51 protein-coding genes (2 of these 51 only partly in view) are annotated in these 56,128 nt (G+C 71.9%); 26 read left to right on the top strand and 25 right to left on the bottom strand.

Annotated elements, in window-relative coordinates; translation table 11 throughout:
- Positions 1-365, top strand: partial view of a beta-ketoacyl-ACP synthase II gene (gene fabF / locus AOQ37_RS31010; protein WP_062649216.1) — the 3' portion only. 916 nt of this gene lie to the left of the window's left edge; 365 of the gene's 1,281 nt are visible here — the last part of the coding sequence; its start codon lies beyond the left edge, outside the window; the stop codon is at positions 363-365.
- Between the two features lie 148 nt (positions 366-513).
- On the opposite strand, the gene AOQ37_RS31015 is transcribed toward fabF, so the two are convergent.
- The gene (locus tag AOQ37_RS31015) at positions 514-1,008 is read right to left on the bottom strand and encodes a DUF3145 domain-containing protein (RefSeq protein ID WP_054238125.1); all 495 of its coding nucleotides are present in this window, start codon (positions 1,006-1,008) and stop codon (positions 514-516) included.
- A gap of 262 nt (positions 1,009-1,270) precedes the next feature.
- Here AOQ37_RS31015 and AOQ37_RS31020 point away from each other — a divergent pair, with 262 nt between their 5' ends.
- Together AOQ37_RS31020 and AOQ37_RS31025 are read left to right on the top strand one after the other, a co-directional pair.
- Positions 1,271-2,173 (top strand): SGNH/GDSL hydrolase family protein, encoded by a 903-nt coding sequence (locus AOQ37_RS31020; protein ID WP_062649218.1) that lies wholly within the window; start codon positions 1,271-1,273, stop codon positions 2,171-2,173.
- Between the two features lie 15 nt (positions 2,174-2,188).
- A complete protein-coding gene (locus AOQ37_RS31025; protein WP_062649220.1) occupies positions 2,189-3,166 on the top strand; it encodes an aldose epimerase family protein in 978 nt (325 codons plus the stop codon).
- A gap of 102 nt (positions 3,167-3,268) precedes the next feature.
- Here the strand turns inward: AOQ37_RS31025 and AOQ37_RS31030 are convergent, their stop codons facing one another.
- Positions 3,269-5,695: a beta-glucosidase family protein gene (locus tag AOQ37_RS31030; RefSeq protein ID WP_062649222.1), complete on the bottom strand. Its 2,427-nt coding sequence runs from the start codon at positions 5,693-5,695 to the stop codon at positions 3,269-3,271.
- A gap of 118 nt (positions 5,696-5,813) precedes the next feature.
- On the bottom strand, positions 5,814-6,224 hold the full coding sequence (locus tag AOQ37_RS31035; RefSeq protein ID WP_062649224.1) for a RidA family protein: 411 nt from the start codon (positions 6,222-6,224) through the stop codon (positions 5,814-5,816).
- Between the two features lie 57 nt (positions 6,225-6,281).
- Here AOQ37_RS31035 and AOQ37_RS31040 point away from each other — a divergent pair, with 57 nt between their 5' ends.
- Together AOQ37_RS31040 and AOQ37_RS31045 are read left to right on the top strand one after the other, a co-directional pair.
- The gene (locus AOQ37_RS31040) at positions 6,282-7,223 is read left to right on the top strand and encodes a LysR family transcriptional regulator (RefSeq protein WP_062649226.1); all 942 of its coding nucleotides are present in this window, start codon (positions 6,282-6,284) and stop codon (positions 7,221-7,223) included.
- A gap of 76 nt (positions 7,224-7,299) precedes the next feature.
- Positions 7,300-8,586 (top strand): pyroglutamyl-peptidase I, encoded by a 1,287-nt coding sequence (locus AOQ37_RS31045; RefSeq protein WP_234437058.1) that lies wholly within the window; start codon positions 7,300-7,302, stop codon positions 8,584-8,586.
- 18 nt (positions 8,587-8,604) lie between these two features.
- On the opposite strand, the gene AOQ37_RS31050 is transcribed toward AOQ37_RS31045, so the two are convergent.
- Positions 8,605-9,219: a LysE family translocator gene (locus tag AOQ37_RS31050; protein ID WP_062649228.1), complete on the bottom strand. Its 615-nt coding sequence runs from the start codon at positions 9,217-9,219 to the stop codon at positions 8,605-8,607.
- Positions 9,216-10,013 carry an EI24 domain-containing protein gene (locus AOQ37_RS31055; RefSeq protein WP_062649230.1) on the bottom strand — a complete coding sequence of 266 codons (798 nt, stop codon included), beginning with the start codon at positions 10,011-10,013 and terminating at the stop codon, positions 9,216-9,218. Before AOQ37_RS31055 ends, AOQ37_RS31050 begins: the two co-directional genes overlap by 4 nt.
- 261 nt (positions 10,014-10,274) lie before the next feature.
- On the opposite strand from AOQ37_RS31055, the gene AOQ37_RS31060 reads away from it, so the two are divergent.
- Positions 10,275-11,450: a serine hydrolase domain-containing protein gene (locus AOQ37_RS31060; RefSeq protein ID WP_062649232.1), complete on the top strand. Its 1,176-nt coding sequence runs from the start codon at positions 10,275-10,277 to the stop codon at positions 11,448-11,450.
- A 116-nt stretch (positions 11,451-11,566) separates the two neighbouring features.
- Here AOQ37_RS31060 and AOQ37_RS31065 read toward each other — a convergent pair whose 3' ends face one another.
- Positions 11,567-12,586: an NADP-dependent oxidoreductase gene (locus tag AOQ37_RS31065; RefSeq protein WP_062649234.1), complete on the bottom strand. Its 1,020-nt coding sequence runs from the start codon at positions 12,584-12,586 to the stop codon at positions 11,567-11,569.
- A gap of 108 nt (positions 12,587-12,694) precedes the next feature.
- Here AOQ37_RS31065 and AOQ37_RS31070 point away from each other — a divergent pair, with 108 nt between their 5' ends.
- The gene (locus AOQ37_RS31070; protein ID WP_062649236.1) at positions 12,695-13,147 is read left to right on the top strand and encodes a MarR family winged helix-turn-helix transcriptional regulator; all 453 of its coding nucleotides are present in this window, start codon (positions 12,695-12,697) and stop codon (positions 13,145-13,147) included.
- 223 nt (positions 13,148-13,370) lie between these two features.
- Here the strand turns inward: AOQ37_RS31070 and AOQ37_RS31075 are convergent, their stop codons facing one another.
- Together AOQ37_RS31075 and AOQ37_RS31080 are read right to left on the bottom strand one after the other, a co-directional pair.
- Positions 13,371-14,171, bottom strand: coding sequence for a GntR family transcriptional regulator (locus tag AOQ37_RS31075; protein WP_062649238.1), 801 nt, complete (start codon positions 14,169-14,171; stop codon positions 13,371-13,373).
- Positions 14,168-14,710, bottom strand: a complete 543-nt coding sequence (locus AOQ37_RS31080; RefSeq protein WP_062649240.1) for a GntR family transcriptional regulator — start codon at positions 14,708-14,710, stop codon at positions 14,168-14,170. The genes AOQ37_RS31075 and AOQ37_RS31080 overlap by 4 nt, the downstream gene beginning before the upstream one ends.
- Before the next feature lie 181 nt (positions 14,711-14,891).
- On the opposite strand from AOQ37_RS31080, the gene AOQ37_RS31085 reads away from it, so the two are divergent.
- Positions 14,892-15,293: an ATP-binding protein gene (locus tag AOQ37_RS31085; RefSeq protein ID WP_062649242.1), complete on the top strand. Its 402-nt coding sequence runs from the start codon at positions 14,892-14,894 to the stop codon at positions 15,291-15,293.
- Positions 15,294-15,351: 58 nt separating this feature from the next.
- Here the strand turns inward: AOQ37_RS31085 and yjfF are convergent, their stop codons facing one another.
- The 6 genes from yjfF to AOQ37_RS42290 form a co-directional block, all read right to left on the bottom strand.
- On the bottom strand, positions 15,352-16,374 hold the full coding sequence (yjfF, locus tag AOQ37_RS31090; RefSeq protein ID WP_062649244.1) for a galactofuranose ABC transporter, permease protein YjfF: 1,023 nt from the start codon (positions 16,372-16,374) through the stop codon (positions 15,352-15,354).
- Positions 16,374-17,495: an ABC transporter permease gene (locus AOQ37_RS31095; protein ID WP_062649246.1), complete on the bottom strand. Its 1,122-nt coding sequence runs from the start codon at positions 17,493-17,495 to the stop codon at positions 16,374-16,376. Before AOQ37_RS31095 ends, yjfF begins: the two co-directional genes overlap by 1 nt.
- Complete coding sequence (locus tag AOQ37_RS31100) at positions 17,492-19,036, bottom strand: sugar ABC transporter ATP-binding protein (protein ID WP_062649248.1); 1,545 nt, start codon at positions 19,034-19,036, stop codon at positions 17,492-17,494. The genes AOQ37_RS31095 and AOQ37_RS31100 overlap by 4 nt, the downstream gene beginning before the upstream one ends.
- Positions 19,037-19,131: 95 nt before the next feature.
- Positions 19,132-20,139 (bottom strand): ABC transporter substrate-binding protein, encoded by a 1,008-nt coding sequence (locus tag AOQ37_RS31105; RefSeq protein WP_062649251.1) that lies wholly within the window; start codon positions 20,137-20,139, stop codon positions 19,132-19,134.
- A gap of 134 nt (positions 20,140-20,273) precedes the next feature.
- Positions 20,274-21,320, bottom strand: a complete 1,047-nt coding sequence (locus AOQ37_RS31110; protein WP_062649252.1) for a LacI family DNA-binding transcriptional regulator — start codon at positions 21,318-21,320, stop codon at positions 20,274-20,276.
- A gap of 503 nt (positions 21,321-21,823) precedes the next feature.
- Positions 21,824-22,753: an SCO2400 family protein gene (locus tag AOQ37_RS42290; RefSeq protein WP_199825106.1), complete on the bottom strand. Its 930-nt coding sequence runs from the start codon at positions 22,751-22,753 to the stop codon at positions 21,824-21,826.
- Between the two features lie 256 nt (positions 22,754-23,009).
- Between AOQ37_RS42290 and AOQ37_RS31125 the strand changes: the two genes are divergently transcribed.
- From AOQ37_RS31125 to AOQ37_RS31155, 7 genes are all read left to right on the top strand, one after another.
- Complete coding sequence (locus AOQ37_RS31125) at positions 23,010-24,170, top strand: mandelate racemase/muconate lactonizing enzyme family protein (RefSeq protein ID WP_062649258.1); 1,161 nt, start codon at positions 23,010-23,012, stop codon at positions 24,168-24,170.
- Positions 24,167-25,171 carry a zinc-dependent alcohol dehydrogenase gene (locus AOQ37_RS31130; protein ID WP_062649260.1) on the top strand — a complete coding sequence of 335 codons (1,005 nt, stop codon included), beginning with the start codon at positions 24,167-24,169 and terminating at the stop codon, positions 25,169-25,171. The genes AOQ37_RS31125 and AOQ37_RS31130 overlap by 4 nt, the downstream gene beginning before the upstream one ends.
- Positions 25,172-25,291: 120 nt before the next feature.
- Positions 25,292-26,263 (top strand): hypothetical protein, encoded by a 972-nt coding sequence (locus AOQ37_RS31135; RefSeq protein ID WP_062649262.1) that lies wholly within the window; start codon positions 25,292-25,294, stop codon positions 26,261-26,263.
- A gap of 148 nt (positions 26,264-26,411) precedes the next feature.
- A complete protein-coding gene (gene chvE, locus AOQ37_RS31140; RefSeq protein WP_062649527.1) occupies positions 26,412-27,521 on the top strand; it encodes a multiple monosaccharide ABC transporter substrate-binding protein in 1,110 nt (369 codons plus the stop codon).
- Between the two features lie 32 nt (positions 27,522-27,553).
- Positions 27,554-29,104, top strand: coding sequence for a multiple monosaccharide ABC transporter ATP-binding protein (gene mmsA, locus AOQ37_RS31145; RefSeq protein WP_062649263.1), 1,551 nt, complete (start codon positions 27,554-27,556; stop codon positions 29,102-29,104).
- Positions 29,101-30,345 carry a multiple monosaccharide ABC transporter permease gene (mmsB, locus tag AOQ37_RS31150; protein WP_062649265.1) on the top strand — a complete coding sequence of 415 codons (1,245 nt, stop codon included), beginning with the start codon at positions 29,101-29,103 and terminating at the stop codon, positions 30,343-30,345. The genes mmsA and mmsB overlap by 4 nt, the downstream gene beginning before the upstream one ends.
- 288 nt (positions 30,346-30,633) lie before the next feature.
- The gene (locus tag AOQ37_RS31155; protein WP_062649267.1) at positions 30,634-32,328 is read left to right on the top strand and encodes a pyridoxal phosphate-dependent aminotransferase; all 1,695 of its coding nucleotides are present in this window, start codon (positions 30,634-30,636) and stop codon (positions 32,326-32,328) included.
- A gap of 14 nt (positions 32,329-32,342) precedes the next feature.
- On the opposite strand, the gene AOQ37_RS31160 is transcribed toward AOQ37_RS31155, so the two are convergent.
- Both AOQ37_RS31160 and AOQ37_RS31165 read right to left on the bottom strand, forming a co-directional pair.
- Complete coding sequence (locus AOQ37_RS31160; RefSeq protein ID WP_062649269.1) at positions 32,343-33,776, bottom strand: family 43 glycosylhydrolase; 1,434 nt, start codon at positions 33,774-33,776, stop codon at positions 32,343-32,345.
- Positions 33,758-34,780 carry an arabinan endo-1,5-alpha-L-arabinosidase gene (locus AOQ37_RS31165; RefSeq protein WP_062649271.1) on the bottom strand — a complete coding sequence of 341 codons (1,023 nt, stop codon included), beginning with the start codon at positions 34,778-34,780 and terminating at the stop codon, positions 33,758-33,760. The genes AOQ37_RS31160 and AOQ37_RS31165 overlap by 19 nt, the downstream gene beginning before the upstream one ends.
- A 296-nt stretch (positions 34,781-35,076) precedes the next feature.
- On the opposite strand from AOQ37_RS31165, the gene AOQ37_RS31170 reads away from it, so the two are divergent.
- Positions 35,077-35,844, top strand: coding sequence for an intradiol ring-cleavage dioxygenase (locus AOQ37_RS31170; RefSeq protein WP_062649529.1), 768 nt, complete (start codon positions 35,077-35,079; stop codon positions 35,842-35,844).
- A gap of 62 nt (positions 35,845-35,906) precedes the next feature.
- Entirely contained in the window at positions 35,907-36,038 is a 132-nt protein-coding gene (locus AOQ37_RS41905) for a hypothetical protein (protein ID WP_267888025.1), read from the top strand.
- A 22-nt stretch (positions 36,039-36,060) separates the two neighbouring features.
- Here AOQ37_RS41905 and AOQ37_RS31175 read toward each other — a convergent pair whose 3' ends face one another.
- The 6 genes from AOQ37_RS31175 to AOQ37_RS31200 form a co-directional block, all read right to left on the bottom strand.
- Positions 36,061-36,711, bottom strand: a complete 651-nt coding sequence (locus AOQ37_RS31175; protein WP_062649274.1) for a DUF4360 domain-containing protein — start codon at positions 36,709-36,711, stop codon at positions 36,061-36,063.
- 320 nt (positions 36,712-37,031) lie between these two features.
- Positions 37,032-37,490, bottom strand: a complete 459-nt coding sequence (locus tag AOQ37_RS31180) for an RrF2 family transcriptional regulator (protein WP_062649276.1) — start codon at positions 37,488-37,490, stop codon at positions 37,032-37,034.
- Between the two features lie 173 nt (positions 37,491-37,663).
- Positions 37,664-39,175: an arabinosylfuranosidase ArfA gene (arfA, locus tag AOQ37_RS31185; protein ID WP_062649278.1), complete on the bottom strand. Its 1,512-nt coding sequence runs from the start codon at positions 39,173-39,175 to the stop codon at positions 37,664-37,666.
- A gap of 57 nt (positions 39,176-39,232) precedes the next feature.
- The gene (locus AOQ37_RS31190) at positions 39,233-40,135 is read right to left on the bottom strand and encodes a carbohydrate ABC transporter permease (protein WP_234437059.1); all 903 of its coding nucleotides are present in this window, start codon (positions 40,133-40,135) and stop codon (positions 39,233-39,235) included.
- Positions 40,132-41,073, bottom strand: a complete 942-nt coding sequence (locus tag AOQ37_RS31195; RefSeq protein WP_062649279.1) for a carbohydrate ABC transporter permease — start codon at positions 41,071-41,073, stop codon at positions 40,132-40,134. The genes AOQ37_RS31190 and AOQ37_RS31195 overlap by 4 nt, the downstream gene beginning before the upstream one ends.
- Positions 41,070-42,428 carry an extracellular solute-binding protein gene (locus tag AOQ37_RS31200; protein WP_062649282.1) on the bottom strand — a complete coding sequence of 453 codons (1,359 nt, stop codon included), beginning with the start codon at positions 42,426-42,428 and terminating at the stop codon, positions 41,070-41,072. Before AOQ37_RS31200 ends, AOQ37_RS31195 begins: the two co-directional genes overlap by 4 nt.
- A gap of 226 nt (positions 42,429-42,654) precedes the next feature.
- Here AOQ37_RS31200 and AOQ37_RS31205 point away from each other — a divergent pair, with 226 nt between their 5' ends.
- The 3 genes from AOQ37_RS31205 to AOQ37_RS31215 are packed head-to-tail and all read left to right on the top strand — an operon-like array spanning position 42,655 to position 45,999.
- Complete coding sequence (locus AOQ37_RS31205) at positions 42,655-43,275, top strand: toxin-antitoxin system, toxin component family protein (RefSeq protein WP_199825107.1); 621 nt, start codon at positions 42,655-42,657, stop codon at positions 43,273-43,275.
- On the top strand, positions 43,272-44,549 hold the full coding sequence (locus tag AOQ37_RS31210; RefSeq protein WP_062649284.1) for an MAB_1171c family putative transporter: 1,278 nt from the start codon (positions 43,272-43,274) through the stop codon (positions 44,547-44,549). The genes AOQ37_RS31205 and AOQ37_RS31210 overlap by 4 nt, the downstream gene beginning before the upstream one ends.
- A 52-nt stretch (positions 44,550-44,601) precedes the next feature.
- Positions 44,602-45,999, top strand: coding sequence for a hypothetical protein (locus tag AOQ37_RS31215; RefSeq protein ID WP_062649286.1), 1,398 nt, complete (start codon positions 44,602-44,604; stop codon positions 45,997-45,999).
- A 233-nt stretch (positions 46,000-46,232) separates the two neighbouring features.
- Here the strand turns inward: AOQ37_RS31215 and AOQ37_RS31220 are convergent, their stop codons facing one another.
- Positions 46,233-47,084, bottom strand: coding sequence for an SMP-30/gluconolactonase/LRE family protein (locus tag AOQ37_RS31220; RefSeq protein ID WP_062649288.1), 852 nt, complete (start codon positions 47,082-47,084; stop codon positions 46,233-46,235).
- A complete protein-coding gene (locus tag AOQ37_RS31225; protein ID WP_062649290.1) occupies positions 47,081-47,854 on the bottom strand; it encodes an IclR family transcriptional regulator in 774 nt (257 codons plus the stop codon). Before AOQ37_RS31225 ends, AOQ37_RS31220 begins: the two co-directional genes overlap by 4 nt.
- A gap of 154 nt (positions 47,855-48,008) precedes the next feature.
- Here AOQ37_RS31225 and AOQ37_RS31230 point away from each other — a divergent pair, with 154 nt between their 5' ends.
- Complete coding sequence (locus tag AOQ37_RS31230) at positions 48,009-48,608, top strand: hypothetical protein (protein WP_107085344.1); 600 nt, start codon at positions 48,009-48,011, stop codon at positions 48,606-48,608.
- Between the two features lie 37 nt (positions 48,609-48,645).
- Here AOQ37_RS31230 and AOQ37_RS31235 read toward each other — a convergent pair whose 3' ends face one another.
- A complete protein-coding gene (locus AOQ37_RS31235; protein ID WP_062649293.1) occupies positions 48,646-49,530 on the bottom strand; it encodes an ATP-grasp domain-containing protein in 885 nt (294 codons plus the stop codon).
- A 279-nt stretch (positions 49,531-49,809) separates the two neighbouring features.
- Here AOQ37_RS31235 and AOQ37_RS31240 point away from each other — a divergent pair, with 279 nt between their 5' ends.
- From AOQ37_RS31240 to AOQ37_RS31260, 5 genes are all read left to right on the top strand, one after another.
- Positions 49,810-51,312, top strand: coding sequence for an acyl-CoA synthetase (locus tag AOQ37_RS31240; protein WP_062649296.1), 1,503 nt, complete (start codon positions 49,810-49,812; stop codon positions 51,310-51,312).
- Positions 51,309-52,916 carry a carboxyl transferase domain-containing protein gene (locus AOQ37_RS31245; protein WP_063781195.1) on the top strand — a complete coding sequence of 536 codons (1,608 nt, stop codon included), beginning with the start codon at positions 51,309-51,311 and terminating at the stop codon, positions 52,914-52,916. The genes AOQ37_RS31240 and AOQ37_RS31245 overlap by 4 nt, the downstream gene beginning before the upstream one ends.
- Positions 52,917-52,999: 83 nt before the next feature.
- On the top strand, positions 53,000-53,326 hold the full coding sequence (locus AOQ37_RS31250) for a CU044_2847 family protein (RefSeq protein WP_062649298.1): 327 nt from the start codon (positions 53,000-53,002) through the stop codon (positions 53,324-53,326).
- Complete coding sequence (locus tag AOQ37_RS31255) at positions 53,323-55,053, top strand: VMAP-C domain-containing protein (RefSeq protein WP_062649300.1); 1,731 nt, start codon at positions 53,323-53,325, stop codon at positions 55,051-55,053. Before AOQ37_RS31250 ends, AOQ37_RS31255 begins: the two co-directional genes overlap by 4 nt.
- A gap of 92 nt (positions 55,054-55,145) precedes the next feature.
- On the top strand, positions 55,146-56,128 hold the 5' portion of the coding sequence (locus tag AOQ37_RS31260) for an AAA family ATPase (RefSeq protein ID WP_062649302.1). The gene runs 73 nt beyond the window's last position; the window shows 983 of its 1,056 coding nt (coding positions 1-983); it begins with the start codon at positions 55,146-55,148; its stop codon lies beyond the right edge, outside the window.

Here is a 56,128-nt window from a genome sequence, read left to right on the forward strand (position 1 = left end):
AGATCGTGCACGTCAACGCGCACGCCACCTCCACGCCGGCCGGTGACGTGGCCGAACTGAAGGCGCTGCGCAAGGTGTTCGGTGACGACACCGACCACATGGCGGTCTCCGCGACCAAGTCGATGACCGGTCATCTGCTGGGCGGCGCGGGCGGCGTGGAGTCCGTCGCGACGATCCTGGCGCTGTACCACCGGGTCGCTCCGCCGACGATCAACGTCGAGAACCTCGACCCCGAGGCCGAGGCCAACGCGGACATCGTGCGGGGCGAGGCGCGCAAGCTGCCCGTGGAGGGCCGTATCGCCGCCCTGAACGATTCGTTCGGGTTCGGTGGGCACAACGTGGTGCTGGCGTTCCGTACGGTCTGAGAAGCGCCGCTGCCGGTCTGAACGCCGATGGCCCGGCCCCCTCCGTGGGGGCCGGGCCATCGCCGTCAGGTGATCCGCTGTGTCCGCTGTCGGTCGGCCACGAGCCGGCGGGGGCCGGCCGGGCGGTCGCCCGCGCCCCCGGGCCGGCTCACACGACCTGGTGCAGCCAGCGCACCGGGGCGCCCTCGCCCGCGTATCTGAACGGTTCCAGTTCGTCGTCCCAGGGCTTGCCGAGGAGCTTGGAGAGTTCGGCCTCCAGGTCCGTCTCACCGCGCTGGCTGCGCAGCAGGGCGGCGCGCAACCGGTCCTCGGGGATGAGGATGTCGCCGTGGATGCCGGTGACGGCGTGGAAGATGCCCAGGTCGGGCGTGCAGCTGTAGCGCTCGCCCTCGGCGGTGGCGCAGGGCTCGGCGGTGACCTCGAAGCGCAGCAGGTGCCAGCCACGCAGCGCGGAGGCCAGTTTGGACGCCGTGCCGGCCTCGCCCTTCCAGGAGAACTCCGAGCGCCAGGTGCCGGGCGCGGCGGGCTGCCGGATCCAGTCGAGGTTGACGCGCGTGCCGAGCACCCCGGCGACGGCCCACTCGACGTGCGGGCACAGCGCGCGCGGCGCGGAGTGCACGTACAGAACTCCACGTGTCGTCACCGGGACCTCCGGGCAGAGCGGGACAGTCTTGCAGGCCGGCATGGCTGCGGTGGCAGGCAGCCGCGTTGATGGCGAGGCTACCGTGCGGCGGCGAAAGGAGTGTGACGTACCGTCGGTCCCAGTGCCGTGAAACCTCCGCCATTCACTCGGCAGGACGCCTGTACGGGCGTGAGGCGTTCCATCTTGTGGGTGTGATTCGCCGGGAACTCCCGTGCGTTGTCCTAGGGGGGCGTTGTTCGAGAAGCGAGGGGAACACCAGCGGATGCGGAAACGGAAGCGGCACGCGCGGGCCGTGCTCGCGGGCACGACGGCGGCCGTCCTGGGCCTGGCCGGCTGTGACGCGCTGGGGGGCGGCGACGGTGGGAGTTCCCCGGGCGCCCGGCCCCGGCAGGTGAAGCCGTCGCCGTCGCCGACCCCGTTGTGGGACTCCAGCCCGTCCTCGGTGGCGGCGGTGGGCGACTCCATCACGCGCGGCTTCGACGCGTGTACGGTGCTCGCGGACTGCCCCGAGGTTTCCTGGGCGACCGGCGCCAGCGCGGAGGTGAACAGCCTCGCCGTCCGGCTGCTGGGCGCCGCGAAGGCGGCCACGCACAGCTGGAACTACGCGGCGACCGGGGCCCGGATGGCGGACGTGCCGGCCCAGATGACCCAGGCGGCGGCCGAGAAACCCCAGTTGGTGACGGTGATGGCGGGGGCGAACGACGCGTGCCGGGAGTCGACGGCGGCGATGACGTCGGTGGCCGACTTCCGCGCGGAGTTCCAGGACGCGCTGAGCACGCTGCGCCGGGCGCTGCCGAAGACACAGGTGTACGTGGCGAGCGTGCCGAACCTGAAGCGGCTGTGGTCGCAGGGGCGGACGAACGTCCTGGGCAAGCAGGTGTGGAAGCTGGGCCTGTGCCCGTCGATGCTGGGTGACGCGGACGCGCTGGACCCGGCGGCGACGACGCGGCGGGACACCGTGCAGAAGCGGGTGGAGGACTACAACTCGGTGCTGGCGGAGGTGTGCGCGAAGGACCTGCGCTGCCGGTTCGACGGCGGGGCGGTGTACGACTTCAGGTTCGGCACCGACCAGTTGAGCCACTGGGACTGGTTCCATCCGAGCAAGGACGGCCAGGCGCGGCTCGCTGAGCTGGCCTATCGGGGGGTCACCGCGCAGGACTCGTGATTTAGGGTTTCGCTCATGAGCGAACACTTCGGAACACTTTCCGACGGCACTGAGGTGCACCGCTGGACTCTGGAGCGGGCGGGCACGCGGGTACGCGTCCTTTCGTACGGCGGGATCGTGCAGTCCGTGGAGGTCCCCGACCGGGACGGGCGCGCGGCGAACGTGGTGCTGGGGTTCGCGGACCTGGAGGGCTATCTCGCGCACCCGGAGCCCTTCCTCGGCGCGTTGATCGGCCGGTACGCCAACCGGATCGCGCACGCCCGCTTCCCGCTGGACGGCGTGACGTACGCGCTGGAGCCGAACAACGCGCCGAACTCCCTGCACGGCGGCCCGCGCGGCTTCGACAAGCGGGTGTGGGACGTCGTACCGGTCGAGCACGGGCTGCGGCTCAGCAGGGTCGCGCCGCACGGCGAGGAGGGCTTCCCGGGGCGTCTGGAGGTCACGGCGACCTACACGCTCGACGCGTCGGGGGCGCTGCGGTTCGCGTACGAGGCGGTCACGGACGCGCCGACGGTGGTGAACCTGACCAACCACAGCTACTTCAACCTGGGCGGTCCGGGGAGCGGCGGCGCGGGCGGCCACGAACTGCGGCTGGCGGCCTCCCGGTACACGCCGGTGGACGCGGACCTGATCCCGACGGGCGAGCTCGCCGAGGTCGCGGACGGCCGCTTCGATTTCCGTGCGGCCCGTAAGGTCGGCGCCGGCTACGACCACAACTTCGTGCTCGACAAGGGCGTCACGGACACCCCGGTCGAGGTGGCCGAGCTGCACGATCCGGCGTCCGGGCGGGTGCTGACGGTGGCGACCACCGAGCCGGGGCTCCAGCTGTACACCGCCGACCACCTGGGCGAGCCCTTCGAGCCGGGCGACGGCGTCGCGCTGGAGACCCAGCACTTCCCCGACTCGCCGAACCGGCCGGATTTCCCGAGCACCGAGCTGCGGCCGGGGGCCCGGTACCGGTCGGAGACGGTGTACGGCTTCGCGGTCCGGTAGGCGCCGTACGGGGCCGGCGGCGCGTGTGCCGGAGGAGGATGTTGCCCCGGTCCAGGGGTCAGGTCCCGGACCGGGGCTGTCGGTGGGGCGACGGGCGCCGGTTCACACGTTAATCGTCGCGGTGATCCTGCGGTCGGCGATCGAGCGGCCCACCTGGATTTCGTACGAACCTTTCACAAAGGACCACCGGTGGTCCGCCTCGTCCCACACCTCGAAGGCACGGTCCGGGATGTCGACGGTGACCTCGGCGCTCTCCCCCGGGCCCGCCTCGGCCCCGGCGAAGCCGGCCAGCCATCGGGCCGGACGCTCGGGGGCCGGGCCCGTCGCGGTGGGCGCCAGGTAGACCTGCACGACCTCGCGACCCGGCCGGGCGCCGCTGTTGCGGATCCGCACGGTGACCGTGGAGCCGGTGACGTCGACCGACTCGTACGTCCAGTCGGTGTAGCCGAGGCCGTGACCGAAGGGGTGGACGGGGGTGCGGCGGGCCCTCTCCCAGGCGCGGTAGCCGATGAAGACGCCCTCGGTGTAGTCGAGCGCGCCGTCGGTGGGGGTGACCTGGGTGACGGGGGCGTCGCCGAGGGAGCCCCAGGTGGTGGGGAGCCGGCCGCCGGGTTCGTGGGCGCCGGTCAGGACGTCCGCCAGGGCCGCTCCGCCCTCCTGGCCGGGGAACCAGGTGAGCAGGACCGCCGCGACGTCCTCGTGCCACGGCATGTCCACCGGGGAGCCCGCGTTGACCACCACGACGGTGTTCGGGTTGGCGGCGGCGACGGCACGGACCAGGTCGTCCTGCCGGCCGGGCAGACGGAGGTCCGTGCGGTCGAAGCCCTCGGACTCGACGCGTTCGGTGGTGGCGACCACGACGACGGCCGTGTCGGCGGCCCGCGCCGCCTCGACCGCCTCGGCGATCAGCTCGTCGGGGTCGCGCGTCGGCTCCTGGTGCGCCAGACAGAAGGCGACCGCCTTGAAGGGGACGCCCTCGGGGAGCGCGAAGACGTGGGTGAGGGAGACCTCGACCGGTACGCCGGCGGTCAGCCGGGCCTCGGCGCGGGGCACCGGGGAGCCGAGGAGCGCCTCGAAGAGGTCGCCGGCGGGCGGCTGGACGTCGTCGTAGTACGTCGTCCCGGCGACGGTGAGGACGAAGGCGCCGGTGCCCTTGATGCCGAAGGTGTGCGGACCGCTCTCGCGCGGGGTGAAGGTGCCGGTCAGCTCGATGGTGTGGAGGCGCTCGAGGGTGACGCCGTCGGGGAGGTCCGTGCCCGTCCACCGGATCTGGCCGTTGGGCTCGGAGCGGGTGCCGAGGACGGCTCCGGTCACGTCGCGGCAGACCGCCCGCAGCGCGAAGCCCCTGTCGGCGACGGCGAGTTCGGTGGCGGGGTCGGCGCCGACGGCATAGCGCAGGGCTCCCTCGGGGAGGGCGGCGGTGAGGCCGTCCAGCGGGGAGACCGTGCGGGCCGGGAAGACCGTGGCGGAGCCGCCGCCGAGGATGCGGGCGTCGCGGGCGGCGGCGCCGACGAGGGCGACGGTGCCGGGCCTGAGCGGCAGCGCTCCGGCCCGGTTGCGGACCAGGACGAAGGAGCGGCGGGCGACTTCGCGGGCCAGCGCCTCGCCGTCGACGGGGGCGGGCGGCCGGGTCACGGCGGGTTCGGTGTCGGCGAGGGCGCCGACGCGGGCGGCCAGCCGCAGGACGCGGCGCACGGCCTCGTCGACCTCGGACTCGTCGACCCGGCCGTCGCGCACCGCCCGGGCGAGGGCCTCGCCGTAGACGGTCCGCGGTCCGGGCATGGCGACGTCGAGTCCGCCCCGCAGCGCGCCCACGGTGTCGCGGGCCGCCGTCCAGTCGGAGACGTTGAAGCCGTCGAAGCCCCAGGCGCCGCGCAGGACCTCGTTGACCAGGTGGTGGTGTTCGGTCATCGTCGTGCCGTTGACCGAGTTGTAGGCGGTCATGACGCCCCAGGGCCGGGCCTTCTCGACGATGGCCTCGAAGGGGGCCAGGTACAGCTCGTGCAGGGCGCGTTCGCCGACCCGGTTGTCCACGGTGAAGCGGTCGGTCTCGGCGTCGTTGGCGACGAAGTGCTTGACGGTGGTGGCGACACCGCCGGACTGCACGCCGTTGACGTAGCCCGCGCCGATGACCCCCGTCAGGCAGGGGTCCTCGCTGTACGCCTCGAAGTGGCGGCCGCCGAGCGGGGAGCGGTGCAGGTTGACCGTGGGGGCGAGCAGGACGTGGACGCCCTTGCGGCGGGCCTCCTGGGCCAGCAGGACGCCCACCCGGTGGGCGAGCCCGGGGTCCCAGGTGGCCGCGAGGGCGGTCGGGGAGGGCAGCGCGACGGACGGGTCGTCGGCGGTCCAGCGCACCCCCCGGACGCCCACGGGCCCGTCGGACATGACGAGGGACCGCAGTCCGATCTCCGGCAGCGCGGGGAGCGACCACAGGTCCTGGCCGGCCAGCAGCCGGGTCTTGGCGTCCAGGCCGAGCTTGCCGAGAGCCGTCTCGACCGCCGTCTCGACCGCCGTCTCCAGTTCCGCCATCGCGGTGCCTCCTCGGTGCGGTTCACGGACGCTTCCATCCTGCCCACGGCGGCCCGCTCGCCCACCAGGAACAGCACGCCCGTGACCGCCGTCGAGGAACGAACCCGACCCGGTCGGCCTAGGCCGGGTCCGCGGGCACGGAAGCGGGCGCGGGCACCGCCGCCACCACCTCCACCTCGATCTGCGCCTCGGGGCGGAACAGCCGGGGCACCTCGAAGGTCATGCTGGTCGGCGGGGTGCCGGTGAGGAACTCCCGGCGTACTGCGCCGTATTCGGCGAGCCGGGTGATGTCGGTGAGGTAGGTGCGGATGTTGACGACGTCCGCCAGGCCCGCCCCGTGCGCCCGCAGCAGGGCGTCGATCGTCTCGAAGACACCCCGGCTCTGCTCGGCGAGCGTGGCGCCCTCGGCGATCTGCCCGGAGAGGAACAACAGGGCGCTGCCGTCCGCCTGCCGGACGCGGGCGACCTGGGAGTAGTACGGGCTCAGCGGCTGCGGAGCGCCGGCCGGGTTGTCGAGGGTGATCTCCATGTCCCGACGCTAGAACGGGACTTGCGATGCGACCAGCGAATGTCCAGCATGGCTGCCATGCCGGATCCGCATCGCTCGGCCCTGCCCGAAGTCTCCACCGTCTGGCTGCGGGCGTTTCTGGAGGTCGTCCGCCACGGCTCGTTCACCGTCGCCGCGCGGACCCTGGGGTGGACCCAGTCCGCCGTGTCCCGGCAGATCTCCTCGCTGGAGGCGGCCCTGGGCGGCGGCCCGCTCTTCGACCGGCTGCCCCGCGGGGTGCGGCCGACGGCGGCCGGACGGGCGCTGGTGCCGTACGCGGAGTCCGTCGCCGAGGCCCTGCACGGTGCGCGGCGCGAGCTGGCGGCGCTGCGGGAGGGCACGGACGGGCTGCTGCGGTTCGGGGCGTTCGCGACGGCGGACGCGGCGCTCGTGCCGCGCGCGCTGGCCGTGTTCCGGGAGCGCTGCCCGGGGGTGCGCGTCACGCGGGAGGAGGGGCTCACCCCTGCGCTGCTGGAGCGGCTCGCCGCCGGACACCTCGACCTGGCGGTGGTGTCCACGACGGGCCGCGCGGCGCTGGAACCGTACGCGCTGCGCCACCTGCTGGACGAGTCCCTGTACGTCGCCGTCCGGGCCGGGCATCCCCTCGCGGGCCGCGGTGGACCGGTGCGGCTGGGCGAACTCGCCGACGCCGACTGGGTGTCCGGCTCCGCCCGGCCCGAGGGCACCCTCCTCGACGCGGCGCTGCGGGAGGGCTTCCGGCCGCGGGTGGCGCATGTCGTCGCCGAGTGGACCGCCAAGCAGGGCTATGTCGCCGCGGGGCTCGGCGTCGCCCTGGTCCCGGCGCTCGCCGCCTCCTCCGTACGGCCGGACGTCGCGCTGCTGCCGGTGCTCGACGAGGACGCCCCGGCGCGGGCGGTGTACGCGGCGACGGAACGGGGGCGCTCGCTCACCCCGGCGGCCGAGGTGTTCGTCGCCGCGCTGCGGGAGGCGGCGACGGCGATCCCCGGCACCATGGCGTAGACCACTCCCGCCACGGGATACTTCCGCCGTCCCGCCCCACGCTCTCCCCCACAGCGACGGAAGGACCTCAACCCCCGTGCATCCGATCCGTTCCGCCTCTTCAACGCGTTCCCTCCGCGCCCGCGTCCGCGTCGGCGTTCTCGGTCTGGCCCTGTCGGCCGGGCTCGCCCTCCCCACCACCACTGCCACCGCCACCGCCGCCGCCACCGATGCGGCGCCCACCCTCACGGTCGAGGAACAGCGCCTGGCGCAGGCCGTTCCCCAGGAGATCCTGGCCCGCTCCGGGTTCGACGCGGTGGCTCCGCGCTTCGCCCGGCTGCTGGCGGCCTCGCACTCCTACGCCCAGGCCCGTCGGGTCGTCGCCCGCGAGGGCACGGCCCTGTGGCGGCGGGCGGTGGACCGGGTCCAGGGCCGCGGGCCCGCCGGCGGGGACCTCAGCCGGGACGACGACCGCCCGCTGTACTGGGCGCGGCTCGGCCTGACGAGCGAAGTGCGCACCTGGCAACCCGGTTTCGCGCTCACCGACGACCGGCGGAGCGCCCTGCTGGACGTGTTGGAGCGCACCTCGCGCGGGCAGGGCGACCTGCGCCTTCCGCGCCGCGCCGAGGGGCTCAAGCGCGTGCTGGTCACGGGCTTCGACCCGTTCACCCTGGACCGGGACATCCGGATATCCAACCCCTCGGGTGCCACCGCGCTCGCCCTCGACGGCACGGTGATCCGGACCGCCGACGGCCCGGCGCGGGTGGAGACCGCCGTGTTCCCGGTGCGCTGGCGGGACTTCGCGGACCTGACGGTGGAACGCGCCCTGCGGCCGTATCTGCCGGACGTCGATCTGTTCACCACCGTCAGCCAGGGCAGGGTCGGCCGCTTCGACGTGGAGCGCACCAACGGGGCCTGGCGCGGCGGCTTCCCCGACAACGAGAACATCGGCCGGACGGAGACCGTCCCGGTCGCCGACCCCGCCTCGCAGCCGCAGTGGACGGCCACGACCCTGCCGTACGCCGCGATCGTGGCGGCGGACACGGGCCGGTTCCCCGTCTACGACAACACGAGCGTCACCGAGATCCCGGCGGGTGGCGGCGAGCCCGTCGTACGGCCGGACGGGCCGACGCCGGGGTCGACCGCACGGGCCGGCGGCGGCGGGAACTACCTCTCCAACGAGATCGCCTACCGGGCCACCCTGCTGCGTGACCGGCTGGGGCTGCACGACAGTCTGCCGGGCGGCCACGTGCACACCCCGGTCCTCCAGTTCGCCGCGGGCAACACCCAGGACGTCACCGATGCGGAGTTCGTCCGCAACCGGCTGGACATCGTCGCCCAGGTGCGGGCGATCCTGGCCGTGGCCGTTTCGGCCGGGCGGTAGGCGGGCGCGGCGCGGCCGTCAGTGCGAGGGCGCCAGCGCCAGGCTGACGCCCAGGCCCGCCAGCACCGAGCCGATGACCTTGTTGAGGACCTTCTGGCCGCGCAGCATCAGCGTGCGCATGCGGTCGTGGGAGAAGAAGACGGCGACCACGCCGAACCACAGCAGATGCGCCACGGACATGAACAGGCCGTAGCCGGCCTGCTGCCCGACCGGTGTGCCGGGGCTGACGACCTGGGAGAACGTGGAGACGACGAAGAGGGTCGTCTTCGGGTTGAGGACGTTGGTCAGGAACCCGGCGCGCAGGGCGGCGAGCGGGGTCAGTTCGGTCTTGCCGGTGAGGTCGACCTCGACCTCGCCCCGGGTGCGGAAGGTGCGGACGCCGATGTAGACCAGGTACGCCGCGCCGATCAGCTTGATGACCGTGAAGAGGAACGTGGACGACGCGATGAGCAGGCCCACGCCGAGCATCGTGTACGTGACGTGGACGAGGACGCCCGCGGCGACCCCGGCCGCCGCGAGCAGTCCGGTACGGCGGCCGTAGAGGTAGCTGTTGCGGACGATCATCGCGAAGTCGGCGCCGGGGGCGATCACGGCCAGCACGGTGATGAGGGCGACGGCGAGCAGCTCGGTCATGACGTGGCGTTCTCCTCTTTCGGGGTGCCGGCCCCGTCGCCCTCGGCGATCTCCTCGCCGAGCAGCTCCCGGGCCAGCAGGGTGGCGCCCGCGACCGCGCCCGGCATCAGGAACACCGCGACGACCGGCACCAGGAAGGCCAGCCCCAGCGGGGTGCCGAAGCCCCAGATCAGGGTCTTGCGGGAGCGGAGCAGGGCGAGCCGGGCCCGCAGGTCGACGCCCCGGCGCTGGAGGGCGACGGAGGCGAGTTCCTGGGTGAGGAAGAACCCGGTGACGAAGAAGCCGATCACCGGGACCACCGTCTGTCCGACGACGGGGACGAATCCGAGGGCGAACAGCAGCACGGCCCACAGCAGCGCGCGACAGAGGATACGGAGGCTGTCGCGGGCGGAGATCCACAGTTCGCGCCAGAGCGGCAGCGCGGACTCGGGGGCCGTGCCGTCGGGCGAGACGTCCCGGTCGACCCGCTCGGAGAGGCTCTCGTAGAACGGCTGCCCGATGAGCAGGGTGACGGCGGTGAAGGTCAGGACGGCGAGCAGCAGGCCGAGGGCGAACAGCACGACGACCAGGAAGCCGCGGAACAGTCCGCGCCAGGGGCTCGTCCAGCCGTCGGCGAACGGGGTCGACCACCCGACGAAGTCCTCGCCCCACACCGCGAGCGCCACCAGGGCCGCCGCGTAGAGGACCAGTGTGATCAGGCCGGGAACGAGCCCGAACCCGTACTGCTTGCCGTGCCGGGCCACCCACCGCTGGCCCTTCAGGAGGTACGTGAACCCCACCCCTAGATCGCGCATGGCCGAACTCTATCGGTCGTGCACATTTCACGGCCGGGAGCCGTGGGCCGCCCCGCACGCCATGCGGGGCGCGCCCGCAGGGGGCCGCCGTAGGCCATCCGGGGCATCGGTGACACCAACACCGTGTCGTCGCAGTTGAGTCGAACGGGTACACCTCGCCGTACCGATCTCCGGAAGCAATGCGCAGAGGGAGTTCCCGCAGGTCGCACAAGCGGTGATCACCATGGCTCACGTGAGCAGTGGGCCGGTTGAGGAGAGCGGATGACTCGATTGACTGGGACGACGAGGGAGATCCACGGCACGGTCGCCGACGGATTCGAAGCGGTGCGGGAGGCGTTCGCCGCGTTCGTCGCGGAGGAACGGCCCGATTACGAGGGCCAGTTGTGCGCCCATGTGCACGGTCGGCGGGTGGTCGACCTGTGGGTGCCCGGCGACGGCGCCGGTCCCGACTCGCTCTACGGCGTCCATTCGTCGACCAAGGGCGCCGCCCACCTGGTGGTCGCCCTCCTCGTCCAGGAGGGCACGCTGGAGCTGGACCGTAAAGTCACCTACTACTGGCCCGAGTTCGCGGCCGAGGGCAAGGGCGCGCTGACCCTGCGCGAGCTGCTCGCGCACCGGGCCGGGGTGATCGGCACGGACGGCGGGTTCTCGCCGCAGGAGCTGGCCGACGACCGCCAGCTCGCCGAACGCCTCGCGGACCAGCGGCCGTTCTGGCGCCCGGGCACCGCGTTCGGCTACCACGGGCTGGTCATCGGGGCGCTCACCGGCGAGGTGGTACGGCGGGCCACCGGCCGTACGCTCCAGGAGGTGTACGAGGAGCGGGTGCGCGTCCCGTACGGGCTGGACTTCTTCCTTGGGCTGCCCGCGGCGCACGAGCCGCGGTTCCGCACCACGCGGCCGATGGCACCGACCGCGGAGCAGCGGGCGCTGCTGGACTCCGTGCCGGGCGGACCGCACACACTCGCCGCCGTCGCCTTCAACCGGCACGCCGCCCGGCCGACCGATCTGGAACTGCTACCGAACGATCCGCTGATCCGGGCCAAGGGACCGGCATCGGTGGGCGGGGTGGCCTCGGCGCGCGGTCTGGCCGGGCTGTACGCGGCGGCGATCAGCGAGGTCGGCGGGAAGGCGCCGCTGCTGAAGGAGGACACGGCGGCGGAGTTCGGGCAGCTGCACTCGGTGGGCTACGACGTGGTGGCGCGCTCGCACAGGTCGTACGGGCTGGGCTTCCAGGCGACCGCCGACACCTGGCACCCGTTCCTCGGCGCCGGCGCGTTCGGGCACAGCGGGGCGGGAGGCTGCCAGGCCTTCGCGGATCCGCGCAGCGGGCTGGCCTACGGCTACACCCGGCGCCGGTGCGCCTTCCCCGGCGGAGCCGCGCCGGAGAACGACCGGCTGGCGGCGGCGGTGCACGGGGCGGCCCTGGCGGCCGGCTAGCTCCGGCGCGGGAGCCGACGCGCGCGAAGGCCGCACCCCACGTCCGGGGATGCGGCCTTCGCCGTACCCGACTACCGGTGGACGACCGGTGTCGGGGCGGTGTCACGGACCGGGGATCAGAGCTTGACGATCATCTTTCCGGTGTTGTCGCCGCGCAGCACCCCGAGGAACGCCTCCAGGTTGTTCTCGATGCCCTCGACGACCGTCTCGCGGTACTTGAGCTCGCCGGAGCGGACCCAGCCGCCGACCTCGCGCACGAACTCCGGCTGGAGGTCGTAGTGGTCGCCGACCAGGAAGCCCTCGATACGGCCGCGGGTCGCGATGAGGCGGGCGAGGTTCTTCGGGCCGGGGGCCGGCTCGGTGTTGTTGTAGACGGAGATCATGCCGCAGACCACGATGCGGCCCTTCTCGTTGAGGGAGCCGATGGCCGCCTCGAGGTGGTCGCCGCCGACGTTGTCGAAGTAGACGTCGACGCCGTCGGGGGCGGCCTCGCGCAGCTGCGCGGCGACGGGGCCCTTCTTGTAGTTGAAGGCGGCGTCGAAGCCGTACTCCTCGACGAGCAGCTTGACCTTGTCGTCGGAGCCGGCCGAGCCGATGACCCGGGAGGCGCCCTTCAGCCTGGCGATCTGGCCGACCTGGCTGCCGACGGCACCGGCCGCGCCGGACACGAAGACGGAGTCGCCCTCCTTGAACGAGCCGGTGCGCAGCAGGCCCGCGTAGGCGGTGAGACCGGTCATCCCGAGGACGCCGAGGTAGGTGGAGAGCGGCGCGGCCGCGGGGTCGACCTTGACGGCCTGCCGGGCGTCGAACGTGGCGTACTCGCGCCAGCCGCCGAAGTGCAGGACGTGATCGCCGACGGAGACGCCCTCGGCGGCGGAGGCGACGACCTCACCGACCGCCCCGCCCTGCATGGCCTTGCCCAGTTCGAAGGGGGCGACGTACGACTTGGCCGCGCTCATCCGGCCGCGCATGTAGGGGTCGACGGAGACGTACGCGTTGCGGACCAGGACCTCGCCCGGGCCGGGCTGCCGGATCTCCGCCTCGGCCAGCTCGAAGTCCTCGGGCTTCGGCCAGCCGACGGGACGGCTGAGCAGACGCCACTCGCGGCTGGTGGTGGGGAGGGCCGACTCGGTCATGGGGGCTGCCTTTCCTGTGCGAGATACTCACCGACAAATGCTTCACTACCTGAAACAACCATGCTCCTGAATATTTCAGGATGTCAAGTAACGGGGTACCCTGGAACCATGCCCACCCCACATCCGGCCCCGCTCCCCGATGCCCTGACCATGGAGGTCGTCGGCCTGATCGGCGAGGTCGTGGCCCGGTACTACGAGGACTACGAGGAAGCCGCCGCAGGTCACGCCCTCACCGGCGCGCAGGCCCGGCTGCTGAGCCTGCTCTCGCTGGAGCCGCTGCCGATGCGGAAACTGGCGCAGAAGCTGAAGTGCGAGCCGTCCAACGTGACCGGCATCGTCGACCGGCTGGAGTCCCGCGGCCTGGTCGAACGGCGCCCCGATCCGGCCGACCGCCGGGTGAAGCTGGCGGCGGCCACGGCCGAGGGACGGCGGATCGCCAAGGGACTGCGCGAGTCGCTGCGCTTCGCGCGCGAGCCACTGGCGGGACTGGCGGAAGAGGAGCGGGTGGCACTGCGGGGGCTCCTGCGCCGCATGCTGTCCACAGAAGCCGACGGGACCTGAACCCACCGCCCCAGGGCCTGTTCGGCGGCTCAGTCCTCCCTGGCGGAGTCTCCGCCCGCGGGGCGGGCCGTGCGGGCCGGTTCCGCCGCCGCGAGGGCCCGGCGCGGGATGCCCCGGGTCGCCGGTGGTCCTGCGGGCCGCGAAGCGGGCGCTGCGGCGGGGGCAGCCCACCAGGCACAGGCACAGCCGTCGAGTACGGGCGCCGGAATTCCCGTCAGGGCGGTCACGCCCCCTCTTCTTCCGCCCCCTCGCCCGTGAATTCGTACTGCAATTCGTAGAGATGACCGGCTTTCACCATCACGGTGACCTCGACGGGACGGCCGTCGTCGCTGTGGACCACGCGCAGGGTGCGCAGGACCGGCATCCCGCCGGTGAGGCGGAGGGCCTGGTACTGGGCCTGGGTGGGGACCCGGGCGGAGACCCGGTCCGTACTGCGGCGCGGCGGATGCCCGAGTTCGGTCAGCAGGGCCGGGGTGCCGCCCCGGATCCTGCGACGCTCGGCCAGCGGCGTGCCCCGTGCGATGTCCAGCGGGTAGTAGGACTCGACGAGTTCGGCGGGCTCGTCGTCGACGAGGAGTATCTGGCCGCGGAGCAGCGCGACGCCGTCCGCCGGGAGGTCGAGGGCGGCGCGCACATCGGCGGGCGGGCGGCTCTCGGCCACGTCGAGAAGCTGTATCCGGGCGTGCGTACCGTGCCGGGCCGCCTCGGCGAGCCAGCGGTAGGGCGCCCCGGGGCTGCCCGGCCGCATCAGCGCGGCGGGCCGGACTGTGCGCTGGCGGTGCTCGCGGACGGTGACGGAGGCGCCCGCCCTGCCGACCACCAGGCGTTCCTCCTTGAGGAGCTGAAGGGCCTTCTGGACCGTGGCGCTCGACGCCTCGAAGCGTTCCTTGAGCTGCGCGGTGGTGGGCAGGCTGGCGCCGGGGGCGAGCTCTCCGCTCATGATGTCGTCGCGCAGATCGGCCGCGATGCGCTCGTGCAGGGAGCGGCGGTCGACGGCTTCCGGGTCTGCCTTGGGCACGGTCATCCGATCCTGATCTGGTAGCGCAGCCTCTGCCGTAGGGCAGGCATCACCATACGGTCGACCTGGATCGGCCGGTCGGCGTGGTCCAGCGTGAGCCGCAGGAGCCGCAGGACCGGTTCTCCGGGAGCGGTCCGCAGGATCCGGCGCTCCTCCTCGTGCGGCATGCCGGCCGTCACGTCCTCCCGTACCAGGACACCGACGTGACCGAGCTCGGCGAGCAGGGTGAGGGCCCCGCCGGGAATCTTGGCCGTCCCGGCGAGACGGGTGCCCGCCGCTATGGCCGCCGGGTAGTACGAGTCGGTCAGCTCGCTGGGCTCCTCGTCGAGGAGGATCAGCCGCCGGCGTACGACGACCGGCTCGCCCTCGTGAACGCCGAGCAGCGCCGCCACGTCGGCGGGGGCGGGCACCTCACCGGCGTGCAGGATGCGCTGGGTGCCGCGCCGGCCCTCGGCCGCGGCCTCGGCGGCCCAGGCGTCGCCCTGCCCGGTGCCCCGTGGCGTCAGATACGGCAACGATGTGCTGACCCATCCGCTCGCACCCACGACTCCTCCTGTACGGCCGACCGTTCTTTCGACCCTGCCGCCCTACACGGTAGGCGACTTGGCTCATCCGCCAACCGCCACCCTCAGCCACCCTCAGCCACCCTTCACCACCTTGTTACCTTTCGCGAATAACAGTAAGGTTTCGCCGCAGGACGCCCCAGAACCACCGGAGGTGCCCCCCGTGCCCCTGTCACGGCAACGTCGTTTCCCCCGCTCGCGCGCTTCCGTGCGGGCCGCCCGGATCTTCGTCCACCAGGTGCTGAGCGACTGGGACCGCGTGGACCGGCTGGACGACATAGAACTGTGCGTCTCGGAACTCGCCACGAACGCCCTGCTGCACGGGGTACCGCCCGGCAGGCAGTACTGCGTGACCCTCACCCTCGACGGCCCCCTGGTCCGGCTCTCGGTACGCGACACCGGCGACCACCCGCTGCCCGCGGACCCGCCGACCTCGGACGCCTGCTCGGGCCGGGGCCTGTACCTGGCCCGGGAACTCTCGGACGACCTGGGCATCACCGAGCACCCCGTCGGCAAGACGGTGTGGGTGACCTTCAAGACGGAGAGCCGGCCCGCGACGCCGTGACGACGGCTCCCGGCCCCGCGGGGCCGGGAGCACCGCGGGCCGGGAGCGCCGCAGCGGCTCAGGTCTTCTTACGGGTCGTCATGAACCGCTGGACCAGGATGAACGCGCACAGCAGCACACCGGTGGCGATCTTCGTCCACCAGGAGCTGAGCGTGCCCTCGAACTGGATGATGCTCTTGATCAGACCCAGCACCAGCACACCGAACAGGGTGCCCAGCACGTATCCGGAGCCACCCGTCAGCAGCGTGCCGCCGATGACCACCGCGGCGATCGCGTCGAGTTCCATGCCGGTCGCGTGCAACGGGTCGCCGGACTGGATGTACAGGGTGAAGAGCAGTCCGGCCAGGGCCGAGCAGAACCCGCTCACCGTGTACACGGCGATCTTCGTGCCGCCCTGCGGAAGACCCATCAGCATGGCCGACTGCTCGTTGCCGCCGATGGCGTACACCCGGCGCCCGAAGCGGGTGTAGTGCAGGACGTAGAACGCCACGGCGAGGACGACCAGCGACACGATCGCGCCGATCGACAGGAATCCCATGCCCAGCGACACCTGCGCCTGGGCCATGCTGCTCACCGAGGCGTCGCCGATGGAGATCGACTCCTTGCTGATGACCAGGCACAGGCCGCGGAAGAGGAAGAGGCCGGCGAGGGTCACGATGAAGGGCTGGATCTCGAAGTTGTGGATCACATAGCCCATCAGGAAGCCGCCGAAGGCGCCCACGGCCAGCGCCATCGGGATCACCACCACGATCGGCAGTCCCTGGCGCTCCACCAGCCAGGCCGTGAACATCGTGGTGAAGCCGATCATCGAACCGACGGACAGGTCGATGCCGCCGGACAGGATGACGAAGGTGACCCCGACGGCGGCGACCAGGAGATAGCCGTTGTCGATGAACAGGTTCAGGAAGACCTGCGGCTCGCCGAACCCGTAGTTCTGGTAGCGGCTCAGGCCGACGCCGTACATCACCAGGAAGAGCAGGGCGGTCACCGCGACGGGCAGCCGCCGGTCACCGAGCAGCCGCCCGGCCGTGGACGGGGTACGGCTGCCGGAGGCCGTGGGGCTCTGGGTGGTCGCGCTCATCACGACACCTCCATCTTGGGGGCGGCCTCGGACGCCGCGGCGGGGTCCGCCGGGGCCGCGGCCTGCTTGCCGCTTCCCCGCGCACCCGATCCGGCGCCGAACCGGGCACCGAACACCTTGGCGCGGAACTTCGGGGACTGGAGCAGACAGACGACGATGACGACGGCGGCCTTGAAGACCAGGTTGGTCTGGGTGGGCACGCCGATGGTGTAGATCGTGGTGGTCAGGGTCTGGATGACGAGGGCGCCGACCACCGTGCCGCCGACGGAGAACCGGCCGCCCAGGAGCGATGTGCCGCCGATCACCACGGCGAGGATCGCGTCGAGTTCGATCCACAGGCCGGCGTTGTTGCCGTCCGCGGCCGAGGTGTTGGAGCTGATCATCAGGCCGGCGATGCCCGCGCAGAGCGCGCAGAACGCGTACACCATGATCTTGATGCGCCGGGACCTGATGCCCACCAGCCGGCTCGCCTCGGCGTTGCCGCCGACCGCCTCGACCAGCAGGCCGAGGGCCGTACGGCGGGTCAGTGCCACGGTGACGGCCACGACCGCGGCCACCACGAAGATGGAGAACGGCAGGGTCAGCCAGTAGCCGCCGCCGATCAGCTTGTACGGCTCGCTGTTGACGGTGATGATCTGGCCGTCGGTGATCAGCTGGGCCACACCGCGTCCGGCGACCATGATGATCAGGGTCGCGATGATCGGCTGGATGCCCATCCTGGCGACCAGGAAGCCGTTCCACAGACCGCAGACGACCGCGGCCAGCAGGCCCAGGCCCATGGCGAGCAGCACCCCGGACAGGGCGCCCTGGTCGGACCGGTCGCTGATGTACGAGCAGGCCAGCGCCCCGGTGATGGCGACCACCGCGCCGACCGACAGGTCGATGCCGCCGGTGGCGATGACCAGGGTCATGCCGACCGCCACCAGGATGAGGGGCGATCCGAACAGCACGATCGAGACGAGGCTGCCGTAGAGGTGGCCGTCCGCCATCCTGACCGAGAAGAAGTCGGGGGTGAAGGGCACGTTGACGAGCAGCAGCAGGACCAGGACCGCCACCGGCCAGAACAGGTGGTGGTGGGTCAGCGCCCGCCACCGGGAAGAGGTGGTCGAAGGGGTGGTCACTGGTGTTCTCCGCTCGCGATGGTCTCCAGGATCCGGCTCGTGGTGATCTCGGGCCCGTTGGCGATCCGCGCCACCAGCCGGCGGTCGCGCAGCACTCCGATGGTGTGGCTGAGCCGGAGTACCTCCTCCAGCTCGGCCGCGATGTACAGCACCGACATACCGTCCTCGGAGAGCGAGACGACGAGCTTCTGGATCTCCGCCTTGGCCCCGATGTCGATGCCGCGCGTCGGCTCGTCCAGGATCAGCAGCTTCGGACTCGTGATCAGCCAGCGGGCCAGCAGCACCTTCTGCTGGTTGCCGCCGCTGAGCCGGCCCACCCTGGCCTCGGGGTCGGCGGGGCGGATGTCCAGCGCCTTGATGTACTTGGCGACGAGTTCGTCGCGCTGGGCGGCCGGGATCGGCCGGGTCCAGCCGCGGGAGGCCTGAAGGGCCAGGATGATGTTCTCCCGGACCGTCAGTTCGGGCACCAGGCCCTCGCTCTTGCGGTTCTCGGAGCAGAAGGCGACACCGGCGTCGATCGCGTCGTTCGGGGCGCTCATCGAGACCTGCTCGCCGCCGATGGTCACCTTCCCGGAGTCCGGCTGGTCGGCCCCGAAGAGCAGCCGGGCGAGTTCGGTGCGGCCCGATCCGAGCAGGCCGGCGAGCCCGATCACCTCGCCCTTCTTGATCTCCAGGTCGAACGGGGCGATGCCGCCGGTCCGGCCGAGGCCGTCCGCCTGGAGCAGGGTCTCGCCCGCGCCGGAGTGCAGCTGGTGTTCGTGGAGTTCGTCCAGCTGGCCCATGGCCTTGCCGAGCATGAGCTGGACGAGACCGACCTGGTCGAGGTCGCGCACCAGGTGCTCGCCGACGAGGGTGCCGTTGCGCAGTACGGTCATCCGGTCGCAGACCTCGTAGATCTGGTCGAGGAAGTGCGAGACGAACAGGATCGCGACGCCCTCGTCCCGCAGCCGCCGCATCAGCGCGAACAGCCGGAGAACCTCGTCCCGGTCGAGGCTGGAGGTCGGCTCGTCGAGGATCAGCACCTTGGTGCCCGGTCCCTCGCCGCCGCCCGCGCCCTCGCCGGTGCCCAACGACCTTACGATCGCGACCAGTTGCTGCACGGCCAGCGGGTACGAGGACAACGGGGCGCTGACGTCGATGTCGAGGCCGAGCCGGTCCACCAGCTCCGCCGCTCGTCGGCGCAGCCGCTTCCACTGGATGCGGCCCCCGCGGGTCGGTTCACGGCCGATGAAGATGTTCTCCGCCACCGACAGGTTGGGGCAGAGGTTGACCTCCTGGTACACGGTGCTGATACCGGCCTGCTGGGCCTCCAGCGGGCTGCCGATCCGCACCGCCGTGCCGTCCAGCGTGATCGTGCCGCCGTCCAGCGAGTAGACCCCCGTGAGCACCTTGATGAGGGTGGACTTGCCCGCGCCGTTCTCGCCCATCAGGGCGTGGATCTCACCGGGGAAGAGCCGGAAGTCGACGTCCGACAGAGCCCGTACCCCCGGAAACTCCTTGACTATGCCCGTCATTTCCAGGACGGGCCGTGGCTCTGCCATGGCAGCGCTCCTCATGAGATTCGTTCAGGCCCGCAGGGAGCCCCGGGGCCGACGGCTCGGCCGGCCGGCGGCTCCCTGCCGGTGGGTGCGGTCGGTCAGTACTTGCGGCTCGGGAGGGCGGCCGCGGCCTGGTCCTGCATGAAGTCGCCCTCCTCGGTCTTGATCCAGCGCTCGACCGTCTCGCCGTCCTTGACCTTCTTGACGACGTCCATCAGCTGCGGGCCGAGCAGCGGGTTGCACTCGACGATGGCGTTGATCTTGCCCTCGGACATGGCCACGAAGCCGTCCTTCACGCCGTCGATCGAGACGATCAGGATGTCCTTGCCGGGCTTCTTGCCGGCCGCCTCGATGGACTGGATGGCACCGATGGCCATGTCGTCGTTGTGCGCGAACAGGACGTTGATCTCCGGGTTGGACTGGAGGAAGGCGGCCATGACCTGCTTGCCCCCGGCGCGGGTGAAATCACCGGTCTGGCTGACGACGACCTTCCAGTCGCTCGCGTGGTCGGCGTCCATGACCTCCTTGAAGCCCTTGGCGCGCTCGATCGCGGGGGCGGCGCCGGTGGTGCCCTCCAACTGCGCGATCTTCACGGGGCCCTTGAGGCCGGCCTTCGCGATGACCTTCTCGAGGATCTTGGCGGCGCGGCGGCCCTCGTCGGTGAAGTCGGAGCCGACCAGGGTCACGTACAGGGACTCGTCGGAGGTCTCGACGGAGCGGTCGGTGAGGACCACCGGGATCTTCTTGGCCTTGGCCTCCTTCAGCACCGCGTCCCAGCCGGTGACGACCACCGGCGAGAAGGCGATGACGTCGACGCCCTGGGTGATGTAGCTGCGGATCGCGGAGATCTGGTTCTCCTGCTTCTGCTGGGCGTCGGAGAACTTGAGGGTGTAGCCCGCCTCCTTGGCCGCCGCCTTCACCGAGTCCGTGTTGGCGCTGCGCCAGCCGCTCTCCGAGCCGACCTGGGAGAAGCCGAGCGTGATCGCCTTGCCGCCGTCCCCGGAGGAGGAGCCGGACGCTCCGTCGTCCTCCTTGGCGCAGGCCGCCAGGCCACCCGCCGCCGCCACGCCGACCGCCGCGGTGAGGAAGTTCCTTCTGCTGAGCATGTTCTTCTCCTTTGAAGAGCCGGCCCGGGGGCGGACCTGCTGGTACTCGACGGACCGGCCGCACTGCGTCCAGCCTGTCGATCACTGTTCGGTATTTCGGTCACACTGCTGGTCAGAGGGTTCCGACGGGTTCGTCAGAGGGCTGCGCCCTCCGCTTGCGCGGCGCTCGGGAACGTACTGGCGCGGACGACGAGTTGGGGTTCGATCGCGATCCGGGGCGGGACGGCGGCGGGCCGGCCCTCGATCTGCTCCAGGAGCAGGGCGATGCCTCGCCGGCCCACCGTCGCGAATTCCTGCCGGACGGTGGTGAGCGGCGGAGCGAAGAACTCCGATTCCGGGATGTCGTCGAAGCCGACCACCGCGACGTCCTGCGGGGTCCGGACGCCCGCTTCCCGCAGGGCCCGCAACACCCCCAGCGCCATCTGGTCGTTGGCGACGAAGACGGCGGTCAGTCCCCGGCCCACCCAGCCGGCCAGTTCCTGGCCCGCTCGGTAGCCGGACAGCGGACTCCAGTCCCCCCGCAGCAGCATGGGCGGCTCGACGCCCGCCGCTTCGAGGGTCGCCCGCCAGCCGGCGGCCCGGTCTGCCGCCTCCTGCCAGTCCTCGGGTCCGGCGAGGTGCCAGACCGTGCGGTGGCCGGCGGCCAGCAGGTGCCCGGTCGCGAGCCGGGCCCCCAGGTGCTGGTCCACACCGACCCGGGGGATGTCCATGCCCGGCTCGCCGCCCACGACCACCACCGGGAAGGGACGGCGCAGTTCGGCCAGGGCGTCCACCGCCGACCGCTGCGGGGCGATGGCGACCACTCCCTCCACCCCGCCCTCACCGAGGTGGTCCAGCGCCTCGGACAGGGTCTCCATGGTCAGTTCGCGCAGGCTGACCGTCGAGACGAGATAGCCCTCGGCCCGCGCCGCCTCCTCCAGCGCGAACAGCGTGCTGGCCGGCCCGTACAGGGTGGTGTCCGAGGCGACCACACCCAGCGTCCGGGTGCGCCGGGTGGCCAGGGCCCGTGCGGAGAAGTTGCGGCGGTAGCCCATCTCCTCGATCGCCCGCAGCACCCTGGCCCGGGTCTCGTCCCGCACGTTGGGGTGCTCCCCCAGCACGCGGGACACCGTCTGGTGGGACACGCCGGCCAGGCGTGCCACGTCGGCCATGGTGGGCGGCCGGAGCCGGGTGTGTGTCACGGCCGCACCTCCTCGGCGCTCGTCCTCCGGCACGTCCGGGAAGACCGGTAAGTCCTGTGGCGTGGGCGGATCGTTCCGCGCCGCCGGCTTCACTCCGCGATCCCGGCGGGCCCGGTGGCCCCGGCGGGAAAGGCGGAGGGGGACGCTGCGGGCACGACCTTCGTACCTCCCCGTGCTGACGTCGTCGCCGACTGGTGAATGCGGACGTCATTGTGAGCGCTAACAATTCATGGCGGTCAAGGGTGTTGCACGGGATGGTCGTCACGGTTCCATAACGCGCCCCGGAGGTGTGGGACATCGGCCCTGGTCACAGGCCGGAAGGCGGGCCGAGGGCGCGCACCGGGAAATGGACCGGGGACGGGTCCGCCGACCGGAACAGGCCCAACCCGCTTCAGGGCACGACGATTTCGGCCGTACCGGGGCATCCGGGAGGCCGTCCTGGACGGCCCACATGACACCGGCTCAGCGGGACCGGACGTCCGGCCGCCCGCTCCGGCGCGGTGCTACGAGCACCACCACAGGAAGCGCGTGCACGTCTGCGAGGGCGACGGTTTCGGGGACTCGGCCGGCGCCGAGGGGTCGGCGGTCGCGGTGGAGCCGGAGCCGGGGTCGGTGTCGGGAGGCGTCGATCCGGAAGCCGACCCGGAGGAGCCGGGGAGGGGGGCCGACTGGGCCTCCTTCTCCGGGCTCGGGGAGGCCGACCCGTCCCGCGCGGACTCCGAGGCCGACGGGGAGACGGAGGGACTCGGGGAGGCCGAGGCCTTGCCGTCGCCCGTGTCGGTCCTGTCGTCCAGGGGCTGCGCGGTCGCGCTCGGTCCGGACGACGAACCGTCGACCTCGGACGCCTCGCCGCCGGCCGCCGCAGGGTTCCCCGGGGAGCTGAACCCCGGTGCGTCCACGCCGAGTTCGGCCAGGCTCAGACCGCCGGCGGCGAGCACGAAGCCGACGGTGATCAGCACGATGCGTTTGCGGCGTCTTCGGTGGGCCGACGCCTTGCGGTCGCGGCGGCTCGCGTCCGGTGCGGCGGCCGGACCCTGCGGGCCGCGCCTGCCACCCCGACCCTGCTCCCGGCGGCGCGCGGCCCGGCCCTGTGGCTCGTCGCCCCCGTCCTCCTGCCCTCCGCGGCCGTCCAGGTCCCCGCGATCGTCCAGGTCGCCGTGATCGTCCAGGTCGCCGCGATCGTCCAGGTCGCCGTGATCGTCCCGGTCGCCGGGGACCCCGTGGTCGTCCCGGTCGCCGGGAGCACCGTGGTCGTCCGGGGCGCCGTGACCCGCCGGGTCGCCCGGCGTCCGGTGCGCCGACGCGTCCGGGGCGTACGGCTCCGGCTCGGGCGGTCCGGGCGGATACGCGCGTAGCCGCTGGGCAGGTGCGCCGCACCCCGGGCAGGCGAGAGCGCCGTTGAGGTGCCGTCGGCACGGGTGGCAGTAGTCCATGACGCGGAGAGACTAAGTTCCCGGAAGGGCGCGTTCCCGGGTTCGCCTGTGAAAGTTGTGTGGGAAACCGGCCATACCGGAGCGACCGTCCGAGTGACCTGGACCACATCGCGGCAGCTCAAGTTTCGAAAGGGGTGGCGAAACTGCCGAAACCGTTACCTGTTCGACCCATTGACACTCGCCTCGCGCAATCCTTACTGTCTGCCCAGCATTTCGAACATGTGACGAAATCTCGAACAGCCGAAGGGTAACTTCCGTGCGCATCACCGGAATCAGCACGCACGTGGTCGGGACGCCGTGGCGCAACCTGACCTACGTCCTGGTGCACACCGACGAGGGCATCACGGGTGTCGGAGAGACCCGCATGCTGGGTCACACCGACGCGCTGCTCGGCTACCTGAAGGAGGCCGAGGCCAACCACATTCTCGGCTCGGACCCATTCGCTGTCGAGGACCTCGTGCGCCGGATGAAGTACGGCGACTACGGGCGGGCCGGCGAGATCGTGATGTCGGGCATCGCCGTCGTCGAGATGGCCTGCTGGGACATCAAGGGCAAGGCCCTCGGCGTGCCCGTCTGGCAGCTGCTCGGCGGCAAGGTCACCGACAAGGTGAAGGCCTACGCCAACGGCTGGTACACCACCGAGCGGACCCCGGAGGCGTACCACAAGGCGGCCCAGGGAGTCATGGAGCGCGGCTACAAGGCGCTCAAGATCGATCCCTTCGGCACCGGCCACTTCGAGCTGGACCACCAGCAGACCCTGTACGCGGTCTCCCTCATCGAGGCCGTGCGCGACGCCATCGGGCCGGACGCCGAGCTGATGCTGGAGATGCACGGCCGCTTCTCCCCCGCCACCGCGGTCCGGCTCGCGAACGAGCTCGCGCCCTTCAAGCCCGCGTGGCTGGAGGAGCCGTGCCCGCCCGAGAACCTGAAGGCCCTGGAGAAGGTCGCCGCGAAGGTCGACATCCCCGTCGCCACCGGTGAGCGCATCCACGACCGCGTCGAGTTCCGCGAGCTCTTCGAGAGCCAGGCCGTGGACATCATCCAGCCCGACGTCGGCCACATCGGCGGCATCTGGGAGACCAGGAAGCTGGCCGCCACCGCCGAGGCGCACTACGTCCTCGTCGCCCCGCACAACGTGGGCGGCCCGGTCCTCACCGCCGCCTCGCTCCAGGTCGGGTTCACCTCCCCGAACTTCAAGATCCTCGAGCACTTCAACGACTTCGCGGACGCGGAGATCAAGAAGGTCGTCAAGGGCGCGCCCGAGGTGATCGACGGCTACTTCCACCTCTCCGACAAGCCCGGCCTCGGTGTCGAGCTCGACGTGGACGCCGCCGCCGAGTTCCCGCAGCAGCAGGCCCGTTTCGACCTCTGGGCCGAGGGCTGGGAGCAGCGCAAGCCGAAGGGCAGCGCCAAGTGAGCACGGCCGTCGTCGTCGAGGCGCCGGGCGAGCACCGGCTCGTCCCGCACGAGCCGCGGCGGCCGGAACCCGGCGAGGCGCTCGTCCGTGTGCACGCCACCGGAATCTGCGGCAGCGACCGCGAGGTGTACCAGGGCAACCGGCCCGAGGGGTACGTCCGCTATCCGCTGACCCCCGGCCACGAGTGGTCCGGGACGGTCGAGGCGGTCGGCGCCGGGGTCCCCGCGTCGCTCGTCGGCCGCAAGGTCGTCGGTGAGGGCTTCCGCAACTGCCAGGTCTGCGACCGCTGCCACGCGGGCGAGACAACGTTGTGCACCGACGGCTACGAGGAGACCGGCTTCACCCAGCCGGGGGCCATGGCGGCCACCCTCACCCTGCCGGCCCGGCTGCTGCACGTCCTGCCGGACGACGCGGACCTGACCGCCGCCGCCCTGCTGGAGCCGGCCGCCTGTGTCGCGGCCGCCGCGATCAAGGCGCACGCCCTGCCGGGCGAGAAGGTGGCCGTCGTCGGCACCGGAACGCTGGGCATGTTCGCCGTGCAGTTCCTGAAGGCCGGCTCGCCCGCCGAGCTGCTGGTCGTCGGCACCCGGAACGACCGGGAGGGCCTCTCCCGGCAGTTCGGGGCGACCGACTTCCGGACCAGGGACCAGGAACTGCCGGACGACTTCGACGTCGTCATCGAGACCGCCGGGTCCGCGTCCGCCGCGCGGACCGCCGCCTCGCTGCTGCGGCGCGGCGGCCGGCTGGTCCTGACCGGGATCCCGGCACCGGGCGCCGACGGGCTCGACCCGACGGACCTGGTGGTACGGCAGCTGGAGGTGCACACCGTCTTCGGGGCACCGCCGGACGCCTGGTCGCACACCGTCCGGGTGTTCGGCGCCGGGCTGCTGGATCCGCTGCCGCTGGTCACGCACGAACTGCCGCTCGCCGAGTTCTCCGCGGCCATCGACCTGGTGGGATCAGGCGATCCGAAGGTGGGCAAGGTGCTGCTCAAGCCGTGAACTCCTGAACCGTACGCCGGTGCGGGGGCCACCTGACCGTCCCCGCCCCGGCGTACACCCGCACTCCGCACGACCTGAGCCGCGAACCTTGACCGAAATATCGAACACGAAGGACGGCATGTGACCACCGACGCTTCCGCCACGGCAGCCCGTCGACCCGGTGAGCAGGCGCTCACCGCGCTCGGCCTGGGCGCGCCCGCCCTCGACCCCGCCGACGCCTCCGCCCACACCTTTCCGGGCGGCGGCCGCTGGCGCACCGAGGTCCCTTCGTGCGAGGGTCCCGAAGCGCTGGCCGTCATCCTCAAGGAGGCCTCGCGCCTCGACGTGCCGATCCACCGGATCAGCCAGGGCAGCGGCGTGTGGATGCTGACCGACGCCGAGATCACCGAGATGGTCGACGCCACCGGTGAGCGCGACATCGAGCTGTGCCTGTTCACCGGGCCGCGCGGCACCTGGGACATCGGCGGCTCGACCCGTACCGACTCCCGCGGCGGCGGGCTGCGCGCCCGCGGCCACGACGCCGTCGCCGGGTGCGTCGAGGACGCCGTCCGGGCGACGGAACTGGGCGTCAAGTGCCTGCTCGTCGCCGACGAGGGCGTGCTGTGGACGCTGCACCGCGCCCGCACGGCCGGCATCATCCCGGCCGACACCACGCTGAAGGTGTCGGCGCTCATCGGTCCCGTCAACCCGGCGGCGTACGCGGTCTACGAGCAGCTCGGCGCCGACTCGGTCAACGTGCCCAGTGACCTCACCCTGGACCACCTGACCGAGATCCGCCGGGTGTCCGGCGCCCCCATGGACATGTACATCGAGGCCCCCGACGATCTCGGCGGGTACATCCGGATGTACGAGGTCGCCGAGCTGATCCGGCGCGGCGCACCGCTCTACCTGAAGTTCGGCCTGTCCAAGGCCCCGGGGATCTACCCGTACGGCCACCACATGCGGGACCTGACCCTTTCCACGGCCCGGGAGCGGGTGCGGCGTGGACGGCTCGCCCTCGACCTGCTCGCCCGCCACGGCGCGGACGGCGCCATGGCGCCGCTCGGCTCGCGCCTGCCGGGTGAGCTGAAGCGGTTTGACATCCAGTCATAACGTTCCGGAAACCCCGCTTCACAGAAGCCGACACAGGCGCGCAGAATCCCACACACCAAGTCTTCACTTCTCTTCTTCCCGGCGTCGCTCCGGGAACGGCCGTCGCACCGCGATACCGCCCCCTGCACACACATCAAGGATGATGATCATGCGCAACCGCAGAGCAGCCCTCGCCGCCATAGCCGGAGCCGCCTCCCTGGCCCTGACCCTGTCCGCCTGCGGCCAGAGCGGCGAAGGCGGCAGCAAGGACGACGGTTCGGACAGCGCCAAGGGCGGGACCATCGGTATCGCGATGCCGACGAAGTCCTCCGAGCGCTGGATCTCCGACGGCGCCAACGTCGTCAAGGACCTCGAGGCCAAGGGCTACAAGACCAAGCTGGTCTACGGTGAGGACGACCCCGACCAGCAGGTCTCGCAGATCGAGAACCTGATCACGCAGGGCGTCAAGGCGCTGATCGTCGCGGCCATCGACAACAAGTCGCTGAACAACGTCCTCCAGCAGGCCGCCGACGCCAAGATCCCGGTCATCTCCTACGACCGTCTGATCCTCGGCACGAAGAACGTCGACTACTACGCGTCCTTCGACAACACCAAGGTCGGCGAGCTCCAGGCCAACTACATCGTCGACAAGCTCGGCCTGAAGTCCGGCAAGGGCCCGTTCAACATCGAGCTGTTCGCCGGCTCCAACGACGACAACAACACGAAGTACTTCTTCAACGGCGCGATGAGCGTGCTCCAGCCGTACATCGACAGCAAGAAGCTCGTCGTGCAGTCCGGCCAGACCGGCCTCACCCAGGTCACCACCCTGCGCTGGGACGGCGCGACCGCGCAGAAGCGCATGGACGACATCCTCACCAAGTCGTACGGCAGCAAGAAGGTCGACGCGGTCCTCTCGCCCTACGACGGCATCTCCATCGGCATCCTGTCGGCGCTGAAGTCGGACGACTACGGCTCCGCGAGCAAGCCGCTGCCGGTCCTCACCGGCCAGGACGCCGAGCTGGCCTCGGTGAAGTCGATCATCGCCGGCGGTCAGACGCAGACCGTCTACAAGGACCTCCGTGAGCTGGCCAAGGTCGCCACGACCATGGTGGACGACGTCCTCAACGGCAAGAAGCCGGAGACGAACGACACCAAGACCTACGACAACGGCACCAAGGTCGTCCCGGCCTACCTGCTCCAGCCGGTGAGCGTGGACAAGACCAACTACGAGAAGGTCCTCGTCGAGGGCGGCTACTACACGGCCGACCAGCTCAAGTAAGCGTCGACCCTCAAGGATTGGAAGGCACGACCATGGCGGGACCCGTCCTGGAAATGCGCTCGATCGTCAAGACCTTTCCCGGTGTGAAAGCGCTGTCGGACGTCACCCTGACCGTCCGCCAGGGCGAGGTCCACGCCATCTGCGGTGAGAACGGCGCCGGAAAGTCCACCCTGATGAAGGTGCTCTCCGGCGTCCATCCGCACGGCACGTACGAGGGCGAGATCCTCTTCGAGGGAGAGACCGTCTCCTTCAAGGACATCCGGGCGAGCGAGCAGCACGGCATCGTGATCATCCACCAGGAGCTGGCGCTGGTGCCGTACCTCTCCCTCGCGGAGAACATCTTCCTCGGCAACGAGCACGCCTCGCGCGGGCTGATCAACTGGAACGAGACCCTGCGGCACGCCTCCGAGCTGCTGCGCCGGGTCGGTCTGAGCGATCACCCCGAGACCCGCGTCGCCGACATCGGCGTGGGCAAGCAGCAGCTCGTGGAGATCGCGAAGGCGCTGTCGAAGAAGGTGAAGCTGCTCATCCTCGATGAGCCGACCGCGGCCCTCAACGACGAGGACAGCGACAAACTCCTGGATCTCATCCTGGAGTTGAAGAAGCAGGGCATCACCTCGATCATCATCTCCCACAAGCTCAACGAGATCCGCAAGGTCGCGGACTCGGTGACGATCATCCGCGACGGGCAGTCCATCGAGACGCTCGACGTGAAGTCGGCGGAGACGACCGAGGACCGGATCATCAGCGGCATGGTCGGCCGCGACCTCGACAACCGGTTCCCCGAGCGCACCCCGCACGAGGCGGAGTCGGGCGCGGCTCCGGCCCTGGAGATCCGCAACTGGACCGTGCACCACCCGATCGACCAGCAGCGCAAGGTCGTCGACGACGTGTCGATCCAGGTGCGGCGCGGGGAGATCGTCGGCATCGCGGGCCTGATGGGCGCCGGCCGCACCGAGCTGGCCATGAGCGTCTTCGGACGCTCCTACGGCCGGCACGCGGGCGGCACCGTCCTCAAGGACGGCAAGGAGATCCGCACCAAGACCGTCGCGGAGGCGGTCGGCCACGGGATCGCCTATGTCACGGAGGACCGCAAGCACTACGGCCTCAACCTCATCGACACGATCAACCGCAACATCTCGCTCACCGCGCTGGGCAAGGTGGCCAAGCGGGGGATCGTCGACGAGCACGAGGAGCGGCAGGTCTCCGAGGGCTACCGCAAGTCGATGAACATCAAGGCGCCGACCGTCTTCGAGCCGGTGGGCAAGCTGTCCGGCGGCAACCAGCAGAAGGTCGTCCTCAGCAAGTGGATCTTCGCGGGTCCGGACGTGCTGATCCTGGACGAGCCGACACGCGGTATCGACGTCGGCGCCAAGTACGAGATCTACACGGTCATCGACCAACTGGCCGCCCAGGGCAAGGCGGTCGTCTTCATCTCCTCCGAGCTGCCCGAACTGCTCGGCATGTGCGACCGCATCTACACCATGGCCGCCGGGCGGCTCACGGGCGAGGTCCCGCGGGCCGAGGCCACGCAGGAAGTGCTGATGCGTCAGATGACGAAGGACAAAGAGGTAACGCGATGAGCACCGACGTGACCAAGAGCCCGGCGGCCGCTCCGCCCGGCAACAGCGGCGGACCGGCGGCCGGCGGCGGCCTGCTCCAGCTGGTGCTGGACGGCCTGCGCCGCAACATGCGCCAGTACGGCATGCTGATCGCGCTCGGCCTGATCGTCGCGCTCTTCGCCGTCTGGACCGACGGTGACCTGCTGCTGCCGCGCAACGTCTCCAACCTGGTCCTCCAGAACAGCTATGTGCTGATCCTCGCGATCGGCATGATGCTGGTGATCATCGCGGGTCACATCGACCTGTCGGTCGGTTCACTGACGGCGTTCATCGGCGCCTTCGCGGCCGTGCTGACGGTGCAGCACGACGTGGCGTGGCCCGTCGCGGTGGTGCTGTGCCTGATCGTGGGCGCGGTCGCGGGGTCGGTCCAGGGCTACTTCATCGCCTATCTCGGCATACCGTCGTTCATCGTCACCCTCGCCGGCATGCTGATCTTCCGCGGCATGACGGAGATCTTCCTCGAGGGCCAGACCCTCGGCCCGTTCCCGGACGGCCTTCAGAAGATGGGCAACGGCTTCCTCCCCGAGGCCGGTCCGAACACGAACTACCACAACATCACACTCCTGCTGGGTCTCGCCGTGATCGTCATGGTGGTGCTCCAGGAGGTCCGCGACCGCAAGCGCCAGCAGGAGTTCTCGCTGGACGTCGTGCCGCGCAACCTGTTCCTGCTCAAGATCGTCGCCATCGTCGCCGCGGTGCTCACCGTCACGATGCTGCTCGCCAGCTACAAGGGCGCGCCGATCATCCTGCTGGTCCTGGGCGCGCTGGTGGTCGGCTACGGCTACATCATGCGCAATGCCGTCTTCGGCCGTCACATCTACGCGATCGGCGGCAACCTGCCGGCCGCGAAGCTGTCCGGCGTCAAGGACAAGAAGGTCACCTTCCTCGTCTTCCTGAACATGGGCGCGCTCGCGGCCCTGGCGGGCCTGGTGGTCGCGGCGCGGCTGAACGCGGCCGGTCCCAAGGCGGGTCTGAACTTCGAACTCGAGGCGATCGCCTCGGCGTTCATCGGTGGCGCGTCCATGAGCGGCGGTGTCGGCACCGTCCTCGGCGCGATCATCGGTGGTCTCGTCCTCGGTGTGCTGAACAACGGCATGAACCTGCTGGGCGTCGGCAGCGACTGGCAGCAGGTCATCAAGGGCCTGGCGCTGCTCGCCGCGGTCGGTTTCGACGTCTGGAACAAGCGCAAGTCCGGTTCGTGACCCGCGCGTGGTCCGGGACCCGCGCATCCGTCCGAGCCGGCGCACGGTCCCGGACGGGTGCGCGGACAGAACGGGAAGGGCCCCTCGGCAACGGCGGGGCCCTTCCCCATGAACCCCGTAGATCACGCGTGTTTCACAGGTACCACACAAGTTCTCACCGATTCCTCAGAGATTGAACAGCGTCACCTCGACCTTCGTATGTAAGGGCGGCCCGCGCTCCCCCGCGCGGGCCACCCAATGACGACGGGCCCGGTCGTCCCCGCCGGGCCCGCCCCATACGGAGGTTCCATGGCCGACAACGTCTCCTCGTTGTTCCGCAACACCGCGGCGCACAGCCCGTCGATGGCGGCGCTGACGCGGGAGGGCGGCGAGGGTGTCGGCCCGGTGGACTTCTGTATCCCCTGCAACCCCTATTTCCCCACCCCGGCGATGATGGACACCATGGCCGCGCGGCTGCGGGACATCATCACGTACTACCCGAGCGGCGCCGACACGATCACGGCCGAGCTGTGCAACCTGCTCCAGCTGCCGCCGCAGGCCGTGGCGATGGGCAACGGTTCGACCGAGCTGATCACCTGGATCGACCACCTGCTGGTCCGTGAGTCCCTCGCCGTCCCCGTCCCCACCTTCGGCCGCTGGACCGACCAGCCCATGGAGACCGGCAAGCGGGTCGACATGTTCCCGCTCCAGGAGTCCAGCGGCTTCGCCCTGGACCTCGCCCAGTACGCCGAGTTCATCCGGACCCGCGGCACCAGGGTCGCCGTCATCTGCAACCCGAACAACCCCGACGGCGGCTTCCTGCACAAGCACGCGCTCGTGCAGTTCATGGACGCGATGGCCGACCTGGACCTGATCGTCATCGACGAGTCGTTCCTGGAGTTCGCGGACGCGGAGCAGGAGCCGAGCGTCGTGCAGGAGGCGATGGTCCGGCCGAACGTCATCGTGCTGCGCAGCCTCGGCAAGAACTTCGGTCTGCACGGCATCCGGTTCGGCTACATGGTCTCCAACCCGTCGCTGGCCGGCCGGGTCCGCTCCATGCTGCCGAAGTGGAACCTCAACGCCTTCGCCGAGTACGTGGTGTTCATGCTCAAGGAGCACGGTCCCGAGTACGCGCAGAGCCTGATGCAGGTGCGCCGGGACCGTCTCGACATGGCGAGTCAGCTCAGTGCGCTGCCCGGGCTGACCGTCTACCCCTCGCAGGGGAACTTCCTCTTCGTGCGCCTGCCCGTCGGCGCCGAGGGCACCGTGGTCCGCGACCGGCTGCTCGCCGAGCACCGCATCCTGGTCCGCGAGTGCGGCAACAAGATCGGGTCGTCCAGCCGCTTCCTGCGGCTCGTGGTGCGCCCCCAGGTGGACGTTCGTCGCCTGGTGTCCGGCCTGGAACAGGTGCTCTACGGGACCAGGAGGGGAGCCGCCGTGCCCGAGCTGAGCACCGGGACCAGCTACAGCTCGGGCACGCCGGCGGTGGACCGGCTGGTCACCAACGGGGCCGGCACGCCGGGTCTTGCCGCTCAGGCCATGGGCATGCCGGGACTGGTCTCGGCCGCCCCGATGGCGATGCCCGCCCCCGCGATGGCTCCGGCGACGGCGCACGGCGCGCCGTCCGACGGCGCCGGGGTGCCGATGCCGGCCGCGGCACAGGTCTTCCCCCAGCCGGTGCCCACGCCCGCCCCGGCCCCGGCGCCGGCTCCCACCCCCGTGCCGGCCGCGGCTCCGCCGATGGCCCCGGCCGCCGCCATGGCACCGGCGGCGATGGCTCCCCCGGCCATGTCCCCGGCCGCCATGTCCCCCGCCGCGATGTCACCCGCCATGGCGCAGGCCCCCGCCCCGCCGATGGGTCCGACGCCGCCCGGCGTCCCGGCCCGCGGCGGCCTCACGGCCGCCCAGGTCCGGGGCACCAACGGCCTCTCCCCCGCCGCGGCGACCGGCTGGCCGAACGCCCAGAGCTGGCCGAACGCGGCGGGGATGGGCCAGGCCGGATAGGGCTCGCGCACCGGCTACACCGGCTCGAGCCGCCACTGCTGGCAGGCGTTGTTCAGCCAGGACCACTGACGTACGTCGGCGGAGTCCGCGGTGGAGCAGTCGGCGACGTCGGCGACCTTGCCCGTGGCCTCGTTGACGATACGGACGTATCCGCTGTCGGTGGTGAGGAAGCGGAAGCGCTGGCAGGTGTTGTTCAGCCAGGACCACTGACGCAGGTCGGCGCCGTCCGCGGCGGAGCAGTCGGCGGTGTCGAGGACCTTGCCGGTGGCCACGCCGACCAGCCGGCTGGTGTCGTCGCCCTGGTCCTCGATCCGCCAGCGCTGGTTGGCGCCGCCGTTGCACGTGTACTGCTGGACGTCGGCGCCGTCCGCCGTCGAACCGCCCGCCACGTCGAGGCACTTGCCGCTGTTGCGGTTGGTGATCCGGTAGGTGGTGGCGGTGGCCGAGGGTTCACCGGAGGGGCCGGCGCCGGACGAGCCCAGTGCCACGGGCGTGCCCAGGTTCGGGGTGCCGTCGGCGTTCCAGGTGAACTTCTGCGCCCGGGTCGTGCGGCCGTTGTCGCAGCCGTCCGAGGCCGAGTCGTTGGCGTGGTAGACGATCCAGCTCTCGGTGCCGTCCGGCGAGCTGAAGAAGCCGTTGTGGCCGGGGCCGTAGACGCCCGCGGAGTCGTTCCGCTGGAAGACGGGCGTGGACTTCTTCGTCCAGGACGACGGCGCGAGCGGGTCGGAGCCGGTGAGGGTGAGCTGACCGAGTTTGTAGTCGGGGGTCCAGCAGCCGCTCGCCGAATAGACCAGGAACGTCTTGCCGCCGCGCTGGAGGATCTCCGGCCCCTCGTTGACCGAACCGCCCGACTTCTCCCAGGAGTTGGTCGGCGTGGAGATGGTCGTGAAGCCGGTGGCCAGGGTGTACGGGTTGGACATCCGGGCCGCCACGAGGTTCTGTGTCCCGCCGCTGACGCTGCCGAGCAGGTACAGCTGACCGTTGATGGTCGCGACCGTCGGGTCCAGCATCCAGGCGGAGTTGAGCCGGCTCTTGTAGGTGTACGGGCCTGTCGGGTCCGAGCCCGCGCTCTCCAGGACGTGGGTGCGCTGCGTCGGGTTGTAGTCGGAGACGTTCTGCCCGGCGACGTAGTACAGGTACCAGCGGCCGCCGATGAAATGCAGTTCGGGCGCCCAGATGTTGCAGCACCGTGAGGCGGCGTCCCCGGTCCACACCTGGATGTTCGGCGCGGTGGCGAGTCCCGCGAGGGTGGCGGACCTGCGCAGCGTGATGACGTTGGTCCAGCTCGTCGTCACGAGGTAGTAGTTGCCGTCGTGGTACGAGATCCAGGGGTCGGCGCCCTTCTGCGCCTTGACCGGGTTGGTGACGGTGGCCGCGCTCGCGGAGGGCTGTCCGATCGCCAGGGCGAGCAGCAGCGCGGCCAGCAGGGTCAGTAGGCGACGGGCCATCCGCTGCTCCAGTTCAAGAGGTTGATGCCGAGCTTGGGAGTGCCGTTGTCGTTGCCGTCGTAGTAGTGGTAGACGATCAGGTCGCCGTCGGTGTCGTGCAGGATCGACTGGCCACCGGGGCCGATGACGCTGCCGTGCGACTCCAGGACGGGCGTGCCGCCGTTGTTCGTCATCGCGACGCCGCTCTTGTCGTAGTACGGCCCGGTGACAGCGGTGGCGCGGCCGACCTTGACCTTGTAGGTGGAGCTGGTGCCGGCGCAGCAGGTGTCGTAGGAGGCGAAGAGGTAGTAGTAGCCGCCGCGCTTCACGATGTAGGGCGCCTCGACGGCCTTGGTCCCGGTGGGGCGGGACGCGATCGAGCGCCGGGCGGTGTCGGACGCGAGCTGCTTGCCGGTCGACGGGTCGATCCGGATCATCTTGATGCCCGTCCACCAACTGCCGAACGACAGCCACCACTTGCCGTCGTCGTCCACGAACAGGTTCGGGTCGATGGCGTTGTGGTCGCTGGACGTGGTGGAGGTGTAGACGGTGCCGTAGTCGGTCCAGGAGCCGGGGAGCCCGGTGCTCGAACCGGCCAGTCCGATGGCGGACTTGTTGGATCCGAAGGTGGAGACGGCGTAGTACATCAGGTACTTGCCGCCCTGGTACGAGATGTCGGGCGCCCAGGCCTCGGTGGTGCCGTAGGAGGACCACCAGCCCGGCCGGGTGGAGAAGGCGTCGGCTCCCGCGCCGAAGGCGATGCGGTCGGTGGAGGTGCGGTAGGACAGGCCGCCGCCGGTGGCGTAGAGGAGGTAGCGGCCGGCCGAGGTGCGGATCATCGTCGGGTCGTGCACGACCGTGGAGCCGGTGACCGTACCGGGGTTGGGGTACGCGGAGGCGCTGGAGGGGACGAGGGCGAGCAGGACGGCCGCCGGGAGGGCGAGCAGTGCGGCCCTGCGGGACCTGGACGGGTGGGACGGGTGGGATGTGCGGGGTGCGCGGGGTGTGCGGGAGATGCGGCTCATGCGGACGCTCCTTCGAGGGGGGATGTCGTTCGTGATACCGAACAACATTCGCGTCGTCGGACGGGACCGTAGAATCGAACCCCTTGCGCGTCAATGGCCCGCGCGCACACCCGAAAGTCTTCGAGAAACGGGGAGCCGCTCCGCCACCCCGCCGCCCGCGGGGCCCGCCGGCCCCGTCGGCCCCGTGAGCCGTCGACCGGCATGTGTCGACACTTGCCCTGCAAGTAGCTTGACGGCGCCCCACTTTGCCGAACTGACAGCCTGCCGACAGGAAACGTTCCTACGGTGTCGTGCTCATGACAGACACTTCAGATGCGCGCCCCTCCGTCGCGCGCCGCACCGTACTCGTCGCCTCGGGCGCGACCGCAGCGGCCCTGGCCGTAGGCGCCGCTGCCACGCCCGAGACCCCCGCCACCGACGCGGCCGACACCGCCCCCGTCGCCGCCGCGGCCGTCTGCACCCTCACCAAGGAGATGACCGAAGGCCCCTACTACCTCGACGGACAGTACGTCCGCGCCGACATCACCGAGGGCAAGGCGGGCATCCCGCTGAAGCTGACCCTCACGGTCGTCGACGACGACACCTGCGTGCCCCTCTCCAACGCCCTCGTGGAGATCTGGCACTGCGACGCCCTCGGCGAGTACTCCGGTTTCGTCGGCAACAACGGCCACAACGAGCCGGACGACGGCACCTTCCTGCGCGGCGGAGTCCTGACCGGCTCCAGCGGAGTCGCGGCGATCACCACGATCTACCCCGGCTGGTACCGCGGCCGCTGCATCCACATCCACATCAAGGTGCACACCGGCGTCACGGTCACCTCCGACGGCCACTTCACCGGCGGCCAGGAGGTCCACACCGGCCAGCTCTTCTTCAACGAGACGATCACGACGGCCGTCGCGAGGGTCTCCCCCTACTCGACCAACACGGTCACCCGCACCACCCTCGCCCAGGACTCCATCTACGACGAGGGGGGCGCCGCTTCGGGCCTGCTGACCCTGACCGCCCTGGGCAGCTCGACGTCCTCCGGGTACGCCGGAACGCTGACCCTCGGGGTCGAGAGCTGAGCCCCACCGTCTGAACCCGCCCTGATCCCTCCCGGGTCCGACCGGGCGTCACCGGATGCGCGGTGGCGCCCGGTCGGCATGCCGGAGCGCGGCCGACTGTCGACACCGTCGGCGAGATCGACACCGTCGGCGAGATCGGCGTCGCGGCGGGCAGCACCGCGTGGGCCGGGTTCACGGCCCACGCGGCGGGGTGACCGAGGAGGGGAGGCGAGCCGTCTACTTGGCCGGGCACTCCTGCCAGGCCATGTGGTAGATCGTGCTGAGGTCACCGTCGGTGGAGTCCATGGTCATGAAGCTGACCTTGCTCGGCGACGACGTGCCCGCGTTCACCCGGAGTTCGGTGTTGATGTTGAAGTTGCGCTGGACTCCACAGGGGGCCCAGACCAGTTGGGCCCAGTCTGTGCTGTCGGTCGCCTGCCAGTTGTCGTTGAAGGAGCCGCTGAAGTTGTGGTTCTTGAACACCGTCTGCGACGAGCCCTGGAAGTAGTACGAGGCCCGCTGGACGGCGGTCGCGCCGGACTGGAGCGAGGCGTAGCCGCGGTAGTCCGCCTTGGCGATCGCGTACGTGAAGCCCGAGGGGACGTGGACGACCAGATTGAGCTGGCAGTTCTTGCGGAACGCGGTGGGGTTGGAGCTTCCGCCGACCTGGGCGAGGTAGTCGCTGTAGGTGACGGTGAAGGCCGTGTTGTCCTCCGAGACGGCGACGGCGGCCGTACCCGCGGGACAGCCGGAGCCGTTCACCGTGGCGACATCGATGACGATCTTGTCCGGAGGCGGGTTGTCGAACACGGGGGACGAGTTGTGCGCGGGTATCGCCGCTGTGATGAGAGCGGCGACCGCACCGCCCAGGAGCAGCCCACTGGCCATGTCTCTGTCCTTCGTTCGGTTCGGTGGGGGGTGGCTGTGCGTCCGGTTCCGCACCTCAACTCTATGAAGAATCAATGAAGTTGCTGTGAAGAACCGGGGCGATCGCATCGTAGGGAGAGCGCTGGGGCGCGCCCAGGTAGAACTCCGGCCATTCACCACGGCCCGTTCACACCCGGTCGCTCCCGGTGATGGACGCGAAAGAGCACTCCTCGGATCCGGCCGCCCGCGGACGGCCCCCACGCCGCCCGCCGCCTTGATCGGCGGTACCGCGGGTCGCCGTTCCTCGGCGGAGGTGCGGCGGCCCGTCACCGTGCCGGGCGCTACGGGTTCTCCCAGGCCGCCGGTTCCGCGGCCAGCGCCTGGACCGGATCCGGCAGGGCGTCCGCGGCGATGTCGGCGATCGTGACGCCCTCCAGGATCCGGCGCACGTTCGCCCGCAGGGCGATCCAGAGCGGGAGCAGGGGCTGCGCCGAGCCCGTGTACGTCAGACCGGTCGGGCGTTCGCCGCGTACGGACACGATCGGGCCGTCCACCGCCCTGATCACGTCCGCGACGGTGATCGCCGCCGGGTCGCGGGCCAGCCGGTAGCCACCGCCCCCGCCGCGCCGGCTGTCGACGATCCCGCCGCGCCGCAGATCGCCGAGGATCCCCTCGAGGAACTTGTGCGGGATGTCCTGCACGGCCGCGATCGACTCGGCCTTCACCGGGTCGCCGCCCTGCCGTACGGCGAGCTCCAGTACCGCCCGCACCGCGTAGTCCGCCCGTGCCGAGATCCTCATGGGGCCATTGTGCCGTCAGCCGCCGGGCGTCACGGGCCGGGCGCGGTCCGGCCCCGGCGCCGGACCGTCTCCCCCGTGCCCGCAGGACCGCCCGCGGCAGCGCCCACGCGGTGCGCGGCCGGGGCGGCCGGTGCGTCACTCCCGTACGCCCGGCCGCGCCCGGCCGCCCGTGGTCAGGCCAGCCTGATCATGTTCCACGACAGCGGCTCCAGCGTCGCCGTCAGCACGCCGTCCGTCAGCGCCGTGCCCTCGGCCGGGTGCGGGGCGACCCGCTCGGGGTCGGCGAGGGTGTTGCGGGCGTCCGGGTCGGCGTCCGCGAGCACGCTGTGCTCGACGACGGACGTCAGGTGGAGCCCGGACAGCCCGATCCGCAGGGGCAGCGCCTCGGTGCGGCCGCGGTTGACGGCGAACACGGTGACCGTGCCGTCGTCGGCGCGGACGGCGGTGGCGTGCAGGAGGTCCGCCTCGCCGTACTTGGCCGTCGTGTACGTCGGTGAGTCCACCCGTACGTCGAGGACCGTCCCCCGGCCGTGCCTCGACGCCTGCGCGAACGGGAAGAACGTCGTCTGCCGCCAGGCCGGGCCGCCGGGCTCGGTGAGGATCGGCGCGATGACGTTGACGAGCTGGGCGAGACAGGCGACCGTCACCCGGTCGGCGTGCCGCAGCAGCGCGATGAGGAGCGAGCCGAAGACGACCGCGTCCATGACGCTGTAGTTGTCCTCCAGCAGGCGGGGGGCCTCGGCCCAGTCCCGCGTGGCGGAGTCCTCGATCGCGTGCCACCCCGAGATGTACCAGACGTTCCACTCGTCGAAGGAGAGGTTGATCTTCTTCTTCGACTTGAGCTTCGCGCCGACGTGGTCGCAGGTGGCGACGACGTTCTCGATGAACGACTCCATGTCCACGGCCGAGGCCAGGAAGGAGTCGACGTCGCCGTCCTGCGGCTCGTAGTAGGCGTGCAGGGAGATGTGGTCGACCAGCTCGTACGTCTCCGCGAGGACCGTCGCCTCCCACTCGGCGAAGGTCGGCATGGACTGGCTGGACGAGCCGCAGGCGACCAGTTCCACGGACGGGTCCATCTGGCGCATGGCGCGAGCGGTCTCGGCTGCGAGCCGGCCGTACTCCCCGGCGGTCTTGTGGCCGGTCTGCCAGGGGCCGTCCATCTCGTTGCCCAGGCACCAGACCTTGATGCCGAAGGGGTCCTTGTCGCCGTGCTCGGCCCGCAGGTCCGAAAGCGCCGTGCCGGACGGGTGGTTGGCGTACTCCTGGAGTTCCAGGGCCTCGGCGACGCCCCGGGTGCCGAGGTTGATCGCCATCATCGGCTCGGCCTGCGGGCCGATCTTGCGCAGGAAGGCGATGTACTCGGAGAGACCGAAGCGGTTGGTCTCGGTCGAGCGCCAGGCGAGGTCCAGGCGGCGCGGGCGGTCCTCGGCGGGGCCGACCGAGTCCTCCCACTTGTAGCCCGAGACGAAGTTGCCGCCCGGGTAGCGGACGGCGGTGACGCCGAGCTCGCGGACCAGGTCCAGGACGTCGGTCCGCAGCCCCGCCTCGTCGGCGGACGGGTGGCCGGGCTCGTAGAGACCTGTGTAGACACACCGGCCCAGATGCTCCACGAAGCTACCGAAGAGACGGGGGTTGACTTCGCCGATGGTGAAGGCGGGGTCGAGGGTGAGACGTGCGGTGCGCATGAACGCCTTTCGAGGAGGGGGTACCTGTCCGTCGGGGGTCGGGGGTCCGTCCGCTGGTCACTGGCCCGCCAGACCCGTGTGGGCGACGCCCCGCACGATCTGGCTCTGGAAGAAGACGAACACGACGATCAGGGGGAGACCGGCCAGCAGGCCGCCGGCCATCAGCTGGGGCCAGACGATGCCGAAGGCGTTCTGCACGGTGGCGATGCCGTTCGGCATGGTCATCAGGTCGGGGTTGTTGGTCACCATGTAGGGCCACAGGAAGTTGTTCCAGGAGGCGATGAAGGTGAAGATGCCGACCGCCGAGAGCGAGGGCTTCGACAGCGGCAGGACGATCGTGAAGAAGATCCGCCAGCGGCCCGCGCCGTCGATGAAGGCGGCCTCCTCCAGCTCCTTCGGCAGGGACTGGAAGAACTTGTAGAGGATGTAGACCATCGCCGCAGGCGCGCACTGCGGCAGGATCATGCCCCAGTAGGTGTCCACCATGCCGAGCGACTGGACCGTGGTGAAGAGCGGGACGCCGAGGATCGCCGGGGAGAACATCAGGCCCGCCATCGTCAGCGCCATGAGCGCCGACCTGCCCCGGAACTCGGTGCGCGCGAAGCCGTATGCCGCGAGGGAGGCGACCGCCAGCACGATGAAGGTGACGCAGACGGACACGACGACCGAGTTCACGAACCAGTTGGGGATGTTGCCGGCCTCGATCACCGCCTTCCAGGACTCCAGGGTGAGGTCCTGCGGGATCCAGTGCGGGGAGGTCACCGACTCGGTGGGGGTCTTGAGGGAGGTCGACAGCGCCCAGGCGAGCGGGGCCAGCCAGACCAGAGAGAGGGCCGCCGCCACCAGCGTGAGGGCGATCTGGGCCGGGGTCCAGGTGCCGCGCGGCCCGCGGAGCGAGGGAGCGGTGGGCGCCGGGGGAACGGACGGGGTCGGCGGCGTGGGCAGCGTCGGAGTCGTCATCGGGTCGCGACCTCCTCGCGGTTGCGCAGCAGCCACATCCGCCCGAGGGCGACGGCCGCGACGATGATGAAGAGGATGAAGGAGATCGCGGAGGCGTAGCCCACGCGGTAGCTGGTGAAGCCCTGTTCGAGGGTGTACTGCACGAAGGTGCGGGTCGATTCCTCGGGTCCCGGTCCGAACTGGTACATCACCACGGCCTGGTCGAAGACCTGGAGCGAGGCGAGGACCTGGAGGGCGAGGACCAGGCCGGTGATGTTGCGCAGGTTGGGCACGGTGATGTGCAGCATCCGCTGGAACGCGTTCGCCCCGTCCAGCTCGGCGGCCTCGTAGAGGTGGTGGGGGATGTTCTGGAGCGCGGCCAGGTAGAGGAGGAACGAGAAGCCGACCGTCCACCACAGGGTCGCGACGACGACCGCGAGCATCGCCGTCGACTTCTGGGTGAGCCACGGGGTGTCCAGGCCCAGGACGTGGTTGACCATGCCGTTGGTGGGCTGGAACAGCCACCACCACAGGTTGCCGATGACCGCGGAGGGAAGCAGGAAGGGCGCGAAGAAGCACAGCCGCCACAGCCACTTGAAGTGGACGGTGTGGTGCGCGATCAGCGCCATCAGCAGGGCCACGACGACGATCACCGGGACCACGTAGAGCGTGAACTGCACGCTGTGCCAGAGGGAGTCCCAGACCAGGTCGTCCTTCAGGGCCTCGCGGTAGTTGTCGAGGCCGACGAAGCCGGTGTGGTCGCCGGAGATGTTGGCGTCGGTGAAGCTGAGGTAGAGGCCGCGGACGACCGGCAGCACGACGAACAGCCCGTACAGGACGAAGAACGGGGCCACGAACCAGCCGCCGTGCTGGAAGCGGCGGCTCCATCGGGCGCGGGCTGAATCTGCGGCGACCGCGGTGCGCGGCGGCAGGGTCCGGGCGTGCGCGAGGGTGCTCATGCGCCGGCTCCCTTCAGCTCCTGGGCTGCGGTGCGGCCGTCCATCGGGTTCTTCATCGCCAGCAGCTGCGCCAGCGCGGACCTCATCCGGCGGGCCGCCGCGTCCGGGGCGGCGGAGCCCAGGTTGGAGGAGGCCACGATCGGGCCGACGCGCTGGGCGAGCACGCCGGTGGAGCCGGCGAACCAGATGTGGGGTTCGTTGGCCTGGTGGTCCATGGCGGGGCGGGAGTACTCGCTCTGGGGGGCGAGCTTCAGGTAGGCGGGGTCCTCGAAGGTGGGCAGGTAGGCCGGGACATGGCCGCCGTTGGCCCAGGTGGTGGCGTGGGTGACCATGTAGGCGGCGAGCCGGTAGGCGCCCTCGTTGCCGTCCCCGCCGCGGTCGGCCTGGTGGGGCAGGACGAAGGAGTGCGACTCGGCGTGGGTGGCCGGGGTGCCGAAGACCGGGGGCAGCGGCTGGGCGCCGTACTCGACCTTCTCACCGTTGAAGTAGGGCACCGACCAATTGCCCTCCCAGGTGAACGGCGAACCGGCGAGGAACGCCTCGCCGTCCGCCTCGCCCACGGTGACGTAGCCGTCGGTGACGTGCTTGCGGAGGAACTCCAGGACCCGGGTGGCCTTGTCGGTGTCGAAGGTGACGGTCGTGTGGGCGTCGTCGAAGTAGGTGCCGCCGAGCTGCCCGTAGAAGGCGACGAAGAACCACCAGCAGAAGTTCTGGTCGTTGGCGTGCAGGCCGAGCGTCTGCTGCCCCTTCTTCAGCTGCCCCTTGGCCTCCTTCAGGATGTCGAACCACTCGTCGGCCGAGCCGGCGGCGGGGAGGCGGCCGTCGGTGCCGAGGAGGCCCGCCTTCTCGCAGACGTCCTTGCGGTAGAAGTTCAGCTGGACATGGATGTCCAGCGGCAGCGCGTACAACTTGCCGTCCACGATGCCCCGTTGCCACAGCACCGGGTTGAAGTCGGCCTCGCGCACGCCGTACTTCGCGAGGAGGTCCACGTCCCAGGGGTCCAGGAGGCGGCCGGGCGCGAAGCCGGGGATGCGGCCCTGGTGCATGACCCCGAGGTCGGGGGCGCGGTTGCCGGCCGCGGCCATGGCGAGCTTGGTGTAGTAAGGGCCGCCCCAGGCGAGGGTGGAGTCCTTCACGGCGATGTCCGGGTGGCCGTCGCGGAAGGCGTCCACCATGGCGACCTGGTTGGCGCCGTCGCCGCCCTGGAAGAGGTTCCAGTAGCGGACCCGGGTGTGCGCCCCGGCGGCGAGCGCGTCGGCACCCGTGCCGAGGGCGGCGAAGCCGAAACTGCCGGCCACCGCCAACCCGCCCGCGGCGGCGAGAAGTTGCCTGCGATTCAGGCCAGGTTGTCCCATACCTTGCCCCTGCCGTTCAATCGGTTCGACATTTCGAATTCCGCTCGTAACTTCGAACGGGACCGTAAAATCGATGCGGCTGCACGTCAATGGTTTCGACGGGATCGATGACAGCGCTTTCTATCGGTGGTCCCCGACCGCCCCGTGAAAACTTCCCGTGACGTGGGCACAACCGGCCGCGTAGGCTCGAACGGGCCGCCGCACGGCGGTGGAGAAGGGGGAGCGGATGGACATCGCGGGCGCGCGCGGGAGGGCGGCCCGGATCGGCTCGGCGCTGCGGCGCGCGAGGACCGGACCGGCCATGCGCGAGCTGACCGGCGATCTCTCCGCCGCGCTCCGGGCGCGCCCCTCCCGGCCGGCCGGGGTGCGGGACGTGTGCCGGGCGCTGTGCGAGGAGATGTCCGCGCGGCGCGGCGGGCGTCCCGTCGAGGTCCGCTTCGAGCGGTTCCCCGACGAGATCGAGGTGACCGGGCTGTGGGTGGAGTTCCAGGACTTCGACCTGGTCATCGTCGAGGAACGGGCCGAGGACGTGCAGCAACTGGTCATTCTCGGCCATGAGTTGTGGCATCTGCACGCCGGTCACCGGCATCACCACGGCATCGGCACGGTGGCCGCGGGTGTGCTGGCCGGACAGGCCGGCTGGGACTCCCTCGCGCTGACCGTCGCCGCCCGCAACGGCTCCCGGGAGGACGAGGAGGCCGAGGCCGACGACTTCGGCCACCGCCTCGCGGCCCGTTTCCGGCGCTATCTGGCCGAACCGGGACCGGCCGTCGGCGGGCCGGACGGCGACACGGCCGCGGTCCAGCGGACCCTCGGCTATCGCGGACGCCGGGGCACGGCACGGTGAGCCACGGGCTGTACGTCTCCTTCTGGCTGCCCACCGTGGTGCTGGGCGCCGCCCTCGCCATCAAGCTGCCCAGCATCCTCAAGCTCTGGCGGGACCCGCTGCTGCGCGCCGTCGGCGGTCTGCTGGTCTTCGCCTGCGCCGTGTTCGTCTTCGCGGCGCCCAAGACCATCGCCTGGACGAACCGGGTCACCGGCGTGCCCAACATCGCGGCGCCCTGGGTGTACTCGCTGCTGACCGCGCTCTCCGCCTCCTGGCTGCTGCTGATCATCGCCTGGCGCAACGGCCGGACCGAGCGCTCGGCCCAGACCCGGCGGGCGACCCGCTGGGTGGTCTCCGTCTACGCGGGGGTGGTCGTCGCACTGTGGGTGCTCTTCGCGCTCGCCGACGTCCCCGTGGAACAGATCCGGGACCTGGACACGTACTACGCCAACACGCCCTTCATGCGCGAGGAGATCCTGCTCTACCTGCTCGCGCACACGGTGGCCTGCTCGGTCACCGCCCGGCTGGTCTGGAACTGGAGCCGCACCGAGGGCCTCGACGCCTGGCTGCGCTGGGGGCTCCGCTTCCTGGGAGCCGGCTATGTGACGAACCTGCTGTTCAGCGCGGCCAAGCTGACGGCGGTCGGGGCCCGCTGGACCGGGCACGACCTGGACTGGCTGAACACCGGCATCGCCCCGTCGGCCGCGTGCATCGCCGCCACCCTGGTCGCGATCGGCTTCATCGTCCCGCACGCCGGCCAGTACCTCCAGGAGCGGTGGCGGATCCGCCGCCGTCACCGGAGCCTGCGGCCCCTGTCCCGGCTGATGCGGAGCGTCACCGGCGCCCGCGAGCCCTTCGACCTGCGCGCCACGCCGGAACTGCGGCTGATCCGGCGCGAGACGTTCATCCGCGACGCGTTGCTCCAGCTCGCCCGGCACCTCGACGACGACCTGCGCGCACGGTCCTACGACGCCGCCGTCGCCCTCGGGTTCGAGCGCGGCCGGGCGCAGGCCCTGGCCGCCGCCGTGACCCTCCTGGACGCGGTCGAGGCCCGCGAGCGGGCCCTGCGGCACCCGGAGTCCCCGGCCACCGCCTCCCGCGTTCCCGCCGCCTCCCCCACTCCCGCCGTATCCCCCGCCGGCCCGGCCGACCCGTCCGGGTCCTCCCGTCCGGACACCACCTACCTCCTGCGGGAGATCCAGGCCGTGTCCCGGGTCCTTCGCCACCCCGTCGACATCCAGGCGGTCCGCGCTCACGCGGCCGCCCCGGCAGAGAGCATGTCCACGCATGAGTGAACCCTCCCGCCCCGCCAGAACCGCCGTAGTCCTGGGGGGATCCCATGCGGGCATGCTCGCGGCACGGGCCCTGGCCGGCCTCGCCGACCGGGTCGTCGTCGTCGAGCGGGACGTCCTGCCCGACGGCCCCGCCCCGCGCAAGGGCCTGCCCCAGGCCCGCCACGCCCACATGCTGTGGTCGGGCGGTGTGCGGGCGGTCGAGGAACTGCTTCCGGGCGCGACCGAGGCCCTGCTGGCCGCCGGGGCACGCCGGGCGCCGGTCACCACCGACATGGTCGTCATGGGCGCGCGGGGCTGGTTCCGACGCTGGCCCGAGTCCCACCACGTGATCCTGGCGGGCCGTGACCTCCTGGACGCGACGATCCGCGACCTGGTCCTCGCGGACGACCGGATCGAGCTGCTCCGCGGTGTCGAGGTCCTGGGCCTCGCGGGCGACGCGGGGGCGGTCACAGGGGTACGGGTGCGAGCCGGGGAGGGCGCGGGGTCGGCACCCGGCGCGGACTCGGACGCGGGCGGGGAGGCCGGGCCCGGCGCGGAGTGGGTGGTCCCGGCCGGGCTGGTGGTCGACGCGACCGGGCGCGGTTCACGGGCCGGGCGGTGGCTGACCGAGCTCGGGCTGCCCGCGGTGGAGCGGCGGGAGGTGGACTCCGGGCTGGCGTACGCCAGTCGTCTCTTCCGCGCGCCCGAGCAGGCCAGGTCCGGCTACCCGGTCGTCAACGTGCAGCCCGACCCGCGGGCCGGTGGGCCGGGGCGGGCGGGGTTCCTGCTGCCCATCGAGGACGGACACTGGATCGTCACCCTCAACGGCACCCGGGGCGGCGAACCCTCCACCGACGACGCCGACTTCGTCCGCTTCGCCCGCGAGGAACTGCGCCATCCCGTCATCGGCGAACTCCTCGAACGCGCCGAGCCGGTGTCCGGCGTGGCGTACACCCGGGCCACCGTCAACCGGCGCCACTTCTACGAGCGGATGCCGGCCTGGCCGGAGAACCTCACCGTCCTCGGTGACGCGCTCGCCGCGTACAACCCGCTGTACGGCCACGGGCTGGCCGTCGCCGCCCAGAGCGCGGTGATCCTGCGGGACACGGTGCGGCGGCGGGGGTGGGGCTCCGCCGGGCTGTCCCGGCGGGTGCAGAAGGCGGTGGCCCGGCCGGTGAGCACCGCGTGGGACCTCGCGGTCGGCCAGGACGTGTTCTGTCCCGGCGCGACCGAGAACGGGCCCACGGTCCGCGACCGGCTCGTGGCCGCGTACGTCGGCCGGCTGATGCTCACGGCCACCGGCAACGGGCGGATCGCCCGCCGGGTGACGGACGTGACGTCGCTGGAGCGGGGGCCCGAGGTGCTGCTGACCCCGTCGGTGCTGCTGGCGGCCGCGCTGGGGCCGTGGAAACCGGCGCTGACCGGCCCGCCGCTGACCGCGGACGAGCTGAAGCGGGCGGGACTGGAGTAGCCCCGGACACCGAGCGGGCGGGGCGGCGTGCGCCGGCCCCGCCCGGCGGCGGCCCGGGAGTCCGGGGTGCGGTCGCCCGGGTGCCCGCGTGCCCGCGTGCCCGCGTGCCCGCGTGGGCGTCCGGCGGGGCCGTGTTCGGCCCGCGAGACCCAGCCCGCGAGGTTCAGCCCGCGAGGCCCGGCCCGCGAGGTTCAGCCCGCGAGGTTCAGCCCGCGAGGCTCGGCCCGCGAGGCTCAGCCCGCGAAGGCGGGCTGGGGCAGGCCCTTCCCGATGCCCGGCACGACCAGCAGCGATCCCGCCACCGGGTGGGGTGACGCAAGGCCCACCCGGGCGGTGGTGATGTACAGGTCGGTCAGGTCGGCGCCGCCGAACGCGCAGGCGGTGATCCTCGGGGTCGGGAGGTCGATCACCCGGTCCAGTACGCCCTCCGGGGTGTAGCGGCGTACCGCTCCCCCGTCCCACAGCGCCACCCACACGCAGCCGTCGGCGTCGACGGTGAGGCCGTCGGGGAAACCGGCGCCGTCCTCGATCTCGACGAGGGTGCGGCGGTCGCTCACCCGTCCGTCCGGCGCGTGGGCGAAGACGTCGACCCGGCGGGTCGGCGAGTCGACGTAGTACATCAGCGTCCCGTCCGGGCTCCAGCCCGTGCCGTTGCTGACCGCCACGTCGTCGAGGACCGTCCCGGCCGAGCCGTCTCCGGTGATCCGGGACAGGGTGCCGCCGCCCGGGGCCTCGTCGTAGCGCATGGTGCCGGCCCACAGCGAGCCGTCGGGCGCGACGGCGGCGTCGTTGGCGCGGCGGCCGGGGACCGGCTCGTGGCGCAGCCAGCGAAAGCCGCCGTCCGGGTCGAGCAGGCCCACCCCGTCCCGCAGGTTGAGGACCAGGCCGCCCCCGGCGCGCGGCTTGGCCGCGCCCACGTGCTGGTCGGTCACCCGGACCGTGCGGCGGCCGGTCGAGGGTTCGTAGCCGTGCAGGCGGGAGCCGAGTATGTCGAGCCAGAGCAGCCGGCCGGTGGCCGGGTCCCAGGTCGGGCCCTCGCCGAGGACCGCCTCGGCCCGTACGGCCACCTCGTACGACGTCGTCATGCCACGCTCCGGTAGCCCAGCAGCTCGGACAGCTCGGCGGCGCCCTTCGCGGCGAGCTGCTCCAGTTCCACGCGGCGGTCGTCGCTCCAGCGGATCATCGGCACGGAGATGGACAGCGCGGCGACGACCTGGCCCGTGCGGTCGCGCACCGGCGCCGCCACACAGCTGACGTCCGGATTGGACTCACGGCTCTCGACCGCGACACCCCGCTCCCGGATCTCCGCCAGCGCCTCGCGCAGGGCACCGGGCTCGGTGATGCTGTTCGGGGTCATCCGGATGAGGTCGGCGTCGTCGGGGATGCGCGCGCTGAGTTCCGGCTCGGGGAGCGAGGCCAGCAGCATCTTGCCGACGGAGGTGCAGTGGGCCGGCAGCCTGCGGCCGGCGGCCGAGACCATCCGGACCGCGTGCGTGGAGTCGACCTTGGCGATGTAGATGACGTCCGTGCCCTCCAGGATCGCCACGTGGACCGTCTCGTCACACGTCTCAGCGACGGAGCGCGCGACCTGCTGACCCTCGGCGGCGAGGTCGAGCTGCTCGGCGTAGCGGCTGCCGAGCTGGTACGGACGTACCCCGAGGCGGTACCGTCCGGGCTGTCCGGGTACGGCCACGATGTACGACCGCGCCGAGAGGGTGGTCACCAGTTCGTGCACGGTGGTGCGCGGAAGCTGGAGCTTGCGCACGATATCGGGGGCGGAGAGCGAACCGTCCCCGTCCAGGAACAGCTCGAGAATGTCGAGAGCTCGGGTCACGGCAGGTACGAGGCGTCCCACAACCGGCCCCCTCCCTTAGGTAGTCGTCTCAGTGCCTGTGTTCGAGATTTCAACAGGCGATCGGCATGACGAACACAGGCTGTCATAACGCGTTGCGCCGGGCAATGGTCGGGAAACGCACAGTGGCCCTGGACGGTACGCGCGGTGGGCCAGGATGGAGGGCATGCCGACCCAGAAACGCCTCGCCGGCTCGTTCACGGCGTTCGATTTCCAGCAGGTCCTGCTGCGCCGCATGGCCGATCACAACCCTGACCTGGTCGAGGACGCCCGCCATGCGCTGGGCGTCTCCCTCGCACAGATGCGGGAGGCCAACAAGCGCTGGCAGGCCATGCTCCACTCCCCGCACGCCCGGGGCGCGCTGGCCCGCTACCGCTCGGTCCTCGGTGAACCGGAGTCCCGGGCGCCCCGCCGCGTCGGGGACCTCGACTGCGAGGCCTGGCTGTGGCCCCTGCCCCTCTGGCCCGATCTGCGCTTCGAGGTGCTCCTCGCCCCGAACGGCGGCGTCTGGAACGAGTGGCTGGTCCGCGCCCCGGGAGCCACGCCACCGCGCCTGACGACCCTCGACGACCTCACCCCCTGGTCCTGCACGGTCGACGAGGCCGCGCAGGCCTTCGCCCCGGCCCGCCCGCTGGAGGGCACCGCGCCCACCCGCTGGGGACTGGCCTTCACGGCCCCGGACGGCTGGGGGATGCGACGGGAGGTCGTCGCCGAGTTCACCTGGGGGCTGCTCCAGCGGACGGCGGTCCGGGAGTAGCGGCCGACCGGCGGTGACGCGGGAGCGGCGGCGGTCGTCAGGGAGTGCCGGCCGCCGCCAGGATCGCCGCCACGACGGCCGGCACCGACTCCGGGTGCAGGAAGAGGAACAGGTTCGGCTCGACCAGTTCCAGCTCCATCACGCGCGGCTCCCCGTCGTCCCCGTCCACGAGGTCGACCCGGGCGTAGAGCAGCTCCGGCGCGTCCGGTACGGCGGCCAGGGCGCTTTCGGCGACGGCGAGTTCGGCCCGGGTCGGGGTCCACGGCTCCAGACCGGGGTGGGCGACCTTGTCCGCGTCGAAGGCGGTGCCGGGGTCCAGTACGGCCCGCTTGCGGCTGGCGTGCAGCAGACGCCCGCCGAAGAACTGGAGGGCCCGCTCGCCGCCGGTGTCGATGGCGCGCATGTACGGCTGCACCATCGCCGTCAGCCCTTCGGCGTGCATCCGCGCAAGGTGCCGTTCGGCCGCCTCGCGCCGGTCGGGCGTGTAGCGGGCCGCGTACCGGGCGCCGGCGCCGGAGGTGGGCTTGACGACGTACTCGTGGTCGCCCGGCAGCCCCGCGAGGGCTTCGGTGTCGCCCGGGGCGAGATAGCGGGTGGGGACCGTGGGCACCCCGGCCGCCGCGAGCTCCCCGAGATACCGCTTGTCGGTGTTCCAGCGCACCACGGAGACCGGGTTGGCCAGCCGCGTCAGCTTGCCGCACCGCTCCGCCCAGGCCGTGAACTCGGCGGCACGCCAGCTGTAGTCCCAGGTCGAGCGGAGGACGGCGAGGTCGTAGGAGGCCCAGTCGGCCGTGTCGTCGTCCCAGCACACGACGTCCGCCTCGGCCCCGGCCGCCTCCAGTGCCGCCCGCAGCCCGGGGAGATCCCGGTCCTTGCTCGGCTCCGGCCGGGGGTCATAGGTGACAAGGGCGACTCGGGGCACCGCGGACTCCGTTCTCGTACCTCCGCACGTCCGCACATCCGTCCGTCCGTGTCGTACCTCCGCAGGTTAACGGCCGCCCCCGCGACCGGGACAACCGGTTCGGCCTTCCCCTTCGGGGAGGCCGACCGCGCTGCCGTGGACGGGATCGCGTCCGGGCCACGTCACATCGGGGACTCCCGCGCCCGCCTGCCGCGCGACGGCGGCCTGACAGGTGACGGCCGGGTCGGTGGGGTAGGAACGGGTTTGTTGTGTCCCGCAGCCACGCAAGGAGCCCGTTCCGTGTCCTCTCTCTTCCCGGCCCTGACGGACGCCCCGTCCGGACACCCCGCCCTGCGGTTCGGCGAGCGTCGCCTGACGTACGCGGAGCTCGCCTCGGCGGCCGGTGCCGTCGGCGCACGGGTACGGGGGGAGGCGAGGGTCGCCGTGTGGGCGACTCCCTCGCTGGAGACCGCCGTCGCGGTGGTGGGCGCGCTGCTCGCCGGGGTGGCCGCCGTGCCGCTGAACCCGAAGTCGGGCGACAAGGAGCTCGGGCACATCCTGGGCGACAGCGCGCCGGGGGTGGTGCTGGCGGCTCCGGGCGACGAACTGCCCGCCGCGCTGCGGGAGCTGACACGGATCGACGTCGAGATCGACGGCGGGACCAATGGCGGGACCGACGGCGACGGGCGCGGCGCCGGGGCACCGGTCGGTGCGGTCGTGGGCGCGGCGGCGGGGGCGGCCGTCGGGGACGAGGATCCCGCGCTCGTCGTGTACACCTCCGGGACCACCGGCCCGCCCAAGGGCGCGGTCATCCCGCGGCGCGCGATCGCCACGACCCTGGACGCGCTCGCCGACGCCTGGCAGTGGACCGGTGCGGACGTGCTCGTGCACGGGCTGCCGCTGTTCCATGTGCACGGTCTGGTGCTGGGGATCCTCGGGCCGCTGCGGCGCGGCGGATCCGTGCGGCACCTCGGGCGGTTCGGCACGGAGGGTGTGACGCGCGAGCTGAGCACCGGGGCGAGCATGCTCTTCGGGGTGCCGACGATGTACCACCGCATCGCCGAGGCACTGCCCGACGACCCCGCCCTGGCGAAGGCGCTCGCCGGGGCGCGGCTGCTGGTGTCCGGCTCGGCGGCGCTGCCCGTGCACGACCACGAGCGGATCGCGGCCGCGACCGGGCGGCGGGTGATCGAGCGGTACGGGATGACGGAGACGCTGATGAACACCAGCGTCCGCGCGGACGGGGAGGCGCGGGCGGGGACCGTCGGGGTGCCGCTGCCCGGCGTGGAGCTGCGCCTCGTGGACGAGGACGGGTCGGCCGTCGCGGCGTACGACGGGGAGAGCGTCGGGGAGATCCAGGTGCGCGGGCCGAACCTGTTCACCGAGTACCTCAACCGACCGGACGCGACGGCAGCCGCCTTCACCCCCGACGGCTGGTTCCGGACCGGCGACGTGGCCGTGCGCGACCCCGACGGCTATGTCCGGATCGTCGGGCGCAAGGCGACCGACCTCATCAAGAGCGGCGGGTACAAGATCGGGGCCGGTGAGATCGAGAACGCGCTGCTGGAGCATCCGGGGGTGCGCGAGGCCGCCGTCACCGGGGAACCGGACGCGGACCTCGGGGAGCGGATCGTCGCGTGGGTCGTGCCGGCGGACCCCGGCTCCCCGCCGGCCGAGGACGAGCTGGCCGGCCATGTGGCCCGTCGGCTGGCGCCGCACAAGCGGCCCCGCGTGGTGCGCTATCTCGACGCGCTGCCCCGCAACGACATGGGGAAGATCATGAAGCGGGCGCTGCCGTCATGACGGCGCGGCGGGCGAGCGCGCGGGAGGTCATCGCCCTCGTCGCCGACGACTTCGAGCAGTTCCCCGACCCGCCCGTCGGACAGCGGGCGGCCGCTCCCGACGGGCCGCTCGGCTGGCCCGGTTACGACGCCTCGCGCGAACGCGCCGCCCGGCGCACCGGCGAGTCGGAGTCCGTCGTCTGCGGCACGGCGAGCGTCGGGGGCACGGCGGGCGTCGGGGGCACCCGGGCCGTGCTGATCGCCTTCGAGTTCGGCTTCCTGGGCGGTTCGCTGGGCGAGCGCACCGGTGACCGGCTGGAGGCGGCGTACGTCCACGCCCGTGAACACCGGCTGCCGGTCGTGCCGTTGGTCGCCACGGGCGGCAGCCGGATGCAGGAGGGCATGCTCGCCCTCACCCAACTCCAGCGGGTGGCCCGCCAGTCGGCGCTCACCCGGGAGGCCGGGCTGGCGCAGATCGCGGTGCTGCGGGACCCGACGACCGGCGGCGGCTGGGCCACCCTGGGCGCGGGTGCCGACGTGGTCCTCGCGCTGCCGGACGCCCAGGTCGGCTTCGCGGGCTCGCGGGTACGCCCGCCGGACGCCGACCCGGCCGCCTACACGGCCGAGGCCCAGTTCGCGGCGGGAGCGGCGGACGCGGTGGTGCCCCCGGCGGAGCTTCGGGAGGTACTGGGCCGGTGGCTACGCCTCCTGACCGACGGCACCCCGCGAGCACGCCGCCCGGCGCAGACCCACGCCACCCCCGGCGCACCGGCCACCACCGCGGCCGATACGGGTCCCGGCCCGGACGACCCCGGTACGGGTCCCGGCCCCGAAGACCCCGGAACCGGCGCCCGGCCGCAGCCGACCGCCGCACACGACACCGCCCCTGCGGCGGCCGCCACCGGGGCCGGTGCGGGGGCCGGAGCGCGAGGGGTCGGGGGTGGGGGCGGTGGGCGGCCGGAGGGGGCGCGTGGGCCCGCGCCTGTGCCTGCCGCGCTCGGTGCGGTGGATCTGCCGCGTACCGGGTGGGAGGCGGTGCGGCGGGCCCGGGCGCCGGAGCGGCCCCGGGCGCGGGCCTACCTGGACGCCTACTTCGACCACCGGCTCGCGATCTCCGGGGACCGGTGCGGCGGCGTCGACCCGGAGGGGATGCTGTGCGGCTTCGGTGTCCATCGGGGCCGTACGGTCGCCTACGCCGCCCAGACCGGGGCCGCGACCCGGCCCGCCGGATACCGCACGGCCGCCCGGCTGATCCGGCTCGCGGACCGGCTCGGCATCCCGGTGCTGACCCTGGTGGACACACCGGGCGCGGCCAACGACGCCGAGGCGGAACGGCAGGGGGCGGGCGCGGCGATCGCGGAGCTGTTCGGCGTGGTCGCCACCGCCCGCACCCCGATCACCACCCTGGTCATCGGCGAGGGCGGTTCCGGCGGCGCGCTGGCCCTGGCCGCGCCCGGCCGCACCTGGGCCACCCCGGACAGCTACTTCTCCGTCATCGCGCCGGAGTCGGCCGCGGCGATCCTCAAGCGAACCTCGGCGGAGGCGGAGGCGACGGCCGGTCAACTCCGTATCAGGCCACAGGACTTGGCCGAGCTCGGAGTGATCCGGATCACGCGGGCGCGCTGAACGCAGGACAATCACCAGTACCGTCCGTGACAATGGATGCGCGCAGAGCCGCAGGACGACGAGTCAGGGGTTACGGGGACACGGTGGACGGACTGGTGGAGTTCAGGACCGACGACGGCGCCGTGGTCGCCGTCGAGGCGGTCGGGGAGGGACGGCCGGGTTCCCGGCTGGTGGCCCGTGACGGGACGGTCCAGGCGGCCCGCACCTTCGAGGGCGCGCTGGAGGGCGTGCGGGCGGCGGCCGCGTCCGCGCTGCGGGTGTTCCGGGACGGGGAGTTGCGGCCCGACGGGGTGGAGATCGAGTTCGGGGTGAAGATGTCGGCGGAGACCGGCGCGATCATCGCCAAGGGCACGGCGGAGGGGCACCTCGTCGTGCGGCTGACCTGGTCGCCCTCCTCCCCCACCGCATGAACAGCGCCGAATGGCACGCCCGGATCGAGAGCGCCGGCCAGGTCGCGGGCGCGGGCTTCCTCGTCACCCCGCGCCGGGTGCTGACCTGCGCCCATGTCGTGCGGCAGGCCGGCCCGGACGCCCTGACGGTGACCTTCACCGAGCTCCCCGGAGCCCCCGCCGTACCGGCCCGGGTGGTCGCGGACGGCGGCTGGGGCGGCGGCACCACCGACCTCGGCGACCTGGCGGTGCTGGAGCTGGCGCACGAGGTCCCGATCGCCCCGGCCGCGCTGGCCCCCGTGGGCGCCGCCCACGACCGGCGGCCCGACCGGCCCCGCAAGCTCGTCGTCTACGGCTTCCCGGTCGGTTTCGACGAGGGCACCCTGGCCGAATACCGCATCACCGCCACGCAGTTGCTCAACCGCGAGTGGATCCAGCTGGAGGCCTGGCAGCCCGGTGGCCAGCCGCTCGCCCCGGGGTTCAGCGGCGCCGCCGTCACCCTCGCCGACACCGGTGAGGTCGTCGGCATGGTGACCGCGGCGGCCGGTGACCGGGGGGTGCACAACGGGCGGATGATGCCCACCGAGGTGATGGCCCGCTACTGGCCCGATCTGGAGGGCCTGGTCCCCACCTCCGACCACCGCGGCGCCGACCGTGCCCGGCTGCGCGAACTCGTCGAGCGCGCCGTCCGCGCGGGCCTGGACGGCGATCCGGGCCGGCGGGTGAGGCTCTACGAGTCCGCCCGGGGCCCGCTGGACCCGGACGCGCCCGAGGAGGGCTTCGACTCACTGTGGTCGGCGGCCCTGTTCGTGCTGTGCGAGGTCGACGGCGCCGACGCGGCGGCCACCGTCGCCCGCTTCACCGCCCATGTGGAGAGCCTGTTCCGGGCTCCGGCCGGGACGCCCGCCGGGCCGGCCGCCGCACCCGACTGGTCGCCCATCCTCGTCGACCTCCAGCACAGCGGCGCGGGCGACGGACACGTGCGCGTCGAGGTGTCCGCGTACAGCGGGGGACGCCGGCACCCGGTCGGTTCCGGCACCGTCCCGCAGGCCGGGCTGCGGGCCTTCGTGCAGGACCGGATCGAGGCCGCGTTCCGCTATCTGACGCCCGGCTGCGACGAGTTGCTCGCCTTCGCGCTGCCCCGCGACTGGATCGACCTGCCCGTCGACCGCTGGGCCAGCACACCCGACGACGACACCCCGCTCGGCTGTGTGTACCCGCTCGTCGTCACCGACCAGGCGCGCCGCAGAGCGGGGGTCCGGCACCAGCTGACCCGGGTGTGGAACCGGCTCGACGCGGCGCCCGGCGCCCGGGTGCACCGGGTCGAGTGCGGCAGCCCCGAGGAACCCCGTCGGCTCCGGGTGCGGCTGCGCCAGGACGACGCCTGTCTCGCCGGATTCGCCACCGCCCCGACCGCGTCCCACACCCGCCCGCACTTCGACACCTCGCTCAACGCGCCCGCGCCGATGGTCGTCTGGTCCCGTGAGGGCTGTGCCGGCGGTCCCGACGCGTCCTGCGCCGGCGGGGACGGCTGTGCGGGCAAGACGTTCCTGGACGAGCTCGACACCTGTGTGTCCGCGGTGTCGCCCGCCGAACTCCCGCGCCGGGTACTGGCGTTGCGCGAGGAGGCCGACGCGGAGGACGGCCACTGGGCGCACGACATCCAGCTGCTGTGGGACGACCCGCGCCTCTTCGCCGACCCGCACGGCGACGCGGCCGCCCGGCCCCTCCACTCCCCCGTGACCTGATCCGCGCCCGCCGCCCGCCGCCCCTCCCCCACCCCGTCACCGAGCCACGAGCCGCACGAGCCCCACGAGTCACACCAGAGTTTCGGAGAACCATGCCGCACTGGTCCGTCTACACCGGGAACAGCGAGCCGCACGACGGCATCGACCGGCTGCCCGCGCCGCCGCCCTGGCGGGCGTTCGACGGCGAACCCGTCGTACCACCGCCCCGGGACGCCGACGACGAGGCGGCCGTCTCCCCCGACCGCGTGCACCGCGCCCGCTCGTACGTCGCCACCCCGGAGAGCGTCGAACTCGTCAACGCGGCCCTGGTGCTGCGCCGCCCGCTGCTGGTCACCGGCCCGCCCGGCACCGGGAAGTCCTCGCTGGCGTACGCGGTGGCGCGCGAGCTGGGTCTCGGCCCGGTGCTGCGCTGGAACATCACCAGCCGCTCCACGCTGGCCGACGGCCTCTACCAGTACGACCCGCTGTCCCGGCTGTACGCGGCCCGGCAGGCGGCACTGCGCGAACGGGACGCGCGAGACGGACGGGACGGGCGGGACGGGGACGCCGGGGGCGGGGTCGAGGACCATCTGCGCCTCGGCCCTCTCGGCACCGCCCTGCTGCCCTACGAGCGGCCGCGCGCGCTCCTCGTCGACGAGATCGACAAGAGCGACCTCGACCTGCCCAACGACCTGCTGAACGTCCTGGAGGAAGGCCAGTACGACATCCCCGAACTCATGCGCGCGGCCCGGCACTCCGCCGAGGACGTCACCGCCGGGGTGCTGGCCGACGGCTCGGACGATCCGGTCGCCGTCACCCGGGGCCGGGTGCGCTGCCGTGCCTTCCCGTTCGTCGTGCTCACCAGCAACGGCGAGCGTGAGTTCCCGCCCGCCTTCCTGCGCCGCTGTGTCCGGCTGAAGCTGCGCCGCCCCGGCCGCGAGCAGCTCACCGAGATCGTCCGGGCCCACCTCGACACCCCGGCGCGCGAGGCGGAACACCTCATCGACCGCTTCCTGGCCCGCGCCGCCGACGGCGAACTCGCCACCGACCAGCTGCTGAACGCGCTCTACCTCACCGGAGTCGCCGGACTGGACGC

This window comes from Streptomyces maremycinicus (assembly GCF_001184025.1).
Taxonomy (GTDB): domain Bacteria; phylum Actinomycetota; class Actinomycetes; order Streptomycetales; family Streptomycetaceae; genus Streptomyces; species Streptomyces maremycinicus.

What these genes read in the sequence shown, in the direction of transcription:
- AOQ37_RS31020 (WP_062649218.1), top strand. Translation starts at nt 1,271, where the DNA reads ATGCGGAAACGGAAGCGGCACGCGCGGGCCGTGCTCGCGGGCACGACG.
- AOQ37_RS31070 (WP_062649236.1), top strand. Translation starts at nt 12,695, where the DNA reads ATGCCCACCCCACATCCGGCCCCGCTCCCCGATGCCCTGACCATGGAG.
- AOQ37_RS31075 (WP_062649238.1), bottom strand. Translation starts at nt 14,171, where the DNA reads ATGACCGTGCCCAAGGCAGACCCGGAAGCCGTCGACCGCCGCTCCCTG.
- AOQ37_RS31100 (WP_062649248.1), bottom strand. Translation starts at nt 19,036, where the DNA reads ATGGCAGAGCCACGGCCCGTCCTGGAAATGACGGGCATAGTCAAGGAG.
- AOQ37_RS31155 (WP_062649267.1), top strand. Translation starts at nt 30,634, where the DNA reads ATGGCCGACAACGTCTCCTCGTTGTTCCGCAACACCGCGGCGCACAGC.
- AOQ37_RS42290 (WP_199825106.1), bottom strand. Translation starts at nt 22,753, where the DNA reads ATGGACTACTGCCACCCGTGCCGACGGCACCTCAACGGCGCTCTCGCC.
- AOQ37_RS31190 (WP_234437059.1), bottom strand. Translation starts at nt 40,135, where the DNA reads ATGACGACTCCGACGCTGCCCACGCCGCCGACCCCGTCCGTTCCCCCG.
- AOQ37_RS31205 (WP_199825107.1), top strand. Translation starts at nt 42,655, where the DNA reads ATGGACATCGCGGGCGCGCGCGGGAGGGCGGCCCGGATCGGCTCGGCG.
- AOQ37_RS31180 (WP_062649276.1), bottom strand. Translation starts at nt 37,490, where the DNA reads ATGAGGATCTCGGCACGGGCGGACTACGCGGTGCGGGCGGTACTGGAG.
- AOQ37_RS31055 (WP_062649230.1), bottom strand. Translation starts at nt 10,013, where the DNA reads ATGCGCGATCTAGGGGTGGGGTTCACGTACCTCCTGAAGGGCCAGCGG.
- AOQ37_RS31160 (WP_062649269.1), bottom strand. Translation starts at nt 33,776, where the DNA reads ATGGCCCGTCGCCTACTGACCCTGCTGGCCGCGCTGCTGCTCGCCCTG.
- AOQ37_RS31175 (WP_062649274.1), bottom strand. Translation starts at nt 36,711, where the DNA reads ATGGCCAGTGGGCTGCTCCTGGGCGGTGCGGTCGCCGCTCTCATCACA.
- AOQ37_RS31230 (WP_107085344.1), top strand. Translation starts at nt 48,009, where the DNA reads ATGGAGGGCATGCCGACCCAGAAACGCCTCGCCGGCTCGTTCACGGCG.
- AOQ37_RS31025 (WP_062649220.1), top strand. Translation starts at nt 2,189, where the DNA reads ATGAGCGAACACTTCGGAACACTTTCCGACGGCACTGAGGTGCACCGC.
- AOQ37_RS31105 (WP_062649251.1), bottom strand. Translation starts at nt 20,139, where the DNA reads ATGCTCAGCAGAAGGAACTTCCTCACCGCGGCGGTCGGCGTGGCGGCG.
- mmsB (WP_062649265.1), top strand. Translation starts at nt 29,101, where the DNA reads ATGAGCACCGACGTGACCAAGAGCCCGGCGGCCGCTCCGCCCGGCAAC.
- mmsA (WP_062649263.1), top strand. Translation starts at nt 27,554, where the DNA reads ATGGCGGGACCCGTCCTGGAAATGCGCTCGATCGTCAAGACCTTTCCC.
- AOQ37_RS31035 (WP_062649224.1), bottom strand. Translation starts at nt 6,224, where the DNA reads ATGGAGATCACCCTCGACAACCCGGCCGGCGCTCCGCAGCCGCTGAGC.
- yjfF (WP_062649244.1), bottom strand. Translation starts at nt 16,374, where the DNA reads ATGAGCGCGACCACCCAGAGCCCCACGGCCTCCGGCAGCCGTACCCCG.
- AOQ37_RS31065 (WP_062649234.1), bottom strand. Translation starts at nt 12,586, where the DNA reads ATGACCGAGTCGGCCCTCCCCACCACCAGCCGCGAGTGGCGTCTGCTC.
- AOQ37_RS31195 (WP_062649279.1), bottom strand. Translation starts at nt 41,073, where the DNA reads ATGAGCACCCTCGCGCACGCCCGGACCCTGCCGCCGCGCACCGCGGTC.
- AOQ37_RS31165 (WP_062649271.1), bottom strand. Translation starts at nt 34,780, where the DNA reads ATGAGCCGCATCTCCCGCACACCCCGCGCACCCCGCACATCCCACCCG.
- AOQ37_RS31060 (WP_062649232.1), top strand. Translation starts at nt 10,275, where the DNA reads ATGACTCGATTGACTGGGACGACGAGGGAGATCCACGGCACGGTCGCC.
- AOQ37_RS31200 (WP_062649282.1), bottom strand. Translation starts at nt 42,428, where the DNA reads ATGGGACAACCTGGCCTGAATCGCAGGCAACTTCTCGCCGCCGCGGGC.
- AOQ37_RS31220 (WP_062649288.1), bottom strand. Translation starts at nt 47,084, where the DNA reads ATGACGACGTCGTACGAGGTGGCCGTACGGGCCGAGGCGGTCCTCGGC.
- AOQ37_RS31255 (WP_062649300.1), top strand. Translation starts at nt 53,323, where the DNA reads ATGAACAGCGCCGAATGGCACGCCCGGATCGAGAGCGCCGGCCAGGTC.
- chvE (WP_062649527.1), top strand. Translation starts at nt 26,412, where the DNA reads ATGCGCAACCGCAGAGCAGCCCTCGCCGCCATAGCCGGAGCCGCCTCC.
- AOQ37_RS31040 (WP_062649226.1), top strand. Translation starts at nt 6,282, where the DNA reads ATGCCGGATCCGCATCGCTCGGCCCTGCCCGAAGTCTCCACCGTCTGG.
- arfA (WP_062649278.1), bottom strand. Translation starts at nt 39,175, where the DNA reads ATGCGCACCGCACGTCTCACCCTCGACCCCGCCTTCACCATCGGCGAA.
- AOQ37_RS31170 (WP_062649529.1), top strand. Translation starts at nt 35,077, where the DNA reads ATGACAGACACTTCAGATGCGCGCCCCTCCGTCGCGCGCCGCACCGTA.
- AOQ37_RS31050 (WP_062649228.1), bottom strand. Translation starts at nt 9,219, where the DNA reads ATGACCGAGCTGCTCGCCGTCGCCCTCATCACCGTGCTGGCCGTGATC.
- AOQ37_RS31215 (WP_062649286.1), top strand. Translation starts at nt 44,602, where the DNA reads ATGCTCGCGGCACGGGCCCTGGCCGGCCTCGCCGACCGGGTCGTCGTC.
- AOQ37_RS31245 (WP_063781195.1), top strand. Translation starts at nt 51,309, where the DNA reads ATGACGGCGCGGCGGGCGAGCGCGCGGGAGGTCATCGCCCTCGTCGCC.
- AOQ37_RS31030 (WP_062649222.1), bottom strand. Translation starts at nt 5,695, where the DNA reads ATGGCGGAACTGGAGACGGCGGTCGAGACGGCGGTCGAGACGGCTCTC.